Genomic DNA, 55,112 nt, shown 5'->3' with positions numbered 1-55,112 from the left:
TCACTCCTGGGGCACGATCAGTTCCACCGCTGCGCCGCTCTCATCCAGATAGGGCCGCAGAGCCGTATTCAGGGGATCAACAGGCTCCCCGCCCCAGAGGGCTTCCAGGTGCAGGACCTCCCCCTCCTCCCAGACGGCCGTTGTACCCAACGTCCGGCCCCTGGCCACCGTGTCACCGGGCCTCACGGTGATCCCGGCGAGACCCGTATACCGAAAGGCCCACCAGCCGTCCTCGTGCCAGACGGTGGCGGAATCCCCCGCCGTCTCGGTGACTCGTCCGCTCAGGGCTGCCAGCACCGGCGTTCCCGCCGGAGCCGGAATGTCGATCCCCCCGTGATACATTCCGTCAACATCCAGGAAAGGAGTCTGCACCTCCCGGTTGGCTCCGCCGGCGGGCCAGACCGCCTGCTCCGGGAAAGTCCCCGGCCGCACAAGCTCCAGTGCCGCGATGACCTGCCCATCCCGCAGATAGATGCGGCAGCGGGAGCCGGGCAGCTGCTGCCAAAGATCTGCGAAAGTGCCCGCGCCGTTTTCGCCCCGCAGCTGCACCAGGGCCTGGGGGGTGGCCAGCGTCAGGGGGCCCCTGCCGGAGCCGTCCGTCCAGGAGAGCTCGAACGTTTCCCCATCCGAGGTCCCCACCTCCATCCACCAGCCCTCCCGGGCGGTCACACCGTCCGTTCCGGAGAAGCGGAAATCATCCGCGCTCAGCTGTCGGGCGCTCTCCTCCATCGCCTGATAGCTCTCCCGCGTCTCCTCGTTCCACCGCACATCGGAGACGAATTCAACATAGTATACCAGCCCGTCCCGCTCGCCCAGAATGGTCATCTGCACCGGCCAGTTTCCCTCCGGGTCGCCATTGTAGGCATTGTAGAGCGCGTCGTGTTCTTCAACCGCCAGGGTAAAGATCCAGCCGTCCCCCATATCGCTGTAACTGTCGGTCTGGTAGAAGGCCCAGGAGCCAGCGCCCCTGACCGCCAGATATTTGTTCTCCCAGTTTTCCGGCAGCCGGAGGGTAAAACCCCAGTCGGCATCGGTGTACTCCCGCCCGCCGGCGGGCGTTCCCGCCAGAAAGCGGGTCCGTCTGAAACCGGCGGCGTCAATGCGGATAAGCTGGAGCCAGTTCATGGTGTCCCCCAGCTCCGGAGGGAGGCAGAGATAGGCATACCCTCCCTCCGGCAGCGCCAACACATTGCTCTTCCATCCGTCCCACAGTACGGGATAGCTCCTGGCCTCTTCCTCAGACACATGGATCATCTGATCCGCCACCTCCGGTATCTGCTCCACCGGCTTCACATCCCCGGTGGACACATCATAGGAATAGCCGGAGTGGTCCCCCCAGGCAGGCAGATTTTGGAGATAGACTGTTTTTTCATCCCCGGTCACCGAAACCTGTGTATACTGGTCTCCCTGCATCAGGTTCATCCCCAACGCGGCGGTGTCCACCAGCTCCAGCACACCGTTCTCCACGTGGTAAACACCCATGCCCCAGTAGTCGTGGAACACCAGCAGCGTGTCGGAGAGATAGTCCAGTTCGGGCATGACCGCCCCCATAGAAAGTCCGGCCAGATCCCCCGCCGTCAATCCGGAGCCGGTCTCCAAGGGCAGGGACGGCATGTCGTCCGACTGTTTGGGCTGACAGGCCACCAGGGCGGTGCCCAGCAGAATCGACAGCGTCAGCAGACATGCCAGCACCTTGGCCGATTTCCCCGGGTGGAAGAGTTGGGTCAGCCGGCGGCGCATCTGGTCTGCGCCCCCTCCGAAACAAGTCGAAAACGGAGTGAATGTTTCCCCTGCGGCGGCGGCAATGAGCAGCGCCCCGTAATCCCGCTTCCCCGCGGTGTCCAGTCCCTTGGCCACCTGGGCGTCGCAGGCGGCCTCCATGTCCTCTCTCGCCCCCCGGGCCATGTACCATACCAGCGGGTTGAACCAGTGAAACGCGCAGGCCGCAAAGAGGATCACCTGACCTGAAATATCCCCGCGCTTCACATGGAGGAGCTCATGGCGCAGGGCCAGCGGCGCCGCATCTCCTTCCGGCAGAAGGATCACCGGCCGAAACACCCCCAGGGTCATCGGGGTCTCCAACCCCGCCCGGCGGCGGAAAGAGACCTTAAAGTCCAACTCCAGTTCCTTCTCCAGTGACTCCATTCCCGCTGCCGGCACGCTGTCCCGCAGCAGCCGGCGCCGGGCGGCCCCATAGCGGAACACTCGAACCGCCGCCAGCCATACCGCCACCGCCAGCCACACGCCTGCGGCCAGCTCGGTCAGAGAGAAGGATGTGCGCAGCTCCGTTTCGCCCTTCGGAATTGCCGCCGTCTCCGCCGTGGACATCTGCCTGGGCGCTCCGAGCTGAGCCGATGGCCGCAGTTCCATCGGAGCCAAATCCCGAACAGGCTGGGGGGACGAGGCAGGCAGGGTTACAGTATAGGCCGGAGGCTCCACCACAATCAGAGGCCTAACCGTCTCCAAAAAAGGTGCGCTCAGCAGCAGAATGGCAATGCCGATCCACAGTCCCCACCTGGTCTCCGGGGCGTAACGCCCCTCCAGCCGTCTGCGCAGCAGCAGCAGCGGCAGCAGCGGAACCGAGACCACCAAGGACACCGCCAGCACCCGCAGAAATACTTTTTCCATCACGGTCCCTCCCTGATCAGCGCCTCCAGATAATTCTGGAGCTCACTCACCTCGTCCCGGCTCAGCTTTCCACCGTCCCAGAGGGCGGCGGCAAAGGTCTTGAGGGAACCGCCGTAGAGCTTGTTCAGCACCGCGCCCCCCTCCCGGCCCCGGTAGTCCTCTTCGGTGACCAGGGCGGTATACACATTCACTTTGCCCTCCTTGCGGCAGGACAGAAACCCCTTTTCCTCCAGACGTTTGAGGTAGCTGTGGAGCGCGCTGGCCGTCAGCGGACGGCCCAGCGCCTCCCCGATCTCCGGGGCGCTGGCCTCGCCGCCCCGCCCCCAAACCGTCAGCATCAGATCCAGCTCGGATTCCGGCAGACGGCAGAGAGCCTTCTCTTCTCCCATTCCATCTCCCCCTTTCTGATTTTAATTCTACATTTGCAGAAGTTCTTTGTCAAGAGCATTTTCTGCCTTTGCAGAAAATGCAGTTTAAACAAGAGGGCGGCCGGTCTCCACCCCCTTATCCTTACACGTCCAGCGTCACGACCACCGCCCCCTGCCGCATGGCATAGGTGATGGTATACATGGTTCCTCCCAGCGTCCCGTCAAAGGCGGCAATGAGCAGAGACGACCGGTCCACCATATACCGGTTGCGCCGGAGCATGCAGCCCCGGTCATAGTGGCGCTGCACCACTGTCTCAAAATCACACTGTCCCACCAGGCCGAAGTAACGCTCTCGATCCCGCTCCGTCCAGCGGGCGGCCTGCTCCTCACAGGGAATGGCCGCTTCCAGCGTAATGCCGGGGCGCTCATCCCGAAGCGTGAGCACCGCTTCACAAAAATAAAAGTCAGCCCCCCGGGCCATCCCGCAGATATAATGGCGATAGCCCCTGTCGTAGGCTCGCGCCACCTCCCCCGCAATCCGGAGCTTGAGATCGACACAGCGGGAATCGCTTTCCTCTGTCCCCCAGGGAAGCTTGTTGGGCCGGTGTCCCGTAAAACAACAGGTGGTCTCCCTCTCCACAGGCACACCTCCTTTTTTCTATTCGCTATTGTACCCAATGTCGATAAGTAAGTCAATAAAGTGTGAAACGCTTGTGCATCCCAAAATTTTCCCTTGCTTTTTTCCTTATTCTTCGCTATAATAAGTTTCGGAACAACTGAATGAAAATGTCTTCAGGGCAGGGTGAAAATCCCGATCGGCGGTAAAGTCCGCGACTGGCCAAGCTGGCCACTGACCCGGTGTGATTCCGGGACCGACAGTGACGTATCCTTTTGGATGCGAAGTCTGGATGGAAGAAGATGTGTGAAGCATGCGCACGCTCCTTTTTGTTTTACACCTGGAAGGCATTCGTCTTTTGGGTGTTACCAACAGAAAAGGAGTGTTTTTTATGCCTTCCGACGCCATCACCCCCGCGCAGCACACCCGGTCTTTATACAACACCAAGAGCCTCGTCACCATGGCCATGCTCACGGCCCTGGCCTACGCAGTCATGGCGGTCTGCAAGGTCATCCCCCCCATCGGCGGCTTCCTCAGCCTGGATCTGAAGGACACTGTGATCGCCATCGGCGGCTTCCTCTACGGGCCTCTGGCCGCCCTGCTGATGTCCGTGGCCGTCTCCTTCCTGGAATTTCTCACGGTCAGTGATACCGGCTGGATCGGCCTTTTGATGAACATCATTGCCACCGCCGGTTTTGTCTGCCCGGCCGTTTACCTTTACCGCCGCAAGCATAAGACCTCTGCCGCCGTGGTTGGTCTGATCACCGGCATCGTTTGCCTCACGGTTCTGATGGTGTTGTGGAATTACATCATGACCCCCATTTTCTGGGGCATGCCCCGGGAGGCCGTGGTGGATATGCTGGTCCCTCTTATCATCCCCTTCAATCTGGTCAAGGGCATCCTCAACTCGGCGCTGATCATGCTGCTGTACCCGCCGGTTTCCACCGCCCTGCGGAAGATCCAGCTGGTCCCCGCACACCAGTCCGCCCCCGGCGAGGTCAAGGCCAAGTTCAACTACGTCCCCACCGTTATCTCGGCCGTGGTGCTGGTCACCGGCATCCTCATGGCGCTGGCCATGATGGGGATCCTGTAAAGCAGAAATTGCAACCAAGGAAGCCCTCCGACCCGATGGTCGGAGGGCTTCCTCTTTGTGCTCTTGTGTGAACCCCACGAATGGGCTGTCCGCTCACATCAGTTTCATCGTGTAGTAGACTGCCATGATCAGCAGCCAAGCCACCATCACAGCCCGGAGAATCACCGTCATCACACCCAGAGCCGCCGCGGCCAGAACAACCAGCGCAATGGCGGCGCTCAGGTAGAGCAGCGCGTAGTTGGCATCCTTGGCAAAGACACGAATCTTTTTCCCGCGAAACTCCACGGTCCCGTCCCCGGCCTGGGCCTTCCGGCAGAGAAGTGCTCCCGCCAGGACCACCAGCGCAGACACGATCACCACCACATAGGTCAGCGCGGCATAGGCGCCGCCCAATCCCCTGCTGCTCACCCAGGTTCCCAGCAGCGCCAGCGCGGACACGCAGGCCACCAGAAAAAACTCATGCTGATAGAGATAATAGATCATCACCAGCACAATGACACAGGGCACGCCCAGATACATCAGACGCAGACCCGCCGTATCAAACAGCCAGGTGGCAAAGCAGCTGATGGAGACCCCGGCCAGAAACAGAGTCAGGATCCCCGGCAGGGTCCCCCTCTTCTGATTCTTTCTGGTGTTGTTCCACCAAAAGGCGCCCGCCGCCGCGCAGGCAAGCGCGGCAACCGCCAGGATCTTCACAGCACTTCCCAGCGCGACTCTCAATTCAATCTGAGCTACTGTATAATGGCTGTAATACCGGTTGAGGAGCAGCAGCAGGAACTCCAGCACCGCTCCGCCGGCGATCCAGCAGAGGACACGGTTGAGGGCGGCTTCCTCCTGACGTTCTTTGGCCGCCTTCAGCTGCTTTGCGTTCTTGTCCATTTACACATCTCCTGTGACATACTCTGCGAGGGTAAAATGTTTCTTATCTATTTTAGCAGAAAACATGTTCTTTTGCAACCATAAAAACCTGGACGCAGCCCGTTATCAAAATGTAAGAGTTTTGTTGTTGTTTTCCGTCCATGAGGCTGTATAATGGATTTCAGAAAACAAAAGAGAAAGGAATTCCGTCATGACACATCTGAAAAAACGGGCGTCGGCGCTGGCCCTCGCCCTTTTATGCGCTCTTCCTCTCTCCGCCTGCGGTGGTGGAAAGGCCCCCGCGGCAGAGAGCACGGCCCCGGAGAGCTCCGCTCCATCCCAGACCCCTGAGCCCGAGCCCACAGCCCCGGCCGTCCCTCTGGTGCCCTGGGGCACCGACCAGGTGGTGGAACACCTCTTCTTCCATCCTCTGGTGGCCTACCCGGAACTGGCTTTTGACGGGGACAGCGAGGCCAACGGCATCGACGATTACATGGTCACGGTGGATGAGTACAATAAGATCCTCCAGCACTGCTATGACAACAACTATATTCTGGTCAACATGAATGATGTGTGGTCGGAGTACACCACCGAGAACGGTGAGACCCGGATGCGCCGGAACACACTGATGCTGCCGGAGGGGAAAAAGCCTCTGGTCATTTCTTATGACGACACCAACTACTATCCCTACATGCTGGACAACGGCTTTACCTGGAAGCTCATCCTCGGGGACGACGGGGAGATCTGGAGCTACGGAAAGGATCCCCAGGGGAAGGAGGTCATCTCCCAGGATCTGGATGCCATCACCATTTTGGATAAATTTGTGGAGGAACACCCCGACTTCTCTCTCAATGGGGTCAAGGGCTGTCTTTCCCTCACTGGCTACCAAGGCATTCTGGGCTACCGCACCCAGACCGACACCGACCACCCCGAGGCAGAGTTTGAAGCCAACCGTCAAAAGGAGATCGCGGCGGTAAAACCCATTGTCCAAAAGCTGAAGGAGACCGGCTGGTATTTCGGCTCCCACACCTGGGGTCATGTGCGGCTGTCCACCATCTCCGACGAGCGGCTCCAGCGGGACACACAGCGCTGGTTCGATGAGGTCGGGAGCCTCGTGGGCCCCACTCAGATCCTGTTTTACCCTCACGGCGCCCGGCCCGACGGAGACCACGACCAAAGAGAGCCCGGCCCCCAGTTTAAGTACCTTCAAAGCAAGGGCTTCCGCATTTTTGCCTCCGTGGGCATCAACTCTTATGAACAGGTGAAAAAGCAGATCTCCGCCGTCATCATCGACCGGCTCCATCCGGACGGCACGACCCTCCGCTGGCGACGGAAGGACTATCTGCAGTTCTATGACACCTGGGACATCATCGACCTCGACGTGCGACCCAACCGGGCATATGACCGCAACCCCAATGGGCCGAAGTGAGCTCCGGCCCCTCAATCGGAAAGGAGATCTTTTCATGACCGACCGCGAACTGGCTGATCTGGCCTACTCCATGCTGGAGCGCTCCTATGTGCCCTACTCCAAGTTTCCCGTGGGTGCCGCCCTTCTGTGCGCGGACGGCAGTGTCTTTACCGGCTGCAACGTGGAAAACGCCGCCTACGGCTCCACCATCTGCGCCGAACGCACCGCCCTGGTCAAGGCGGTGAGCGAGGGCCATCGGGATGATTTCGTCAAACTGGCGGTGGTCGGCAACTCTTCTGAACCCTGCTGGCCCTGCGGTGCCTGCCGCCAGATGCTCTATGAGTTTGCCCCCGGCCTGGAACTGCTGGTGGGCCGGGGAGACCGGACCTTTGTTTCCCTCAAACTCTCCGAACTTCTTCCCCATGGCTTTGGGCCGAAAAGTCTGGTCTGATCCCAACAATACACCCGCCTGATAAAAAGGCCCGCTGCGGATCAACGCAGCGGACCTTTTTTACCGCCTCGGGGGATACGGCTTTTCCCTGTCGGTGCGTCCCAGCAGATAGTCCACACTGACGCCGTAAAAATCCGCCAGTCTTTCCCAAACAACGGTGGGCACATTGAGGCGCCCCAGCTCGTAATCGGAATATGTGGTCTGATGGATGCGCAGCAGCTGTGCCAGCTGCCGCTGGGTGAGATCCCGATCCTCCCGGAGGGTCCGCATTCTTTCGTACATCCTTATCACCTGTGTTTTAGTATGCGGTAAGGGATATACTCTTATTGACTTTTAAGGGGAATTCCCTTAAAATTTAAAAAGAATGTTTTATGTAGAGGAGATGCGGGCATGAAATTTTCTACTTTTTTTGTCTTTTCCACCGCTCTCTTGGCTTTGTGTCTGATGCTTGTTTTTCGCTGCAGGCGCCAAAAGATCCGCATCCAGGCTCTGGAACAGAGGCTCCAGCAGGAGCACCGGCTCGCTCATACGGATCCGCTGACCGGACTTTCCAACCGGGCCGCTTATGAAGAGCGCCTGGATCTCCTCACAGACCGACACTCCGGCGCCGATATCTGCTGTGTGGTTCTGGATGCTGACCGCTTTAAGTCCGTCAATGATGAAAATGGCCATCACGCCGGAGATATCGCCCTCCAGAACATCGCCTGCACTCTGCAAAAAATTTTTAATGAGGATGATGACCATGAGCTGTTTCGCATCGGCGGCGACGAATTTGCCCTGATCCTGCACGGCCTGAGTCCGGCTGAGACGACCGCCCGACTCTCTCTGGTCAATATGCTTCTCCACCGCAGGAGCATCGAACTGGGGATCGAACTGTCCGTATCCGCAGGCCGCGCTTTTCTGGGGGAACAGGGCGTCCACACGGTCAGAGATGCCTTTGGACTGGCGGACCGGAGAATGTATCTGTGCAAAAAATCAGCTTCGAAGGTATAATCATCTTGTTTTGTGGTGATGATAAGTCCGGGAATCCATTTTGAGGAGGTTCTTGGGACATGATCATGGACAAGATCGCTCTGGTCCTCGCCATCATCGGCGGATTGAACTGGGGCAGCATCGGTATTTTCGGCTTTGACGTGGTGGCCTTCCTGTTTGGAGGCGCCAACAGCGCCATCAGCCGAGTCATCTACACGCTGGTCGGTCTGGCGGCCATCTGGTGCATCTCCCTGCTGTTTCGGGAGAAAGACCCGGTGGAAGACCGAACCTGAGTCCAAAAAAAGTGCCGTCCGGAAAACCGGACGGCACTTTTTTTATATGACGGAGTGGTTCTTCCATCCGCCCTGGAGAAATCGGATCAGGAACGACGATGCCCGGACGACCCAGTCGGCAAACATGGCAAGCCACACGCCCAGAAGGCCCAGGTTCAGCCCCCAGGAGGCACCCAGCAGATAGCTCATGCCCACCCGGCAGACCCACATGGAAATCATGGAGGTGATCATGGTAAACCTGGCGTCTCCCGAGGCTCGCAGGGCGTTGGGCAGTGCAAACGACAGCGGCCAGATGGTAGCGCTGAACACCGCGAACCAGCGCAGCACCGTCACCGCCAGAGCCGCGGTGGCCGGGGTCAGGTGAAAAAGCGGCACCAGTACCGGCGAGACGAAAAACAGTGCCACGCTCAAAGCGCCCATGGCCGCATAGGTCACTGCCAGCAGCTTTTTCGTGTAACCCACTGCCTGCCTGTCGTCTCCCGCCCCCATGCACTGGCCCACCACCGTGATCATCGTCAGACCGGTTCCCTGCCCGGGGACGTTGACCACACCTGCAATGCTGTTGGCAATGGCGTTGGCCGCCACAGCCGAGCCCTTCACAGCCAGATCCACCCCCAGATCGAAAGAGGTGATCAGATTCAGCACCAGCAGCTTGCCGATCTGGAACATTCCGTTTTCCACCCCGTTGGGGACCCCGACGCCCAGGATGGACTTCACCATGGGCCATTGCAGCTCCGGTCGGAAGAGCTTTTCAATGAACACCAGATGGGTGGGCCGGGTGATCATAACGCCGATGATGAGCGCCGCCACAATGCGGGAGACCATCGTACCGATCCCCGCGCCCGCGGCCCCCATTTGAAAACCATAGATCAAAATGGCATTCACAGTAATGTTTACAATATTGACAATAAGGGAGTTGAACATGGAGACCTTGCTGTTGCCCATGGCCCGGAAAAGTGCCGCACCCGCATTGTAAACGGCAATGAAGGGATAGGCCGCGGCCGTCAGCAGAAAATAGACCAGTGCGGGCTCCATAATGTCCTGGGAAATGCTGCCGAATACCAGGCGGAGGATGTGCTGCCGAAACAGCAAAGCCGCACCCATCAGGCTCACCCCCACGATCAAAGCCACGTAGAGCAGCTGTTTGGCAGCGGAACGGGCCTTTTCCATGTCCTGCCGCCCAATGTACTGGGAGACCACCACGGCACCTCCGGTGGAGAGGGCGGAGAAAATGTTGATAATCAGGATATTGATGTTGTCCACCAGGGAAACGCCGGACACCACCGCCTCCCCGGCTGTGGTCACCATCATGGTGTCGGCCATCCCCACCGTCATCATCAGCAGCTGCTCAATGATCAGGGGAACCATCAGGCGAGTCAGAGCCTGACGGCTGAACATGGGATTTTTTACTTGCAACGCTGTCTCCATGGACGCACCTCTGTCCCCTTTTTTTCCTGCACAACACAAGAGTTCTTTTATTGTAGCACGAATGTTCCCCCCTGCAAACCGTATTTTTACACAAACTTTACGGGTCCCCGTTCTTCCTCTCTCCACAGGATCTCCACCCGTGTACGGCAAAAGGAAGCACGGACTGCCGGCAGTCCGTGCTTCCTTTGATTTTCTTCTTGAGGCGGGCCCTCACGCCTTTTTCCAGGTGGTGCCCTCCTTGGTGTCGATAAGCTCGATGCCCCGGGCTTTGAGCGCATCCCGGATGCGGTCGGCCTCGGCCCAGTTTTTGTCCTTTTTGGCCTGGGCGCGCTGGGCGATGAGGTTCTCGATCTCACCAGCGTCCTCTCCGGCGGGCGCGGCCTTCTCCCCCTCGGACAGAGCCGCGGCGTGCTCCAGCAGCTCCAGCCCCAGCACCCGGTCAAAGTCGCCGATGAGGGCACGCTTGTCGGCGTCGGAGAGATCGGCCTTGAGCACATCGTAGAGTGCGGTGACGGCCAGAGAGGTATTGAGGTCGTTGTCCAGGGCTTCCCGGAACTGGGTGCGCCAGGGTCCCTGGGCAGCGGCGTCGGCAGTCCCCTCCCCGGACAGGGCGGCGATCCGGCGCACCAGCTTGTCGTAGGCGGCGGCGGCGTTGTCCAGGTTCTCCCAGGAGAAGGTCAGCGCCTTGCGGTAGTGAGACTGGAGGCAGAACAGGCGGTAGACCAGGGGGTCGTATCCCTTCTCCTCCAACAGAGAGACCGTCAGAAACTCCCCCTTGGATTTGCTCATCTTGCCGCTGGCGGTGTTGAGATGGTGGACATGGAACCAGTGGGAGCACCAGGGGTGGCCCAGATAGGACTCGGACTGGGCGATCTCGTTGGTGTGGTGGGGAAAGGCGTTGTCGATGCCGCCGCAGTGGAGGTCCAGGTGCTCCCCCAGGAACTTCATGGAGATGCAGGAGCACTCGATGTGCCAGCCGGGATACCCCACGCCCCAGGGAGAGTCCCACTTCAGGGCCTGATCCTCAAATTTGGACTTGGTGAACCAGAGGACAAAATCGTTTTTGTTGCGCTTGTTCGGGTCCTCCTCCACACTGTCCCGGACGCCTACCTCCAGGGCCTCCACATCGTGGTCGTTAAACACATAGTACTTCTTCAGCTTGGATGTGTCGAAGTAGACGTTGCCCCCGGCAAAGTAGGCGTACCCGGTGTCCATGAGCTTGGTAATGACCTTAATATAGGAGTCGATCATCCCAGTGGCGGGCTGCACCACGTCGGGGTATTTGATATTGAGCTTTTTACAGTCGTCAAAAAAGGCATCGGTATAGAACTGGGCGATCTCCAGCACAGTCTTGTGCTCCCGGCGGGCTCCCTTGAGCATCTTATCCTCGCCGGTGTCGGCGTCTGAGCTGAGGTGGCCCACGTCGGTGATGTTCATTACCCGCTTGACCTCATAGCCCTCCCAGCGCAGGGCCTTTTCCAGCACATCCTCCATGATGTAGGACCGGAGGTTGCCGATATGGGCAAAGTGGTAGACCGTAGGACCGCAGGTATACATGGACACCTTGCCCGGCTCATAGGTTTTGAACTCTTCCTTCTCATGGGACAGGGAATTATACAGCTTCATGTTCCTTCTCCTTCTCCATTTGTTCTTCCAAAAATTCCAGTCTGGACTGCAAGATCTGCAATTCCTTCTGAATCGGATCTGTGATGTGGATCTGATCCACCCGGTCGGCATAGTCGGTTTTTTCTCCCGCCACCCGGACCACCCGGGCGGGCACGCCCACGGCGGTGGCGTCCGAGGGGATCTCCGAGAGGACCACCGCGTTGGCGGCAATGCGGGAATTGTCCCCCACGGTAAAGGGCCCCAGCACCTTGGCGCCGCAGGCGATCATCACATTGTTGCCGATGGTTGGGTGGCGCTTTCCGGTGTCCTTGCCGGTGCCGCCCAGGGTGACGCCGTGATAGAGGAGCACATCGTCGCCCACCTCGGCGGTCTCTCCAATGACGATCCCCATGCCGTGATCCACCACGAACCGTCGGCCGATCCGGGCTCCGGGATGGATCTCGATGCCGGTGAGATGCCGGCTGATCTGGGAATTCAGCCGGGCCAGAAAGCACAGATGATGGGTCCAGAGCCAGTGGCTCACCCGGTGAAAGATGATGGCGTGAACGCCGGGATACAGCAAAAAGATCTCCAGGCGGCTCCGTGCCGCCGGGTCGCGGGCCTGATAGGCCCGCAGGGTCTCGCCCAATCGTGTCATGATTTCCCTCCAGATGATAAAAACGCCTCTCATGCCGTTTGGCATGAGAGGCGTCGTAACGCGGTTCCACTCTCGTATTTCACTCAAAGGCCGATAACGGGGCCGACCCGTGGGGCATTACCCCCGCGCTCCCGGATGCACTTCACGACAGGCTTTCCGCAGGACCGCTTTCAGCCGGTGACGGTCCCTCTCTATCCGGTATTGCCGAAGCCGCTACTCTTTCCGTTCTCTGCGCTTGGTTTCCTTGTCACAGTATATTAGCACGTCGGGTCTTTTGTGTCAAGCATCCGCCGAGAACTCTTCTTTTGCTTCTATTGATGAAAACAAAAATGCATGATATGATATTTAAAAAATAACGTTCGCGCGGAGGAGCCCGAATGAAACGAGTGCTGAAGATATTTGCCCTGGGCATCGGGATCGGTGTTCTTTCCCTTCTTGTACAGCGGGCCTTTCAAGTTCCGAAGGACATCTTCCTGCATTTCTACTGGATTTTTGGCGCAGTGGTGATCGTGGGCGCGATCTTCTTCAATTTCCTGTATATTCGTGCGTACGAGAAAAAGATGTCCTCTGCGGCGGCACTTTTGGAATCCGGACATCCCCGGGAATACCTTGCGGCGGTCGAAAACTTGCGCCGAACCGCAAGGGGGCGCTATCTGAGCACCGTCTTTACCGTCAATCTGTCTGCCGGTTATTGCGATCTGCACGAATATCAAACGGCCATTGAGCTGCTGGAGAGCCTCACTGACCCGCGTTTTTACGGGGTCCTCAAAATGGTGCGCCGTCTCAACCTCTGTGCCTGTTATTTCTATGATCGGCAGGTTGAGAAAGCCCTGGCGCTTTATCAGGAGAGTTTGGAAACCTTTCGCCCTTTTCGGGATCGGGCTCCATACGGCGGCAACATTGCAGTGCTGGACGTGTCTGCGGCCATCGAAAGAGGAGAACTTGACCAGGCCGAAGTATGGCTGAAGACTGCCCGTGGAATCTGGTGCTCTCCCCGCCTGCAGGACGATTATCAGGCTCTGGAGGAACGCATACGGCATGAGCGCGGCAAAAATCCGGTGTAACGCACCCAGCACCCGAAACGGACAGAGGGGGGCGTCAAAATGATGCCCCCCTCTGTCCGTTTGTACGACTCCCGTGTCCGTTTTGCAAAAATCTTTTTATTGGAAATACTTTACGCCGGAAGCAAAGAGCTGCCGGTCCAAGCGGCCGGGGACGTTTTGATAGAGATCCTCTCCTGTCCGTTCGCTGTGACCCATCTTGCCCAGCACCCGGCCGTCCGGGCTGGTGATGGCCTCCACGGCCCAGTAGCTGCCGTTGGGGTTATACCGGCCGTCCATGGTGGCCGCCCCTGCGGAATCCACGTACTGGGCGGCGATCTGGCCGTTGGCGGCCAGGGCTTCCAGCATCGCCTGAGGCGCCACGAACCGGCCCTCGCCGTGGCTGACGGGCACGGTGTACACATCCCCCACCGCCGCCCCGGCCATCCAGGGCGAGAGGACGCTGGACACCCGGGTGCGCACCAGCATGCTCTGGTGGCGGCCGATGGTGTTGAAGGTAAGGGTGGGACTGTCGTCTGTCATGTCCCGGATGGTCCCGAAGGGCACCAGCCCCAGCTTGACAAGGGCCTGGAAGCCGTTGCACACACCCAGCATCAGCCCGTCCCGGCGCTCCAGCAGCCCGGTGACCGCCTCGGCCAGAACGGGGGCACGGAAGAGGGCGGCAATGAACTTGGCGCTCCCCTCGGGCTCGTCGCCGCCGGAGAAGCCGCCCGGCAGGAAGATCATCTGGCTCTCCTTCACCGCCTGCGCCAGCGCAGCCACGCTCCGGGCCACATGCGCGGGGGTCAGATTGTTCACCACCAGCACCCGGGGCACCGCCCCGGCCCGCTCCATGGCCTTGGCGCTGTCGTATTCGCAGTTGGTGCCGGGGAAGACGGGGATGAGCACCCGGGGCCGGGCAATGTGCAGCCCGGGGACCGGATGGGTCTTGTGGGCCCCGGACAGCGTGGGGGCCTCCCCCTCCCCCGCCGCCGCAATGGGGAACACCGGCGCCAGCCTGCCCTCATAGGCGCGCTCCAGCTCTGCCAGGCCGGCGGTCTCCCCGCAGGCGGTGAAGGTGTAGTCCGCCACGGTGCGTCCCAGCAGCGTGCCGATTTCAGGCGCGTCCTCCCTCAGCTCCAGCAGGAACGCCCCCCGGCGGACGGCAAACAAATCGTCGGCCGTTTCCCCCGCCTCAGCGGCAAAGCCCACCCGGTTGCCCAGACACATCTTGAAGAGGCCCTCGGCCACGCCGCCGTGGACCACGGCCCAGGCCGAGAGGACCTGTTTGCCGGCGATCAGCTCCTCCACCCGGGTACTGATGGCGTTAAAGCTCTCGGCCACGGGGAGGGATCCGTCGTATTGGGGCGCCAGCAGAACGACACGGTGTCCGGCGCCCTTGAATTCCGGTGAAATGAGGTCCCCGGTCCGGCCGGAGGCCACGGCGAAGGAGACCAGGGTGGGGGGCACGTCAATGTGCTCGAAGGTGCCGGACATGCTGTCCTTGCCGCCGATGGCGGCCACCCCCAGCTCCACCTGGGCCTTCAAAGCACCCAGCAGGGCGGCCAGGGGGCTGCCCCAGCGGGCGGGATCCGTGCCAAGCCGCTTGAAATACTCCTGGAAGGTGAGGTACATCTTCTCCCGCCGGAAGCCCGCTGCCGTCAGCTTGGCCACGCTCTCGCACACCGCCAGCCAGGCGCCGCGGAACTCATCGGCCTCACTGACATAGGGGTCAAAGCCGAAGGCCATGCCCGCGCAGGTCGTGGTCTCTCCGGGCACTGGCAGCTTGTGGGCCATGACCTGGGCAGGGGTGGTCTGATGGGCCCCGCCGAAGGGCATAAGCACCGTGGCCGCGCCGATGGTGGCGTCGAACCGCTGGGCCAGCCCCTGCTGAGAGCAGACATTCAGGTCGGTGACCAGTTCCTCCAGCCGCCGGGCCAGGGGGGCGTCGGAGGTCTGTTCCGCCACGGGGCGGGCCGGGCCAACCGCCGCCTTGGCGTGCTTTTCCGCGCCGTTGGAGGCCAGAAAGCTCCGGGCGATGTCGCAGATGGTCTTTCCCTTCCAGCGCATCACCATCCGGGGCTCGTCGGTCACCACGGCCACCACCGTGGCCTCCAGATTCTCGCCGTGGGCCAGGGCGATGAAGGCGTCCGCCGCCCCGGCCTCCACCACCACCGCCATGCGCTCCTGACTCTCGGAGATGGCCAGTTCGGTGCCGTCCAGGCCCTCGTACTTTCTGGGTACGGCGTCCAGGTCGATGACCAGGCCGTCGGCCAGCTCGCCCACGGCCACGGACACGCCGCCCGCGCCGAAGTCGTTGCAGCGCTTAACGAGAGCGGTGGCTCTGGGGTCCCGGAAGAGCCGCTGGAGCTTGCGCTCCTCGGGGGCGTTGCCCTTCTGGACCTCCGCCCCGCAGCGCTCCAGGCTCTCCACCTTGTGGGCCTTGGAGGAGCCGGTGGCCCCGCCGCAGCCGTCCCGGCCGGTGCGGCCGCCCAGCAGGATCACCACATCCCCCGCCGCCGGCTCCTCCCGGCGGACGTTGGCCTCGGGCACCGCCCCCATGACCGCGCCGATCTCCATCCGCTTGGCCACATAGCCCGGGTGGTAGAGCTCGGTGACCTGCCCGGTGGCCAGGCCGATCTGGTTGCCGTAGCTGGAGTAGCCGTGGGCGGCGGTGGTCACCAGCTTGCGCTGGGGCAGCTTGCCCGCCAGCGTCTCCTCCACCGGAGCCAGGGGATCTCCCGCACCGGTGACCCGCATGGCGGAAAAGACGTAGCCCCGGTTGGCCAGCGGGTCCCGGATGGCCCCGCCGATGCAGGTGGCCGCCCCGCCGAAGGGCTCGATCTCGGTGGGGTGGTTGTGGGTCTCGTTCTTGAAGAGAAGGAGCCAGTCCTCCTCTTTCCCGCCGTTGTCCACCTGAATGCGGACCGAGCAGGCGTTGATCTCGTCGCTCTCATCCAGATCCTTCAGTTTGCCCGTCTGCTTGAGGTACTTGGCCCCAATGGTGGCCAGATCCATGAGGCAGATGGGCTTTTTGTCCCGGCCGGTCCGGGCCCGGAGCCTCAGATAGAGGTCGTAGGCCTCCTGCACCGCAGGTTCCTCAATGGTCACCTCGTCGAGGGTCGTGCCGAAGGTGGTGTGGCGGCAGTGATCGGACCAGTAGGTGTCCAGCACCCGCACCTCGGTGACGGTGGGGTCCCGGCCCTCAGCGCGGAAATAGTTCTGACAGAAGGCCAGGTCGGCCTCGTCCATGGCCAGACCCATGTCCCCGCCCAGGCGGCGCAGCCCCCCGGCGTCCAGGGCCGTGAAACCCTCCAGCACCGCCACCGTGTCCGGGGCCTCATACCGGACCGCCAGGGTCTCGGGCTTGTCCAGGGCCGCCTCCCGGGCCTCCACCGGGTTGATGACGTAATGCTTGATCCGCTCCACCTCGCCGACGGTCAGCGCCCCGGACAGGAGATACACCCGGGCCGAGCGCACCGCCGGACGCTCCCCGGCACTGATGAGCTGGACGCACTCGCCGGCCGAGGCCGCCCGCTGGTCGAACTGGCCGGGGAGATACTCCACCGCAAAGGCGGCAAAGTCCCCCTGAGGCAGGCAGTCGTAGACCTGATCCACGGCGGGCTCGCTGAACACCACGGGGACGCACCGGCGGAAGAGTTCTTCATCCAACCCCTCCACATCGTAACGGTTGATTATCCGCACCCCGGTGAGCTTTTTCATCCCCAGGAGACTTTTCAGTTCTTCCAGCAGGGCCCGGGCCTCCACGGCATAAGGCGTTTTTTTCTCCGCGTATACACGATAAACCATGCTCTCTCCTCATTTCCCTGCGGCCAGCGCCCTGGCCCCGATATCGCCCCGCCGGTGCATGCCCTCGAAAGAGATCCCGTCGGCGGCCCGGTAGGCGTTCTCCACTGCCTGCTCCAGCGTGTCCCCCAAGGCGGTGACCCCCAGGACCCGGCCGCCCGCCGTCACCAGCTCTCCCTCCCGGAGAGCGGTGCCCGCGTGGTAGACCACGGCGTCCGACTCGGGGAGCTGGCCGTTCACCAGACCGGTGATGACCTTGCCCTTTTCGTAGTGTTCGGGGTAGCCGCCGGAGGCCAGCACCACACAGGCGGCGCTCCGGTGGGAGAAGGTCACGTCCACCGTGCGGAGACTGCCCTCGGTCACCGCCCGCATGACGGTGAAGAGGTCGGTCTCCAGCAGGGGAAGGACCACCTGGGTCTCGGGGTCGCCGAAACGGCAGTTGTACTCGATGACCTTGGGCCCGTCTGGGGTGAGCATCAGGCCGAAGTAGAGACAGCCCCGGAAGGTCCGGCCCTCGGCGTTCATGGCCTCCATGGTGGGCAGGAAGATGGTCTCCATGCACACCCGGGCGATCCCGGGGGTGTAATAGGGGTTGGGGGCGATGGCGCCCATGCCGCCGGTGTTGAGGCCCTGATCCCCGTCCAGCGCCCGCTTGTGGTCCATGGAGGACACCATGGGCACCAGCGTCCTGCCGTCGGTGAAGGAGAGGACGGAGACCTCGGGCCCGGTCAAAAACTCCTCGATGACCACGGTGTTTCCGGAGGCGCCGAATCTGCCGCCCACCATCATCTCCTCCACCGCTTCCAGCGCCTCTTCCCGGCTCCGGCAGATGAGCACGCCCTTCCCCAGAGCCAGACCGTCGGCCTTGACCACGATGGGCCAGCGCTGGTTCCGGGTCAGATACTCCCTGGCCGCCGAGACTTCGGTGAAGGTCTCGTACTCCGCCGTGGGGATATGATACTTTTTCATCAGATCCTTGGAAAATGCCTTGCTGGCCTCGATCCGGGCGGCGGCGGCGGTGGGGCCGAAGGCGGGGATCCCCTTGTCCGTCAGCCGGTCCACCAATCCCATGGCCAGGGGGTCGTCGGGGGCCACCACCACATAGTCCATCCCCTCCAGGCTGGCCCAGCGGGCGATGCCCTCCACATCGGTGGCGGGGATGGGGACCCGGACGGCGTCATAGCCGATGCCGCCGTTGCCCGGGGCGGCAAAAAGCTCCGTCACCTCCGGATTTTCTTTCAGCTTGCGGAGGATGGCGTGTTCCCGTCCGCCGCCGCCGACAACCAGAACTTTCATGGTATCAACACCTCTTTGGGTAAACTCACAATCAGTGGGGGCAAAATCGAAAAAGCAAACATTTTCTACAGGATCAGGGATCCAACAGGCTCAATGATGGAACAGCCGCATCCCGCAGAAGGCCATCGCCACGCCGTGGGCGTTGCAGGTCTCGATGACCTGATCGTCCCGGATGGAGCCGCCTGGCTGCACAATGGCGGTGACGCCGCTGCGGCAGGCCCGCTCCACATTGTCCCCGAAGGGGAAGAAGGCGTCCGAGCCCAGACACACCCCGGTGACAGCGTCCAGATACGCCCGTTTCTCGGCCCTGGTCAGGGGCTCGGGGCGGACGGTGAACCGGCTCTGCCACTTGCCCTCGTCCAGCACGTCGCCGCTCTCCTCGTCGGAGAGGTAGAGATCCACTGTGTTGTCTCGGTCAGCCCGGCCCAGATCAGCCCGGAAGGGCAGAGCCAGTACCTTGGGATGGTGCCGCAGCTGCCAGAGGTCGGCCTTGTTCCCGGCCAGGCGGGTGCAGTGGATCCGGCTCTGCTGCCCCGCGCCCACGCCGATGGTCTGGCCCCCCTGGGCGTAGCACACCGAGTTGGACTGGGTGTATTTGAGGGTGATGAGACACAGCAGCAGATCCCGCTTCTGCTCCCCGGTGAGGGTCTTGTTTTCGGTCACCACATTGGCCAGCAGGCTCTCGTCGATCTTGAAATCGTTCCGTCCCTGCTCGAAGGTGACGCCGAACACGTCCTTGCGCTCGATGGGCGCGGGCACGTAGGAGGGGTCGATCCGCACGATGTTGTAATTGCCCTTTTTCTTGGTCTTGAGAATGGCCAGGGCCGCGTCGGTGTAGCCGGGGGCGATCACGCCGTCGGACACCTCGTGCTGGAGAAGCCGGGCGGTGGGTTCGTCACACACATCGGACAGGGCGGCCCAGTCGCCGAAGGAGCTCATCCGGTCGGCTCCCCGGGCCCGGGCATAGGCACAGGCCAGCGGGGTGAGGGGGATCTCCCCCACAAAATACATCTGCTTGAGAGCGTCGTCCAGGGGCAGGCCCAGGGCGGCTCCGGCGGGAGAGACGTGCTTAAAAGAAGCGGCGGCAGGCAGGCCGGCGGCCTCCTTGAGTTCCTTCACCAGCTGCCAGGAGTTGAAGGCGTCCAGGAAGTTGATAAACCCCGGCTTGCCGTTGAGAACGGTGACGGGCAGTTCCCCCTCCTGCATGAAGATGCGGGCGGGCTTCTGGTTGGGGTTGCAGCCGTATTTCAGTTCCAGTTCAGTCATTTTCTCCTCCTCAAGCGTGCTTGTTGACAATGGCGGTGTCGGTCTTTCCGGTGGTCAGCTCCACCGTGCGGACGAAAAGAGAGACCTTGTTGCCCTCGTCGAGGGCGTTCCAGACCTTTTGGGCCAGCTCCTCCGCGCTCTCATCCCCGAAGGACACCCGGCGGGGCTCACCCCGGAAGGAGGGCAGCGGGTCCCCGTCTGTCTCATAGGTGCTGATGAAGTGGCCGCTCCCGGCAATGGGAGTATCATATTCGAAGAAAAAGCGCTGGCAGCAGGCGCTGTCGCCATCAGCACTCTTCAGAATGGACAGCGTGTAGCCGCCGTCCGGCCGCACTACGCCGGAGATCCGGGGGGTCCAGTTGGGCCCGTCCGGCTCAAACGCCCGGGTGCGCAGGGCGCGGACAAAGGACTGTCCGGCCCGGAAGGCGTCGGCCACCGTGTCGGTCTGGTCTCCGTTGGTGACGATGGTGGTCCCCTCCACCACCCGGACGGGGTGGTAGATGATGAGAGAGGGATCGGTCATCCTGCTCTCATCGAAGGCTCTGGTGCGGATGCCGTCCGCCGTCTCCTCGAAAATGCGGTTGCGGCTGTTCTCGCTGCGGCCCATGATAAAGTAGACCATCACCGCCCGTTTTCCGTCGGCGGACCGCCCCAGGGCAATGCCCCGGCCGGGGTAGGGGTTGCCGGATAACAGCTCAGTCAGTTGTTCCATGTCTCCCATCCTCTTCTTTCTGTACGGAATCGCTCCCCGCGGCCTCCTCCGGGGGATCCGGGGGGATCAGATCGATCATGTAAAGGGCAGCTTCCCGCAGCAGGATCACCAGGCTGGCGATCATCACGGCCCCGCCCGCGACCAGAGAGAGCTGCCCAAGGGGCCCATACAGAGCCCCAAACGTCAGGGCAGCACCAAACAAAAGCAAAAATCCGGCGGCGACCACGCCAACCAGCCGTTCCATGGTCTTCATTCGAGCTCCTCCCTCATGATAACACGCCGGCCCTCCACCGAGAGGCGCCCGGCGCAGAAGAGGGCCACGGCCCGGGGAAGGAGCTTCCACTCCGCCTCCTCCATGACCCGTTTTTGCAGACTCTCCGGGGTATCCCCCGGCAAAACCTCCACGGCCTTTTGCAGGATGATGGGCCCCTCGTCCGCCCCTTCGTTGACAAAGTGGACGGTGGCCCCGGTCACCTTGACCCCCCGCTCCAGCACCCGCTCATGGACCCTCAGCCCATAGCAGCCCCTGCCGCAGAAGGCCGGGATCAGGCTGGGATGGACATTGATGACGCGGTTTTCAAAAGCCCGGACGAAATGTTCGTCCAGAATGGACAAAAAGCCCGCCAGAACCACAAGGCCGATGTCGCGGGCCTTCAAAACCGTCAGCATGGCATCGCAGAATGCGCCGTCGTCGGGGTAATCCCTCCGGCACACCACGGCCGAGGGGACCCCCGCCTGTTTCGCCCGCTCCAGGGCGTACACCCCCGGCTTACTGGCCGCCACCAGGGCAATGCGCCCGCCGGGGAGCTCTCCCCGGGCCTCGGCGTCCAGCAGGGCCTGGAGATTGGTGCCGCCGCCCGAGACCAGAACGGCGATGTTCAGCATAGCTCCACGCCCTTCTCGCCGGCGACGATCTCGCCCATGGGGTAGGCATCTTCCCCCTCGGCACGGAGAAGGGCCAGCGCCCGGTCGGTGGCGGCGGCAGGCACCACCAGGGCCATGCCCACTCCCATGTTGAAGGTGTTGAACATGTCCCGCTCGGGGATGTTCCCCTCCCGGGCGATCAGATCAAAGAGGGGCGGCACCCGCACGGCGGAGCGGTCGATCCGGGCCCGCAGGCCGTCGGGGAGGCAGCGGGGGATGTTCTCGTAGAAGCCCCCGCCGGTGATGTGGCTGACGCCGCGGACCTCCACCGACTCCATGAGCTTCAAAACCGGCTTGACGTAGATCCGGGTGGGCGTCAAAAGCGCGGGGCCCAGTTCGCCGCCCAGCTCGGGGACCTTCCGGTGCAGGTCCTTCCCCTCCAGATCAAATACCCTGCGGACCAGGGAGAAACCGTTGGAGTGGACGCCGGTGGAGGGCAGGGCCAGAATGAGGTCCCCAGCCTGCATCCTGCCGGAATCGAGGATCTTTGCCTTGTCCACCGCACCCACGGTAAATCCCGCCAGATCGTACTCGCTCTCCGGGTAGAAGCCGGGCATCTCGGCGGTCTCGCCCCCCACCAGGGCGCAGCCCGCCTGGACGCAGCCCTCAGCCACGCCGGAGACGATGGCGGCAATGCGCTCGGGGACGTTCTTTCCGCAGGCGATGTAGTCCAGAAACACCAGCGGCCTGGCCCCGCAGGCCAGCACATCGTTGACGCACATAGCCACACAGTCGATGCCCACGGTGTCGTGCTTGTCCAGGAGAAAGGCCAGCTTCAGCTTGGTGCCCACGCCGTCGGTGCCCGAAACCAGCACAGGGTGGGGCATGTCGTGGACGTCCAGCTCGAAGAGGCCGCCGAAGCCGCCCAGTCCCCCCAGTACGCCGGGGATCATGGTACGCCTGACATGCTCCTTCATCAGCTCAACAGCCTGATAGCCCGCAGTGATGTCCACTCCGGCGGCCTTGTAGCTCTCAGAAAAACTCTTCTCCATACTCTTCTCCTCAATCTCCGGTATTTTCGGAAAACTTGGTCTCGAATCGGCTCTTGGCCCCGGGCTGGGGCGGCTCCACGGGATAGACGCCGGTAAAGCAGGCATCGCACAGTCCGGTGCAGCCCCCCTCCGGGAGCCTGGGCAGGTCCTCCACCGGCAGATAGCCCAGAGAATCCACGCCGATCATCTCCGCGATCTCCTCCACCGAGTGTTTGAAGGCGATGAGGTTTTCGCTGGAGTCGATATCCGTGCCGAAGTAACAGGGATAGCGGAAGGGAGGCGCAGACAGGCGCATGTGGACCTCGGCGGCCCCCGCTTCCCGCAGCAGCCGGACGATCTTCAGGCTGGTGGTCCCCCGGACGATGGAGTCGTCCACCAGCACAACCCGCTTGCCCCGGACGGTGGCGGCGATGGGGTTCAGCTTGATCCGCACGTCGTTTTCCCGCTGCTTCTGGTTGGGCGCAATAAAGGTGCGGCCGATGTACTTATTCTTCAAAAAGCCGATGCCGTAGGGGATGCCGCTCTGCTGAGCGTAGCCCAGGGCGGCGTCCAGTCCGGAGTCGGGAACGCCAACCACCACGTCGGCCTGTGCCGGGTGGCTGAGGGCCAGCAGGGCCCCCGCGCGCTGGCGGGCAGTGTGGACGGCGGAGCCGTCGATCACCGAATCGGGCCGGGCAAAGTAGATGTACTCAAACACGCAGAAGGAGCGCTTCGCCCCCTGACAATGGGTGCGGATGGACTCCACGCTCCCGCCGTCGGAGACCACGACCACCTCCCCCGGGTCGATGTCCCGGACAAAATGGGCTCCGATGGCGTCCAGGGCGCAGCTTTCGCTGGCGAACACCACGCTCTCCCCCAGACGGCCCATACACAGGGGCCGGAACCCCATGGGGTCCCGGGCTGCAATGAGCTTGCGGGGAGACATGATGACCAGGGAATAGGCCCCCTGAAGTTCGGACATGGCGGCCACCACCGCCTCCTGAATGGAGGGGGTCCGGAGCCGCTGGCGGGTGATGGTGTAGGCGATGACCTCGGTGTCGCTGGTGGAGTGGAAGATGGCACCCTGGAGCTCGTAGTCCCGGCGAAGCCGGGCTGCGTTGGTGAGGTTTCCGTTGTGGGCCAGCGCCATGGAGCCCTTTACATGCCGCACCACCAGAGGCTGGGCGTTGGCGGCGTTACGGGTTCCGGTGGTGGCGTAGCGGCAGTGGCCGACCGTCATTTTCCCCCGGGGCAGACGCTCCAGCACATCCCGGGCAAAGACCTCGCTGACCAACCCCACGTCCTTGTGGAGCTGGATGACGCCGTCGTCGTTGACCGCCACGCCGCAGCTCTCCTGCCCCCGGTGCTGGAGGGCATAGAGGCCGTAATAGGTGTCGGAGATGATGTCCTCGATGTCCCCGGCGTCATAGATGCCGAGAACGCCGCACTCCTCGTGGAGCTTGTCCCAGATCGGCTCCATCTTATTCCCCCAGAAGGCGCTTCATCACTTCCTGATAGGCCTCCACTTCGCCGCCCAGATCCCGGCGGAACAGATCCTTGTCCAGGTGGGCGCCGGTGGCGGCGTCCCAGAACCGACAGGTGTCGGGGCTGATCTCGTCGGCCAGAACGATGGTGCCGTCAGGCAGGCGGCCAAACTCCAGCTTGAAGTCGATGAGGTCGATGTTATAACCCTTGAGGTAGTTTTTCAGCACCTCGTTGATCTTGAGGGCGTAGCGGTCGATGGTGGCCAGCTCTTCAGCGGTGGCGGCCCCCAGCGCCAGGGCGTGGGAGTGATTGATGAGGGGATCGCCCAGGGCGTCGTCCTTATAGCTGTATTCCAGGGTGGGCTGGGCAAAACGGGTGCCCTCCTTCACGCCCAGCCGGGCGGTGAAGCTGCCGGCGGCCACGTTGCGCACGATGACCTCCAAGGGCACGATGGAAACCTTCTTCACCACAGTCTCCCGGTCGGAAAGCTGCTGAACGAAGTGGGTGGGGACTCCTTCCTTCTCCAGCATCTGCATGAGAGAGTTGGTGACCTTATTGTTCACGACACCTTTCCCCCGGATCGTGCCCCTTTTCGAGCCGTTTCCGGCGGTGGCGTCGTCCTTGTAGTCCACGATGATCAGGTTGGCGTCGTCGGTGGCGTAGACCTTCTTGGCCTTTCCCTCGTAAAGCAGCTCTCTCTTCTCCATGTTCCTCTATCTCCTTTTTTAATTGTTGGAAATGGCTTCCAGCTCTTCCTGGAGCTTGGCGTCTTTTTGCTCGATCTGGGCCTTCATCTCGGCCTTGGCCTCCGTGAGGCGTGCGGCCAATCCCTCCTCATTCACGGCGAGGATCTGGGCGGCCAGGACGGCGGCGTTTTTGGCTCCGTTGATGGCCACCGTGGCCACCGGCACCCCGGAGGGCATCTGCACCGTGGCCAGCAGGGCGTCCAGCCCGTCGGCCGCGCCCCCCTTCATGGGGATCCCGATGACGGGCAGTGTGGTGTTCCCGGCCAGCACGCCCGCCAGGTGGGCGGCCATTCCCGCGGCGGCGATGATGACGCCGAAACCATTCCCCCGGGCAGTGCGGGCAAATTCTCCCGCGGCCTCCGGGGTGCGATGGGCGCTTAGAATGTGGGCCTCGAAGGGGATCTCCCAGGCCCTGAGCTGCTGGGCCGCAGCTTTGACCACCGGCCAATCGCTGTCGCTGCCCATGATGATGGCGACTTTTTTCATGCTGTTCCTCCCGTTCCAAATAACAGAAAAAGGACATGACGCAAGTGCGTCATGTCCTTTTCACTCGTTTGAAGATTCGGCTCAGATGGGCAGACTCCGCCCCTGCACAGCAGGCAGGAACTCCGGTGACAGCCACGCTGCCGCGCCAGAACTGACTGCCGGTCATGCCCTCGCCTCCCCTTCAAAAGTTTCGTTTTAATTCCTTTTTACTATATCGGACTTCCCTCCGGATTGCAACGGAAAAACCCCGTTTTCTCCATTTTCAGAGATTCCGACAAGGTGTGCCATTAAATTTTGACTTCTTTTTTACATTTCGGCGGAGGGGCCATCCTGTCCGTTCCCGTCCGCCGCCCGCTCCAGCGGAGAAACAGCTTCTGTGCGCCGCTCCAACAGCTCCCCGGTGAGCAGAAGGATCCCGCCCGCCACGGCGGCATTCACCACGATCCCCGGCCAGGGATTCCGGAGGGAAAGCGGTGCCAAAACCCTCATCCCGGCAAAGAGAAGAAGCCGCGTTCCGGCGGTGGAACGCCGCTCCATGCCCAGGTCCATTTGCGGCGGGCATGCACAGCCCGATCACCGGAGAAACGGCGGCCAGGGCCTCTCCCCCGCCGAAAAGCACGGTGTAGGCCGCCACAAAAACCAGGATCCCCCAAAACGTCAGCGTATGGGGCAGCAGTTCTTTTCCCACCGCCACCGCCTGTTCTCTTGTCATGAAATTCTTTTCTCCCCGCCGGATTTGTCCCTTTTACTTCTAAATTCAAGAATTTTCGGGGGTCTCAAATAGTATTGTATCTGTTTTGTACACAGTGCGCCAAAACGTCAATATCGTATCAGTTAACTTGTCTTTCTTCATTTTTAATGCATTTTTTGTACAGAGAAAGAGCCTGGGATACATTTCTCAGACTCTTTTTCCCTCATTCCGTTCCGGCGAGCCTCCCGGCTCCCTCCAGAGAGCTCCGCAGGGAAAACAGCAGAGAACAGATCCAAAGCGCCGCTGCCAGATTGACCACGGCCGCACCCAGGGTCAGTCCCGCATAACGCGCCCAGGGCACCGGCAGAGAGAGTCCTGTAACCAGGAGGGTCCGCACCGTGCGAAGGCACAAAATTTTTCGCTGTTCCGGACAGCCGTACCGTCCGGCAATCTCCGCCAGGTTGGTCAGCAGCTGAAAGTGGAAGTACAGTCCCACCGCTGCGGCAATGATGCTCAATGTGATGCTGTCGAAAGGGATGCCAAACAAGGTCAGGGCCCAGAGCACCCCCTCCCAGAGCACCAGCAAGATCCCCAGCGGGCGCAGAAGCAGAGCGGAGGGCTCTCTTTCTCCAAGCATGGGGAGCACCCCCAGGATCAGGAGATAGCCCAGCCAGTTTGGCAGGATGTTCAGGCTGCCGAGATTGACGTTGACATGGAGCAGCACATAGCCCCAGGCGATCCGCTTCACGGCGCCCGCCAGTTCCTCCCGCCCCATCTCAGCCAATCTCCTCAAGAATAAAATCTTCCACCGCTTTACCGTTCCAATAGAGCCGCACGGCATAGCCCGCCGGAAGCCGGGCCAGACCATCCCTCATTTCCGCCGTGCCGCCGCTGCCGTCGGTGAGCGTCCCATCCCAGTCCGGTGTTACCACTCTGCCGCAGCCGGAGCTCCCGCCGCTTCTGCTCCAGCCGCTGTCTCCCACGTTGGCTTTTCCCGTAAACACCGGCTCATCACCCAGTGAATCCAGAGGACTGGACTCCATGGCGGCATACGTCAGTTTTTTCCGCTGCTGCAAACTTCCGCCAAAGGCATATGTTGTGTATCTGTGTTCTGTACAGTGGTCAAACGCGGCGTTTGGCTTTGGCGTCTCATCAAAAGGGGACGATCCGAACAGGCCCCAGTCGCCGCCCTCCACGGTATTATCAACGGTATAGCATGTACTGACGCACACCTCCACGCTCCCCCTTTCCCCATTTGCACGATATTTTCTCAAGATAGCGGAGGGCTCTTCCGCATACAGCAGCGCGGAGGCGTCTATGCCGGGGAAACGCTGCCGTAACCCGCGCTCCTCCACCACCCAGCCGTTCTCCCGGCGAATGATGACGGGAACGGCGACACAGCCGGCATAGGCATTTCCGTCTTTATCACACCACCGGCCCTCACCGTCCGGATTCAAAAACGCGGTCGCATAGAACACGATCAGCGCTTTATAGCTGCCGTCGTCCTGCAAATCCAGATTGCAGACCTGGTATCCGTTGTCCCGGGATAAATATTCCAGTTCATCCCCCGCGTCCAGATGGTAGGCCACCCAGTTTTCCGTTTCCACATTCTTTCGAATCTCCGCTTCGATCTCCTCATGCCTGCCCAGCGGCGACGCCGTGGCAATATAAATGCCGTTTTCATACATCAGTCCCTTGGTATAGGTGTCCAGCGCTCCGGCCACGGTGGTGCACCGCCGGATACGGGCCAGAGCCATTGCCTGCGTGAATTTCAATCCCGTATCGCGGGGGCGATAGAGACCTCCCTCATAGCTTTCCGCGGTCCCCGCCAGCACTGGGACCGCCAAAACGAAGGCGATGCACAGCGACACCAGCCCCATTCCCTTCGGATACTTCTTAAACCGCACGATTGCCGTGATCCGGCGGGCAATATTCTTCCCGCCGTTGGAAACCGAGGTGGTTCCGGGCACCCTGGGGTAGCGGTCATTGGCCATCTCCAGCAAAATGCCGCCGTATTCCCGGCGCTCCTCGCCCTCCAACCGCTCCAGCACCCGCTGGTCACAAAGGGACTCCATGTCGTTGCCGATGCGGTCAAACACCGCCTGCAAAAAGGGGTTGCACCAATGAAGCGCCCGCAGGACACACCAGAATACACTTTGCAGGGCATCCCGATGCTGAAAATGCAGCAGCTCATGGAGCAGCACTTTGTCGTCGGTCTCGGTGTCCGCGGGCAACGCCAGTACGGGGTGAAACACCCCGCACACAAAGGCGGAGGGCAGGCCCGGCACCGCCACAGTGCGGCAGGCGCGCAAAGAACATGCGGTACAGACAGACTGGATGCGTTTCCGCGTCTCCTCCGAAGCCGGACGCCCACGGCGCAGGATCCGCTTCAGCCGGAGATAAGATACCGCATACCACAGCAGCACTGCCGCCACGCCCGCGGCATATATCACAAACAGCCAGTCGGTGATGCTCCGGGGGCCGCCTTCCAGGAGGGGCACCGGCCCTTGGACGGAGGTTGCCCGGTACACTTCGGCATAGGCGGAGTCCATCGTACGTTCCACCGCCCCCTTCCATGTCTCCACCCAGAGCGGGACCGGAAGAAGCACATGCCGGGACATGGACACCGGCATCAGGATCCGCAGCGCGAGCACGCCCCAGATCCCATACTGCCAGCGAGGGGAGAGCTTATCCGCCAGCAGCTCCTTCACCACCAGCAAAAGTGCCGCCACCAGCGACACGGTCAAGGTCTGCACCAGAAATCCCCAGAGGCTCCTCATGTCAGACCTCCATGTCGTCCAGCAGCCCCCGCAGGCGCTCCCGCTCTTCCCGGGAGATGACGGTCTCCTTCAAAAAGGCCGCCACCAGATCACCGGCAGCCCCCCCATACACCCGGCTGAGCAGTTCGCCCCGCTCCTCCCGCGCGCAGTCCTCCCGATCCACCGCCGCGGAGTAGGGCTTCTCCCGGGTCCGGTCGATGGAGACAAGCCCCTTCTTCTCCATCCGGCTCAAATAGGTAAACACCGTGTTCCGGCTCCAGCCCGTCACAGGTTCCAGCTGTCGGGCCACCTCGCCCAGGGCAAACGCCTCCCCGGTCCACAGGACCTCCAGCACGGCCCACTCGCTCTCCGTCATTTTCAAAAAAAATCAGCTCCTACATATGTAGTATCAAAATCTTACACTTGTAGGAAGGCTTTGTCAAGCTCAATCACAAGGAGGGCCCCGGAGAGCGTCTGCTCTCCGGGGCCCTCCTTGTGTTCTCAGTTCAAAAAGTCCTTGAGTTTCTTGCTCCGGCTGGGGTGACGGAGCTTCCGCAGCGCCTTGGCCTCGATCTGGCGGATCCGCTCCCGGGTGACGTTGAACTCCTTGCCCACCTCTTCCAGCGTGCGGGTTCGGCCATCCTCCAGGCCGAAGCGCAGCTTGAGCACCTTCTCCTCCCGTGGGGTGAGGGTGTCCAGCACATCGATGAGCTGTTCCTTCAAAAGGGTGTAGCTGGCGGCCTCGGCCGGTTCGGAGGCATCCTCGTCTGGGATGAAGTCGCCCAGGTGGCTGTCCTCCTCTTCTCCGATGGGGGTCTCAAGGCTCACGGGCTCCTGGGCGATCTTCAGGATCTCCCGCACCTTGTCCACCGGCATCCCCATCTCCTCGGCGATCTCCTCGGGGGTAGGATCGTGGCCCAGCTCCTGCAGGAGCTGGCGGGAGACCCGGATGACCTTGTTGATGGTCTCCACCATATGCACGGGGATGCGGATGGTGCGGGCCTGGTCGGCAATGGCGCGGGTGATGGCCTGCCGGATCCACCAGGTGGCATAGGTGGAGAATTTGTAGCCCTTGGTATAGTCGAACTTCTCCACGGCCTTGATGAGACCCAGGTTGCCCTCCTGGATCAGGTCGAGGAAAAGCATCCCCCGGCCAACATACCGCTTGGCGATGGAGACCACCAGACGAAGGTTGGCCTCGGCCAGGCGCTGCTTGGCCCGCTCGCCCTTCTTCACCGCTCTCTCCAGCTCGTTCCGGGTCTCGGGGGGCAGGTCGTCTCCCGCCTCCTTCAGTGCGGCGGCTGCTTCCGCGCCCAGGCCCATATCCTGCGCCAGCACGACCTCCTCGTCCCCGCTGAGCAGGTCCACCTTGCCGATCTCCTTGAGGTACATCCGCACCGGATCATCGATGCCGAAGGCATCGGCCAGACTGCTGGGATCCACAGTCTCCTCCTCGGCAGTCTCCTCGATCTCCACGATCTCCTCGGCAGGCGGCACCAGATCCACGTCGGCCAGGCTCTCCAGATCGTCCAGGTCGGGCAGATCCTCCTCGTCCCCAGCGGCGTCAATTCCCAGGTTCTCCATGACGTCGTAGATCTTGTCCATCTGATCGCTCTCCAGGTTGAGCTCATCCAGGACTTCCATCATCTCGGAGGCGGACAGCTTTCCCTTCTTTTTGCCCTTGTCCAGCAGGTCGGCCACCTTTTCCGCACCGGGGACACCCTCCAGAAGGCGCATCAGCTCCGCCTTTCCGGCCTCCATCTGCTCGACGGAGAGGGTGAGAGATTCCTGATCCTTCCCCTTAACGCGCTTGTCGGCGGCCTTGCCGGCGGTCTTCTTCTCGCTCATTGTCCATCCTCCATTGTTTTTTCTCTTTGTTTGGCCCGAAGGGCCAGCAGTGCTTCTCCACTCTGGGGGGCTCTGCGCTCAATCGCTTCGGTCTCGATGGTCTGTATGTAGTCGTTCATGGCTTTCCGTCCGTTGGCCAGGGATTCCGGCTGGGTCACCACCTGAGTCAGATGGCTCATCTCCTCGCCGGTCAGATCTCCCGCCAGCGCAGCCAGCTGGACGCTCAGCCCCTTCTCATGCCGCTGGCGCAGCAGGCCAAAGGCCTTTCCCAGCACGGGGGAGGAAAATCCCTCCGGCTCGATCCGGGCCGCGGCAAAGAGGGCAGGGTCCAGCAGGACCAACCGAAGGATCCCCTCCTCCGCCCGGGCGGAACGGAGGTTCTCGTATCTGAGTTCCCGGCTCCGGGGCTGGAGAAACGTGGCAGGGGTGAGATCCCGGCGTTGTTCTTTCCTGCGGGCCTGCCTCACCTGTCCCTTCCGCCACCGCTCCACCTCCTGGGCGAAGGCGGCGCCGGAGATCCCGGCAGCGGCCGCCGCCTTGTTGCCGTAAATTTCCCGCTCGATGGGGCTGGCCAGCGCCCCCACGGTCTCCACCGCCGACCGCAGGAACGCCATCCGCCCCTCGTCGCCGGAGAGGTCGGCCCCCTGAAGCAGGGTGTCCAGCCGGTAGTCGTTCTGGCCCGCGCTTCCGTTGAGGCACTTCTCAAAGGCAGCGGGGCCGAATTTCTTCACAAAGTCGTCCGGGTCCTGCTTGAGGGGTTTCCCGTCGGCGTCATAGGCGTTGGGGAGCTGGAGCACCCGAACCGCCAGGTTCGTGTTTTTCAGGATGCCCAGCACCCGGTCGGTGGACTTCTTCCCGGCCGCATCGTTGTCGTAGCAGAGCACCAGCTCCTTCGTGTACCGGGAGAGGATGCGGGCGTGCTCTTCGGTGAGGGCGGTGCCCATGGTGGCCACCACGTTGTCAAATCCCGCCTGGTGGAGGGTGATGACATCGATGTTGCCCTCCACCAAAACCAGGTTGGGCCGCTTGGTGTTCTTGGCGAAGTTGAGCGCGTAGATAAGACGGCTCTTTTTGAAAGCCACCGTGTCCGGACTGTTGAGGTACTTAGCCCCCTCCAATCCCGGAAGCAGACGGCTGGTAAACCCCACCACATCCCCCCGCACATCGATGACGGGGAGCATCAGCCGGGATCGGAACTTGTCGTAGATGCCCCCGTTCTTTCCCGCCACCGCCAGCCCGGCGTCGATAAGCTCCATCTTGGAAAAGCCCTTCTCCGTCAGCGCCCGGGTGAGAACGTCCCACTCGTCGGGAGCGGCCCCCAGACCGAACCGGGTGGCAAACTTCGTCCCGATCCGCCGGTGGGCGATATAGTCCCGGACAGCTTGGCCCCCGGGGCGCTTCAAATAGTCATGATAGAATCGGGCGGCCTCCCGGTTGGCCTCCAGCACCCGGCGGAACTTCTTCCGCCCGGCCTCATCTCCGGCGGCATCAGGGACCTCCATCCCCGCCCGCTTGGCCAGCAGCCGTACGGCATCGGTAAAGGATACATGCTCCATCTCCATGACAAAGGAGATGACGCCTCCCCCTTTGCCGCAGCCAAAGCAGTGGTAGATCTGCTTCTCCGGCACCACGTGGAAGGAGGGGGTCTTTTCGTTGTGGAAGGGACAGCAGCCCCACAGGCTGCCCCCCTTGGGCGTCAGGTGGACATATTCGCCCACTACGCCGGACAACTCGCTGCGCGCTACCAGCTCGTCGATAAATCGCTCTGGAATGGGCACATTCCCTCCTCCTTTCCGCTATGATTGCCAAACTATGACAAGGTTATACCATTGACAGGAGGAAGTATGGCCCCATGGGGGCCCAAAAATTCTATGTACGCCTATTTGACCGACCAGGACTTGGGGATGAACAGATCCAGATAGCGCTCCACCGCGAATGCGTCGGTCATTCCCGCGATGTAGTCACAGACGGCACGCTCTTTCCCCTCCGCCACCCGGATCTCCTGAAACTCCGGAGGCAGCTGATCCAGATCCGACAGGTAGTACTCGAACAGCCGTCGGATCATCTCCTGCGCCTTTCCCTCTTCCCCCTTGGCCACAGGGTTTCGGTAGACCGACTCGAACATAAACGCCCGCAGATCGCTCATGGCCCGCCCCTTCGCCTCAGACTGCCGGATCTTCCCCTGGCCGCGGCTGGTACGGATGATGTCCATCACCAGGGTGTTGATGCGTTCGGAGTGCGTGTTCCCCAGCTCCTGCGCCACATGGGCCGGGATGTCCAGCGGATAGATGATGCCGCCCCGGAGCGCGTCGTCGATGTCGGCGCTCAAATAGGCGATCTTGTCGGCGATGCGGACCGCCTGGCCCTCCAGGGTCTCGGCGGCCTCCGGCCCGGAGTGGCAGAGGATGCCCCGGCGGACTTCATAGGTCAGGTTGAGCCCCGCGCCATCGTTCTCCAGCCGGTCCACCACCCGGAGGGACTGTTCGTTGTGACGGAAGCCACCGGGCATGATCTCGTTCAAAAGCCTCTCCCCCGCGTGACCGAAGGGTGTGTGCCCCAAATCGTGCCCCAGGGCGGCGGCCTCTGTGAGATCCTCGTTGAGTCCCAGGCCCCGGGCAATGGTCCGGGCCACCCGGGCCACCTCCAGCGTGTGGGTCATACGGGTGCGGTAATGGTCCCCCTCCGGCTGGAGGAAAACCTGGGTCTTGTGCTTGAGCCGTCGAAACGCTTTGGAGTGGACGATCCGGTCGGTGTCCCGCTGAAAGCAGGTCCGCATAGGGCAGGGCTCCACAGGCCGTATCCGCCCCCGGGACTCAGCGGACAGGCAGGCCAGGGGTGACAGGTCCTTGCGTTCCCGTTCCTCCAGCTGTTCCCGGATGGTCATGCGCTCGCCTCCTCGGTTTCGATATAATTGTTATACGACGCGGAGGTCAAAAACCCTCTTTTTCCGGTTAAAAGTTTTTAAATTCTTTTTATCTGTCCTGTCGGGGCACCGCTTTCCACTGTTCTCCCACGATGCGGGGGGCAACACCCCCGGCGGAGAGCTCCTGCATCCGCCGGGCAAAGGGCTCGGCCGCACCCTCGGGCAGCAAAGCCCGAACCGTGACCAGAAAGCCAAAGTCGTGCTCCCCCTCCACGCCCCCCAGTGCGGGGATCTCCAGCCGCACCCGCTCGAAGAGGGGATACGGGCAGTCCACCTCCGCCATCGTCCAGGGGCGCACCACCGAGATCCCGGCGGCGTCCAGGGCGTCCTTGGCAGAGCGGCCGTAGGCCCGGGTGAGCCCGCCGGCCCCCAGCAGCACGCCGCCGAAGTAGCGGGTGACCACACAGCAGACGTTCTCCACCCCCTCCTTCTGGAACACCCCCAGCATGGGCTGGCCCGCCGTCCCCTGAGGCTCCCCGTCATCGGAATAGCGGATCACGCCGCCCTCCCGGATAAGGTAGCACCAGCAGTTGTGCCGGGCGTCATGATAGCGTTTTTTCGTCTCCTCAATGCAGGCGCGGGCCTCCGCTTCGGTCTCCACCGGCCAGACATGGCCGATAAACCGGGAGCGCTTTTCGGTAAACTCGGTCTCCGCCGCCCCGGTGGGGATCTGATATTCCGTCATCCCGGACCTCCCGTTCTCTCATTTCATTTGTGTACGCCAGTCCTCCCGCCGGAGAAGATAGTGGCGTTCCACCCGGTACTCCCCCATGGCCGCCACCCAGGACCGCTCTGTAAAGCGGTAGGAAAAACCGCACTTGCAGATCACGCGCTTAGACTTCTCGTTTCCCTCGTAGTGCCCGCACCAGATCCGGGAGAGCCCCCGCTCCTCAAAGCCGAAGCGGAGCAGCTCCTCCACCGCCTCCGGCATCAGGCCCCGGCCCCAGAAAGCGGGGTTCAGGGCATAGCCGATCTCGTCGTCGGGGCAGGCGGGATCGATCCCATCCGGGTGGCGGTTCACAAAGCCCGCTGAACCGAGAACTTTTCCCGTCCCCCGGTCCTCCAGCGCGTAGACCCAGGGTTCGGAAAACACCGTGCGGATGATCTCCCGGCTCTCCTCCAGGCTCTTGTGGGCGGGCCACCCCGCCGCCGGTCCCACCCGGGGATCGGCGGCATATTCATACAGATCCCCGGCGTCCGCCGCCGTAAAGGGGCGGAGGATCAGCCGGGCCGTTTCCAGCCGTTCCATTCAGTCCTCCCAAAATTCTCTGGGGGGCGTCCAGCCGTCGGCGATATACGCCCGCACCCGGCCCAGCACCTTGGGCGTACACACCGCCACCACGTCGATGGTCTCGCCGTACTCTACCTGCTCCACTCTGGCCTCCCGGTAAAGCATGTCCATCAGCCCGCCCTGGTCATAGGGCAGGGCCAGCGTCACCCGGTGGTTCCCCAGATCCAGGCGGCTGCGCAGCTTTTCCTTCAGCTCCTCCAGTCCCTGTCCGGTCCGGGCGGAGATGGTGACGATGTCCTCCCCGTGAGGCAGAATGTCCCCGTCCAGCAGGTCGGCCTTGTTGAACACATCCACCCTGGGGGTCTCCCAGGCGCCCAGTTCGGTGATGAGCCGCTCCACCACCTCGGCCTGCTCCCGCCACCCCGGGTTGGAGGCGTCGATGACGTGGAGCAGCAGGTCTGCGTACTCCAACTCCTCCAGTGTGGCCTTGAATGCCTCCACCAGGTGGTGGGGCAGCTTGGAGATAAAGCCCACGGTGTCGGAGACGAGCACCGTGCAGGTGTCGGAGAGCTCCAGTGTCCGGGTAGTGGTGTCCAGGGTGTCGAAAAGGCGGTTGTTAGCCGGGATGTCCGAGCCGGTGAGGGCGTTCAGGAGGGTGGACTTGCCCGCGTTGGTGTAGCCCACGATGGCCACCACCGGCACCTCGTTTTTCTCCCGGCGCTGGCGCTGGGTGGCCCGCACCCGGCGGACCTCCCGCAGCTCCCCCTCCAGCTTGGTGATCTTGCCGCGGATGAGCCGCCGGTCGGTCTCCAGCTGGGTCTCGCCGGGGCCGCGGGTGCCGATGGGGGACTTGCCGCCGGACGCGTTCTGCCGCACCAGATGGCCCCACATGCCGGTGAGGCGGGGCAGCAGATATTTGTACTGGGCCAGCTCCACCTGGAGCCGCCCCTCGCTGGTGCGGGCCCGCTGGGCGAAGATGTCCAGGATGAGGGCCGAGCGATCCAGCACCTGGACCCCCAAGTCCTCGGTGAGGGCCCTCTGCTGGGAGGGAGAGAGGTCGTTGTCGAAGATCACCAGGTCGGCCCCCGCGGCCTCCACAAGCTGTTTGACCTCCCCCACCTTGCCCTCGCCCAAAAAGGTCCGGGGATCGGGGGTAGTCTTGTTTTGCAGGACAGTGCCCACGCACTGTCCCCCCGCCGTCTCCAGCAGCGCCTCCAGCTCCTCCAGAGAGCCCTCGTCGGCGTTCTCCTCCCGGCTCAGGCAGGGGGCGTTGAGCCCCGCCAGCACGGCCCGGTTGATCTTGCTCTCGTCTAAAGTTTTTTCAAACATAGTGCCTCCATCCGCCCTTTTCCTCCCGGAACAGGGCCAAAGAACGTTCCGTCCTCCTCCGGACGCCCCGCCCGGATCTGGACCTTTATTTCTGCAGTACGCTCACGATCTCCCCGATGTACATCCGGTGGTAGTCGTGATTGGGATAGTTTTTCCCATCCAGGGCCTTCTCAACAAAGCACTCCGGCTTCAGATCCTGCGCGTAGAGCTTCCGGCAGATCAGCACCAGCTCGGCCTCCGCAAAATAGGGGGCGCTCTGGTCCCGGCACACCGTCAAACCGCAGGCGGCCGTCTTGTCTGTGTCCCGCCCGCTTTTGCTCCCGCACAGGGCCACTACATCATGGCGGTCGGCAGGGAGAAAGGAGAGGGAATAAAACTCATTTTGCTCCATCAGGCCGTAGGTGTAGCGCTGGGGCCGGAGATAGACGGTGGCCACCGGCTTGTTCCAGAGCACCCCCACCCCGCCCCAGCTCACGGTCATGGGGTTGCAGCCCTTCCCGTCGGCGGCGGTGACCAGCCCCCAGCGGTCGCTCAACAGCGAAAAAAAGTTGACGCTTAAGTCCTTCGGGTCTCTTGTTTGAAACATATTACATTCGCCTCCCAGTCTATGATATGCAAAAGGGCCCGTACCGTAACCGGCACGAGCCCAAAATGATCCCAAAATTACTGCTTGTCCAGGCCGAACTTCTTGTTGAAGCGGCTGACACGGCCACCGGAGTCCACCATCTTCTGCTTGCCGGTGAAGAAGGGGTGACACTTGGAGCAGACTTCGACACGGATGTTCTCCTTGGTGGAGCCAGTCTCGATCACGTTGCCGCAGGCACAGGTGATGGTCGTCTGCTTGTAGTTGGGATGAATTCCTTCCTTCATGTTTGTTTCACCTCTTTCTCGTTCCGGGTAAGGCGGCGCAGCAAACCTCCACGCCTTATAAACGCAGTTGATATGATAGCACAGTTTTTTCAAAAATGCAAGTGGTTTTTCGGTTTTTCTCTGCTCTTTAATCCCCCAGACTGGTGCCGGTCCAACTGTCCACCGTGGTCGCAGCAGACACCGGCACTCCATCCACACAGGGGTAGAACCAGCCCGGATTCTCCTTGATGTACCGGTCATCGCAGTCGTATGGAATGACAAAATAATCGCGGCCGCCCCACCTCACCCAATCAGCCCGGCGGGACGTGAGAGAGGAAGTGCCCAGGGGATGGCGGATCAAATCGCCGTCGGCATCCCGGTAGCCGTAAACAAAGCTCACCTCCTGAATTTCCGGGTCGTCCACCCGGCCGAAGAAATAGGCAAAGCGCCCCTTCTCATGGGAAATCGTCCAGAGGGCGGTGTGGAGCCGGCTCCCCTCTCCAGAGCAGTCCAGCACAGCGCCGCTTCCCCCCATCCACCCCCAGGGCACGGAAAGATCGGCCGTGCTCATCATCACCGCATTTTCATTGGCGCTGAGGTAAACCCTTCGGCAGCGCCGTCCAACAGGCAGCTGCCCCACCGTTTTCACCACGCGGACAGCCCCGCAGCCCTGCCTGTCGGCCTGGGATCGAAGAACTCCCGCAGGCAGAATGGATCCGCCGTTCAGTAACCCGAGCAGCAGAAGCAGCGCAATGGCCGCCGCCGTCTGCCGCAAGGCCGTCCGGCGGCGGGTCGGATGTCGTTTTTTCCGGTTCACTCCGCCGCCTCCCACTCCAATGGAATCGTCAGGGGCATGTGCTCTCCAAAGCGGTCATAGCGCAGGGCGAGGCTGGTTTGTCCGGGCTCCACCGGAATGTCGGACAGCCGCCAGTACCACGCGCCATCGCTGCCCTGCCCCCCGCCGCCATAGCGGTTCCAGGTCCCATCCGGGGCCCGGGCCCGAATGGAATTTTCTGTTCCATTCGCTGCACGCCCAAACGGATTTTCGTCGTAAATGCAGAAATGGACCTCCGCAAGTGCTTCTTCCTCAGACAGATCGACCCAATAGACCCGCAGGATATCCGACCCGGCCGCGCCCCGCACATCCACCTTCTGCCGGACATAGCCCTCCCCGGGCCCGTGAAGGCCGCTCCCCGGGTCAACCCTCGCCTGCACATTTTGAAAAACCCGATACCCCGCACTCAGAGATCCCACCAGCCCCAGGCAGAGGAGCATGATGCAAACGGTGCTGATTCTGGATAGCAGCAGCCAAAAAACAGACAGCTGGGCATTGAGCGCCCGCCCGATCTCCTCCGGCTCCCCCATGGCCGCCACCGCCCGGGAGCGGGCCTCTTCCGGGTCGTAGCCCGCCTGCTCCAGCGCGTCTGCGTGATCCTCCAGATGGCCCATCAGCTCCGCCTTGACCCAATCCTGCTCCCGCAAAGTGGCACGCTTCATCTGCCAGATCACCCGGCGGCAAAATTCTTCCCGTTCCATAGCCTTACCCCAGTGCCGGACAGGCGGAGAGGACGGCGTTCACTCCGTGGACGTAGCTCTTCCACTCCTCCGTCTCCGCCTTCAGCGCCTCCCGGCCTTTTTTTGTGAGGTGGTAATACTTCCGCTTCCGCCCCGTGGGAGCCTCTGCCTCGTAGGCCTCCACCTGTCCGTCCTTCCACAGGCCGTGGAGCACCGGATAGAGGGTCCCCTCCTTCATGTCGAAGGTGTGGTCGCTCCTTCTCGCCAGCTCGGTGATGATCTGGTAGCCGTACATGTCCTCTCCGGCCAGGAGCGTCAGTACCAGCAGCTCAGTGTGGTCAATGGTCTTCTTTTTCATAATTGCCCTCCTTCTATGTGACCGGATCGTGTGGATCACAGAGATTTTGCGTTCCGTCGGGCCGTTTTTCGCCCTCCGAAAATACCTCGGCTGTCTATGTATACTATACATAGACAGCCGAGGTATTTCAACCCATATTTTTCCGCTAAACTTCCACAGCCCGCCTTTCGGAGAAAAACCACAGCACCCGCCGGGCCACCGGCTTCCCGGTGATCTCCGCCAGCGCCCTGGCATAGGCCTCCAGCTGAGGGCGGTACTCCTCCGCCCGGGCGGCCAGCGCCCCGCCCCTGACCCGGTCGGTCTTGAAATCCACCACCGTCAGGCCCTCGCCCGTCTCAAAGCAGCAGTCCACCACGCCCTGGAGGAGCACCTGCTCCCCCTCCCCCGCCCGGGAAAAATACTGCCGGGCGGGAACCAGGATGGAGAACTTGAACTCCCGGCGCAGCGTGGGAGCGGCCAGCGCCTCCCGCCCCAGATCCGAAGCAAAAAAGGCGTAGATCAAAGCCGGGTCCACCGCCTCTCCCTGCTCCGGGGTGAGGAACTGCCGCTCCACCAGCCGGGCGATCTCTCCCGCCACCGCCTCCGTGCTGCCGCAGCGGCCGAAATCGATATACTGCATCACCAGATGGAGGGCGGTTCCCTTCTGGGCGGGGGTGAGGCCCAGCCGCCGGGCGGCAAACCGGGGCCGTTCGAACCGAAGCGGGCGCGGGGGGCTGGGAGCCTCCTCCGCCGCCTCATCGTCCAGCGCCCGCCCCTTGAGCTGGGTGGCGGTGAGCTTGGAGGGAAGCTCCACATCTCCGGCATGAGGGTAGACCCAGGCAAACCGGGCGGACAGATCCGCCCCCCCTTCCTCTGGCGCCGTCTCCTCCCTACGGGCCATCCGTCCGGCAGGCGTTTCCGCCAGGGAAGCGCCGTCCACCCACCGCAGATCCCAGGCCGGGCCGAAGCGCGTTCCGGCAGCGGCGGGGGGCAAAAGTCCCTCCCCCCGCAGCGCCCCCGCCTCCGGCCGGGCCAGCACGGGCAGCAGCACCCACTGCGCGGGGCTGGCGCAGTTGAGCAAGGCCTGCGGCTCCGTAGGCGTCCCGGCGCTGGGCAGCAGCTTGTCCACGTCCCCCCGCCCGCCGGTGAGGGCACAGCTCAGGATCAGCTTCTCCTTGGCCCGGGTCATGGCCACATACAAAAGCCGCAGCTCCTCCGCCGCCATCTCGTAGTCCATCTGCCGCGCCACCGCCAGCCGGGCCAGCGTGGGATATTCCACCATCCGCTCCAGATCCAGCCGTTTGGGCCCCACCCCCAGCCGGGGATGGAAGAGGATGGGCCGGGTGGTATCCTGCCGGTTCAGCTGCCGGGCCAGCCCGGCCAGAATCACCACCGGGAACTCCAGGCCCTTGGAGCGGTGGATGCTCATGATCCGCACGCCCCCGTTCCCCCCCGCGGCGGGGAGGGTGAGCTTGCCTCCGTTCTCCCGCAGCCGCTGGAGATAAGCCAGGAAGCCGAACAGCCCCCGGTGGCCCGCTGCCTCGAACTCCCGGGCCAGCTGAGCCAGCATCAGGAGGTTGCCCCGGCGGGTCTCTCCCTCGTCCATGGCTCCGTAGACCCCCAGCAGATTGGCCCGGTCGTAGACCCGCCAGAGCAGATCGGAGCAGCTCTCATCCCCCGCCCGGCGGCGGAGCTCCTCCAGCTCCCGCAGAAAGGCGGCGGCGTCCTCTCCCCCGTCCCGGGTGAGGGCGGTGTAGAAATCCTCCTCCGGCGCGGCGGCCCGGATCCGGGCCAGCCGATCGGCGGAAAAGGCGTACACCGCCGACCGCAGCGCGGCAATGAGGGGTACGTCCTGCCGGGGGTTGTCGATGATCTGGAGCAGGGCCAGCGCCACCTCGATCTCGGTGGCGGCGAAGAAGTCCCCGCCGCCCTCCGCCTCCCAGGGGATGTCCTGTTCCCCCAGCGCGGCGGCATAGTGGTGGAGCGCCGTGCCCGGAGAGCGCAGAAGGATGACGATGTCGCCGCCCCTCACCGGACGCAGCCCCCCCTCCCCGTCGGAGACCGGGAACCCCTCGTCCAGAAGCTGCCGCACCCGTCCGGCCACAAACCGGGCCTCCAGCAGGTCCCGCGGGGGGCGGGGCCCATCCTCGTCCCCGCCCCCGGAGCAGTCCAGCGCGTCCAGCTCCACCGCGTAGTTCCCCGGCTCCCCCTCCGGGAAGGTCCCGCCCGGGATCAGGGCCTCGGCGTCGGTGTAGTCCATCTCGCCGAAGGTCTCGCTCATCACGCTGCGGAAAATGTAGTTGGCTCCCTCCAGCACCTGGAGGCGGGAACGGAAGTTCCGGGAGAGCGCCACCCGCCGGGGCTCCCCCTCTTCCGCCTCGTTCCACGGCTTGTAGGCGCGGTATTTGGCGAGAAAAATGGTAGGGTCGGCCAGGCGGAAACGGTAGATGGACTGCTTGACGTCCCCTACCATGAAGAGGTTCTTCCCGCCGCCGGTGAGAGCGGTGAAGATGGCGTTCTGGACGGCGTTGGTGTCCTGATACTCGTCCACCATCACCTCGTCGTACCGCTCCCCCCACCGCCGGGCCAGTTCGGTGGGGGCGCCGTCTCCGCCGCTCAGCAGGCGGGCGGCCATGTGCTCCAGGTCGGAGAAATCCAGCAGCCCCCGGCGGCTTTTTTCGGCGGCGTAGGCGTCCTCAAAGTCCCGCACCAGGGCGAAGAGCCCCCGGATGGCGGGACAGACCGCCCGCATGTCCTCCAAAAGCCCGGCGCTGTCGTCCAAAAACAGCTCCCCCAGCTTCCCCATCCGCTTCTTGCACTGCTCCCGGAGGGTCTTGATCCGCTCCAGGGCCGCCGGATCCCCGCAGCCCCGGGAGCTGCCCAGACGCGGAAACTCCACTCCGGCGCAGGCGGCCGCCTCGTCCCAGCCCCGCTCCGCCGCGGCGGCCAGCTCCCGCAGGCCGTCCAGAGTGACCTCCAGACTGGGGCCGTAGGCTTTGGACAGCTTTTCCTCCTCTTGGGCCAGATCCAGGGCTTCCTCCATCCGTCCCGCCCAGTAATCGGCCTGACGGCGGACGTCGGCCAGCAGCAGCCTTCCCCATGGGGTGTCCCCGGCGTCGGTCACCCCCGCCATGGCAAAGGCCCGCTCCTGCTCATCCAGCCACGCTTCGGGGTCCGGGTGGCTTTGGATCCGCCCCCGGATGTCCAGCACGATCTGCATGAGGCGGCTGTCGTCCCGTCCGGCGGACATGGTATCCACCAGCTGGGCAAAATCGCTCTCCGGCACGATGGTCTCATAGCGGCGATCCAGAACGGCGTTGAGGGCGTCCTCCATGAGCATGAGGCCCTCGTTTTCATCACAGAGCCGGAAATCGGGATCCAGATCCAGCCGGTGCCCCTCCTCCCGGAGAAGCTGGCCGCAGAAGGCGTGGATGGTGGAGATCTGCGCTTTGTAGACCAGGGTGGACTGCCGCCGGAGAAAGGCGTCCCCCGGACGCTCGGCCAGCCGGTCGGAGAGCTCGGCGACCACCCGGCCCCGCAGCTCGGCGGCGGCGGCCTTGGTGTAGGTGATGACCAGGAAGCGGTCGATGTCCGCACCGGCCTCCACCCGGGCCAGCAGGCGCTCCACCAGCACCCGGGTCTTACCGGACCCGGCGGCGGCGGACACCAGCAGTCCGCCCCCGCGGTCCTCCACGGCGGCGCGCTGTTCGGGAGTCAGTTGAAAGGCCATCGGGGATCTCCCCTCCTTTTCTGAACCGGATCGCGGTTCTCTTCGGGCGGTTGGTGTCTGGATGTGGTTTGTCTGCCGGGTGCCCGCCTGTTCCGTGTATGGGACGCGGAGCGTCCGTTCTTTTCGACCGGGAACGCAGGGGGTGCTTTCCCGGTCGATCTCCCGCTCGTCCCTGCCCGGACTTCTCTCATTCCCGCCGGTCCCCGGCCTCCAGCCCGGCCCAGAACTCCTCCGTCTTCACGCTGGGAAGCCACCGTCTCCGATCGCCCCCCACGCCGTCCCGGAACTGGCAGGCGGCGGCGTAGTCGCACCACTGGCAGGCGTTCTGCTGCGGCCCGCGCCAGAAGGGGTCGGCGGCAATGTTCCCGGCGGCCAGCTCGGCGGCGATGTCGGCCAGGATGCGCCGGGTGTGCTGCTCCAGCCGCCCCAGCCGCTCGGCGCTCACCAGGGCGTCCCCGGTGATCGCCCCGGAGCTCCGGCTCACCCGCACGGGCAGAAACCGGGGGGGCTCCCCATCGGTGTGCTCCATGGCCTCCAACACGTCCCCGTCCTCCAGCACCAGCCCCTTGCGGCGCAGCTGGGCATCCACTTCCTTCCGGCGCTCGGCCTCGGTCATGGTCCGGCTCCCGGCGATCACCGCGTCCCGGGCGGGCAGATAGAGCACCCCCGAAGGGACGATCTCCTTTCCAAACACCGCCTGCCCCTCTTCCCGCAGGGTAAAGAGGTAGAGCAGCATCTGCAGGCCCAGGCCGTTCCACACGTCGGTGAGGTCGAAGGATTTGCGCCCGGTCTTGTAATCCACCACCCGGAGGTAGAGCCTGCCGTCCTTTTCCCAGCCGTCCACCCGGTCCACGAAGCCGGAGACCGACACGGTCACCCCGTCGGCGGTGAGCTCCACCGGGGGCAGGTCCTGACCCCGCCCGAAGCCCAGCTCAAAGGCGATGGGCTGGAAGTCCGACCGGGCCAGCTCCTGGCAGACATTCTCCACCACGGCATACACCGACTTTTCAAGCCGCCGGAAGAGGTAGCGGAACCGGGGGGTCTCCCCCTCCAGCCCGCCCAGCTCCTCCTCCACATACCGCGCCACCACCGCCGAAACCTGCGCCCGGGTGGGAATTTCCTTCCCTTGGCGCTCCCTGAGGGCGTGCTCCAGCACATAGTGGACGAAGGTGCCGTACTCCGGCGCCTGGAAGCCTGCGGGCTTTCTGGGCCGGGCCTTCAGGCCGTACTGCATGAAATAGGAAAAATGGCAGGATTTGTACTTGTCCATCCGGGAGGCCGACATGGGCACTCTTCGCCCGTACAGCGCCTCCACCGCCGGGCGGGTGAGGCTCCCCCGCTCCAGCGCGGCGGCCCGCTCCATCCGCTCCACCAGAGGGGCGTATCCCGGCAGGCCCTTCAGCGCCCGCCCCACCCCGGGACAGCGCCCCGCCAGCTCCAGCGCGGGACGGGAGGCCGCCAGCCGGAAGTCCTCGGCCAGCGCCCGCTCGTCCACCACCTCCAGGTCCGGGAACAGGGTCCGCAGCTTCTTGACCAGGAAAGAGGGGCGGCGCTCCTCCCCGCCGCTCCCGGCGGCGGGCCAGCTCACCGTGAGCCGTTCCGAGGGCAGGGCGCAAGTGTCGTAGACGATGGTCATCTCCCGCCACAGCTTGTCCGTGAGCCGGGGGGCGCTCTCCAGGCCGAAGGAGGCCAGCAGGGAGCGGTCGGCGTCGGCCAGCAGGCCCGGGGAGGAGGCGGCGGCCGGAAGGGCGCCGTCGTCGGCCCCCAGCAGGAAGAGGACCTTGCAGTGCTTGTGGGCCAGCCGGGGCATCTCCCCCGCCGTCACCCGGTCCAGAGACACCGGGATGGAGCCCACCTGGTACTGGGAGAGCACCAGCCTGAAGAGCCGGGCAAACTCATCCCACTCCATGGGAGTCTCCCCCAGAAGGTCGCTGCACTGCTCCAGCGCCCCGCAGAGGATATCCCAGAGCTGCTCATATTCGGCGGCCAGGGCGGCCTCGCCGCTCTGCCTCAGTTCCTCCCCCCGGGCGGCCAGCCGCTGGGCCAGACCGATCTCCTCCAGAAAACGGTACAGCGCCAGCGCCAGCCCGGCGCCGGTGTGCTCCTTTGCCCCCCGCAGCTGCTCCAGCGGCCCGGACACCCTGCGGCGCAAGGCGTCCAACTCCTCTGTCCGCGTCCGGTCCCGATCGGTCCAGGGCACGCCGTAGCCCTCCGGATGGAAATTCCAGGCTTTCCCCTGGCTCCAGCGGCTCCCCCGAATGTCCCACTTGAGGACATAGTTCTCCAGCCGGTCGGTCTCATCCGGGGTGAGTCCGGCCAGGCCGGTCTTGAGATAGCGGAACACGTCCTCATAGCGGTAGTCTCCCGCCACGGTGTCCAAAGCGGCGGTGACCAGGGCCAGCACCGGCTTTTGCAGCACATCGTCCATCCGGGCCAGAAACACCGGGACCCCATACCGCGGGAAGATCAAATCGATGAGCGGGCCGTAGGTCTCCATGCTCCGGGCAGTGACCGCCAGCTCCCGCCAGCGGTATCCCTCCTCCCGCGCCAGCCGGACCAGCTCGGCCGCCGTCCGCTCCACCTCGGCGTAGGGCCCGGAGGCCCGGTAGAGCTCCAGCCCCTCCGGCCGGCCGGGAAAGGCGGGGAGCACCAGATCGAAGAGGTGGGCCTCCACCCGCTCCAGCGCCTCCCTTCCGCAGCCCGCCTGACGGGTCAGGACCCGTGCCTCGGCCGCCGTCCCGCACCGGCGGGCCAGCGCCAGGAGCTGCCGGGCCGTGCGCCGGGCGGGGGCGAATACGTCCTCATCCCCCCCGTCCAGCCCGTCGCAGGTGAGGGCCACCGTCACGGAGCCCGCCTGCTTCACCAGCTCCTCCAGCACGCCCCGCTCCTGGGGGGTGAAGTCGGTGAAGCCGTCCAGGTAGATGTCCCGCCCCTCCGCCCAGCGGCACTCCGCCAGCGCCGCCGTCAGCCGGGTGAGCCTGTCCCGGGGATCGGCCCCCTGCCGGAGGGTCAGCGCCTCATAGGCCCCGCAGATAAGGGCCAGGTCGGAAAACTTGTCCCCGGTCTCTCCCCCGGTCTCCCGGGCCACCTCCCACAGCTTTTCCGGGGAAATAGCGCTGGACTTGCACTCGTCCACCGTGGCGGCCAGCCGGGTGAGGAACTGGGGCTTCCGGGAGGGGCGGGCGTATACCTTCAACTGGTCGGCCACCGACTTGAGGGCCACGTCCATCAGCAGCAGCCGCCCGCCCGGGTCCAGGGCAGGGGCGGCCAGTCCGCCCGTCACGGAAAAGACCCGGCTGGCAAGCCGGGTGAAGGAGAGCACCTCCGCGTACAGACTCACGGAGTTGCCTCCCTCTGCGCACAGCCTGCGCTCCATATCGTGGGAGTGCTGCTCCGGAACAATGAGCAGCTGGGGCCGCCCCCCTGATTGCCCGGCGATGGCCCGGAGGATCCGGGCCGTTTTTCCGGTCCCGGCCCGGCCCAGCAGCAGCTTCAGCATAGCGGACGCCTCCTTCCGACCTCTCTTTTCCAGGATACTCTCCGGCTTCCCCAAAATCAAATACAGGGGATTTTCTCTGGTCATTGTATCACATTTTCAATCGTCTGGGAACGCCCTTCCATTCCGGATGAGGGTCAAAAAAAGGACCGCCGGAAAATGGGCGGTGGTCATAAAACAGTTAATCGGCACAACGGCCTTTTTCGCTGTGCCGATTGTTGTATTTGTAAGGCAGCTATGGTAGGATACATACAGTTCAATAAATTTGAGGAGGAAATACACGATTATGAAGAAACACTTAAGAATAATATTACTTTCCATCTTGATTTTTGGGGTTGCTGCCCAAGTTGTTATCAAGTTGTGGGAAGGTAGCGTGTTTATATTTGACCATTCTGCAAAAGTTAGTTCTAACTATGTTTTGTGGAATGGAAGGGAATACTCAAGTATCAGCGGCGAATATTCAGAGGGCAGGACAATTGCCAAAGGTGAAGAAGATTGGGTAATAGATTCTGTTAACGAAGACCCAACCCACACTTTTATTGTAGCTCGTTCTTTTCTTGACCAATATCTTATGGTTGCAGATGATTATACTGTTCCGGCAAACGGAGAACTAACAACTATTTCTTGGAATGGAACATATATTACAGACACTGAATTCCTAACTGCGGTTTCTAATATTGATGCACAAAAAGCCACATCGTTTACATATCAGACGTATGGAATATATGAGCTAAATGACAATCAGCATATGAGGGAATTATATTTTGCATATGAGAATTGCCCCGTTACTACAATTTTCAAGGGATATATGGGAAAGGTTGATGGTAAATGGGTAATTACTACATCTATTTCTGCAGACACACGAAATGAGGATGGTTCTCCAAAACTTTACTCTGTAAATTGCTATGAAATCCCGAATGAATATTGGGATGTTCTTTCCAAGTTCTTTAGTTGACAAATTCCAGTTTCGCAAAATAATCAAGGGTGCACTTCCATACACCTTTCGTTGTATCATGCGATGTGGGGTCTTGTACCGTACCAAAGCCTCTCTCTGACGAGGGAGGTGGCAAAAATCTTTGATTTTTGACGGAGGGAGAGACTTGCGACACACCACTGCACATTGTTTTGCTTGCGGGCCAGGTTCTCTCCCTCAGTCAGCTTCGCTGACAGCTCCCTCATCAGAGGGAGCCTTCGCTCATTGCACAAATGATGAAAACCTCCCTATGATCGAAACCATAGGGAGGTTTAACTGTTTTACGGACACCCACCTAATCCGGCGGTCCTTTGGTGGTATGGAGAAAGTTACTGCTCGATGAACTGGACGGTGACGTTGGCGCAGCCAAGATCCATGGGGGCCTCGGCGTCGGTGTCCTTCTTCAGGGTGATGGTGCCGTCGGCCAGTTGGGCATAGAGGGCATCGTAGTCAGCCTGCGTGAAGGTGGTCCACTTGGAGGTGTCCATGGGAAGCTTAACAGCCTCTTCCTTGGCACCCAGAGTCAGGTTCTGACCACCGGGGAAACTGCCGGCATAGTAGGCGTCCAGCATCTGGGAGACGGCTTCGGCCAGGCCCTTCATGGCGGAGGAGATGACGGTGGCGGACTCGGGGGACTGGTCCACGTCCACGCCGATGACCTTGCCGTTGTTCTGCTCAGCGGCGGCCATGGCGGAGTTGCCCACGGAGCCGCCGCAGCCGAAGATGACCTCAGTGCCGGCCTGGTACCAGCCGGCGGCCAGAGCCTGGGCTTCGGGCGTGGCATCGAACCCGCCGGTGTAGTAGTACATCATGTCGACCTTGGTACCCATCTCGGCGGCAGCGGCGTCAGCGCCCTGCACGAAGCCGTAGCCATAGCGGACCACGGCGGGGACAGCCTGGCCGCCCAGGAAGCCCAGCTTGGTGTAGCCGTCCTTGACGGCGGCGTAACCGGCCAGGTAGCCCACCTGCTCCTCGGAGAAGAGGATGCCGACGGTGTTGTCAGCGGTCTTGTAGTCGCTGTAATCGGCGTTGTGAGGATTGCCGTCGATGAGGATGAAGGACACGTCGGGGTACTTGTCCTGCACGTTGTAGATGGGCTCCTCAAACAGGAAGCCGGGGGTGACAATGATCTTGTGGCCGTCGTTGATGGCCTGCTCGATCATGGCGGTGTAGGCGTCGGTAGTGGCCTCCACGGGCTTGTAGTACTTGCACTCCTTGCCGTTGGCCTCGCAATAGGCCTGGATGCCCTCCCAGGTGCCCTGGTTGAAGGACTTGTCGTTGATGTCGCCCTTGTCGGTGATCATGGCGATGGTAGCCTCACCGGAAGCGGCGCTCTCGGCTGCGGCGCTCTCCGCGGGGGCCTCAGAGGGAGCCGGAGTCTCCTTGGCTCCGCCGCCGCAGGCCGCCAGGGCCAGGGTCATGGAGCAGGACAGGAGCAGTGCAAGGAATTTACTGGTCTTCTTCATTTCAGTACATACCTTCCTTTCATAATCAATGTCCGGGAACCACGGCTGTGCCTGCTTCCTCCCGGACGTTCGGTTTTATTATACCGTGTCACACAAAAAAGCGCAATAAGATTTTACGCTTCCGGCGCAAAAGTTTTACAAAAGTATGAATTGATTTTACACTTTAGAAATATTTTAAGAGCCCGCCGCAGGTTTTCCCGCGGCGGGCCTCTTCTCTCAATATCCCTGAGGGATCTGGTTCTTCGCCAGCTTCACCACTGCGGAGGTGCCCAAGCGGTCGGCCCCCAGAGCAATAAAGTCCTCGGCATCCTGCAGTGTGCGGATGCCGCCGGCGGCCTTCACCTTCACGCCCGGCCCGATGTGCGCCCGGAACAGCTTCACATCCTCCCGGGTGGCCCCGCCGGTGGAAAAGCCCGTGGAGGTCTTGATAAAATCGGCCCCGGACTCGGTGACCAGCTCGCACATCTGAATCTTCTCCTCCTCCGTGAGGAGGCATGCCTCCACAATGACCTTGAGGATGCGGCCCTTGCAGCTGTTCTTGACCGCCCGGATCTCCGCCAGCAGATCGTCCCAGCGCCGGTCCTTCACCCAGCCGATATTGATGACCATGTCGATCTCATCGGCGCCGTTGCGAATGGCATCTTCGGTCTCAAAGACTTTGACGGCGGTCGTGGAGTAGCCGTTGGGAAACCCGATCACCGTGCAGATCTTCAGACTGTCACCCAAGTAGTCCCCGGCCTGCTTGACATAACCGGCGGGAATACACACGCTGGCACAGTTGAACTTCAGTCCGTCGTCACAGACCTCCCTGATCTGCTCCCAGGTACATTCCGGCTTGAGCAGGGTATGGTCGCACCGACTCAAAATCTCGTTAAGCTCCATGGTTTCATTCCTTCCTTTCTCCGCAAATGGGGAGACCTTACAAATTAGATAGGCTTGAGTTCATACCGGCGGCTGCCCAGGCCGATCTTCTCGGCGTGGGCCAGACAGCTCTCCCACTCGGTGCCGTCGGTAGTGTTGACAAAGTGGTCGTGCTGATCCACAAATCCCTCTTCTGCCATCCGGCGGGCCAGTTGTCCCCCGGGCAGCGGAGTCTGGGCCAGGCAGGCATCGGCGCAGGCCTGATCCAGAGCCAGCGGATCGAAGGAAGCGAACATTCCCACATCCGGGAGAATGGGCACATCGTTCTCCCCATGGCAGTCGCAGTTGGGAGAGATATCCCGCACCAGGCTGATGTGGAAACAGGGGCGCCCATCCACCACCGCCTTGGTGTACTCCGCCATCTTGCAGTTGAGGGCCTGGACCGTGCTGGAAGTGGGGTTGCGGATGGCGTCAAGGTTGCAGACACCGATGCAGCGGCCGCAGCCCACGCACTTGTCCTGGTCAATGACCGCCTTCCCGTCCTCCCGGTAGGAAATGGCGTCCTGCCCGCAGTGGCGGGCGCAGGCACGGCAGCCCACGCAGCGTTTGGTGCTCGCCACCGGCTTGCCGGCGGCGTGCTGCTCCATCTTTCCCCGGCGGGAACCGCTGCCCATGCCGATGTTTTTGATGGCCCCTCCGAACCCGGTCTGTTCATGACCCTTGAAGTGCGTCAGGGAGATGAAAATGTCGGCGTCCATGATGGCCCGGCCGATCTTGGCCTTCTCCACATACTCGCCGCCCTGAACCGGGACCTCCACGTCGTCATTGCCCCGGAGGCCGTCTCCGATGAGGATCTGGCATCCGGTGGAGAGGGGAGAAAAGCCGTTTTCATAGGCGGCGTCCAGATGCTCCAGGGCATTTTTGCGCCGTCCCGCGTAAAGGGTGTTGCAGTCGCACAGGAACGGGACACCGCCCCTTTCCCGGACATAGTCGGCCACCACCCTGGCGTAGTTGGGGCGGAGAAAGGTCAGATTTCCGGGCTCGCCAAAGTGCATCTTGATGCACACCAGCTTGCGTTCAAAGTCCAGCGTCCCCAGCCCCGCGCGGTCAATGAGCCTGCGGAGCTTGTCCAGCTGGCTGGTGCCCACAGGCACATGGAAATCCGTAAAATAAACATTGGAATGGCCCATAGCTTTCTCTCCTTATGATCTGATCATTTCCGTTTCAGGGGCGCAGCCCCCTTCTGCCGTCTGATAGCGCCAGACCGCGCCGTCCCAGAGCCGATCCACCTTCCCCAGAACCATCAGCCGATCCAGATGGGCCTGACATTCCCCCACTGCAAACCACTTCTGTGCCAGGGGGAATTCTTCCCAGTTCCGGGCGCGGATCTTCCAGCGGATGCGGCCGGCCAGCTCATAGGCCGTACGTCCCGGCGCGGTGCGGACCGCGTCCAGCGCCTCGGTCAGCCGCTCGGCGTGGTGTTCCTTCAGTTCCGCCGTCCGCCGGGCCAAGTCCCCCCCGCCCCGGTGTCCCGGAAGCGCCCGGTAGGCAGCAAAGGCCTCCATCTTCTCCAAACTGTCCAGATAGCTGCCTAAGGCATCCGGCAGTTCCCGCCAGGTAGCGATATTGGGTGTGATGTCAAAGAGGACATGATCCCCCGTCAGCAGGATACGCTCCTCATCCATCGCAAAGCAGAGGTGTCCCGGAGTATGGCCGGGGGTAAAAATGGCCCGCAGCGTGTAAGGCCCACAGGTGATGGTATCTTCCTCATCCAGAGGGAAATACCGGTCGCAGTCCTCCGGGGCCATGGACTGGGCCGGATTTTCCGTCTGCCGGCGTCCCACCTCGGCTTCCGAAAAACCCATCTTTAAAAATCGCGGCCCAAAATCTTTTTTCCAGACCGCACTGTTGGCCAGATAGGGCAGATCCACCCGTCCCACATAAATCCTGCGCTCCGGCCCCACCAGCTCGGGAGCCAGCCCCGAGTGGTCGGAATGGAGGTGGGTCAGAAGGATGTCTGTCTCCTCCCGCCGAACTCCCAACTCGGTCAGCGCCTCGGTAATGGCCGCCCGGCACGGCTCTATCCGGAACCCGGTATCGATCAGCAAATTTTCATCCTGACCACGGATCAAATAACTGTTCAGCTCTTTCAGGGGATTGCCGGGAAGGGGTACCGGGATTCGCCAGAACCCAGGCATGATCTGTTCGATCCCGCTCATGTCTCTTCCTCCAATTTTCGCTCTCCCCGCAGGGATAAGATAAAGCATCCCGCCAGTAAAATGGCGGCGCACACCAAAGCCGCTTTCCGCCCCAGCGCGTCACAGGTTATCGCCCCCAGGGCCGCCCCGGCAATAAAGACAGCAATGATGCCGTAATAGCAGAGGGCGTTGTTCCGCACAGCCTGATCCCCCGTCCGGCGGTAGTAAAAAAGCTGCTCCGTACCGCTTCTCAGATTACCGGTACACATGGTAGAGGCAAAGGCATTGCCCCGTACCCGCCGAAAGCTCTCCACCTGCACGGCACAGACAAAGGCCACCAGCACATTGGCCAGCATGTTGAGTGTCTCCGGCAAAAAGGCAACCGCTGCCACCACCAGGACTTCTCCTCCGAGCGTGAGCTGTCTCCAGTGGACACCGGGATGCTTCGAGAACCGTGCGCAGACCGCCTCGGCCACCCACACTCCCAGAGCAAAGGCCAGAATCGGCACCAGATAAGTCAGTGCCCTTCCCCAGTTCCCCCGCAGCAGCTGGATGCCCAGCAGAACCATGTTTCCGGTCTCGGCATTGGCAAATACTCCGCCTCGGGTCAGGTAGGTATACGCATCCAGAAACCCGCCCCCCAGCGCTAAAACAGCCGAGAGCAGGAAGGTCTCCGCAGCCTGATCGTGAGTGAGCTTCTTCACTGCTCTTACATGCCCAGACCCAAGCCGCCGGTGATGTTCTTCATGGAACTTGCCGCGTCGTTCTCCGCAGCGCGCATGGCCTCGTTGACAGCGGCCACCACCATATCCTGGAGCATCTCCACGTCCTCCGGATCCACAGCCTCGGGATCAATGGCAATGGAAACCACCTCATGCTGGCCGTTGACCTCCGCACTGACCATGCCGCCGCCGGCAGCGGCAGTGTAGGTCTTGTTTGCCAGCTCCTCCTGCATCCGGGCCATGTCCTGCTGCATCTTCTGAACCTGCTTCATCATGTTCATATTCATTCCGCCGCCGCCCATGCCGCCAAAGCCGCGGCTGTTGAATCCCTTTGCCATTCCACTCGCTCCTTCTGTTATTCTTTAATAATGATATTATCAAACTGCTGTCCTATGGCCAGCAGCTCTTCCAGCCTGTCGGTGCCCGCAGGCGCCGATGCACCGGCGGGAGGCTCTCCCACCGTCACCACGGCCCGATAAGGCGCGCCGGGCAGCAAACTTGCGGCCTTCTCCACCGCCGCCAGAATGCCCGGCTTGGAAATCATATTTTTCACAAAATCACTCTGCACCCACAAAGTCAAAACGGGGCCGTCCACAGTGCCCTTTACCATAGCCGGATTGGAGAGAAAACTATATTCCCCCATGGGAATACGGCCTTTGAGGCCCGCCGTCAGGCCGGGCCAAAAATCCCCCGGCGATCCCCCGCCGGCCGGTACGGCCGCCGGTGCCGCCTGATTTTTATCCTTGCGCGGTTCCTCCACCTTCCGGGGCGGCGGCTCCATCTCCCAGGGCGGCAGTTCTTCGGCCGCCTGCGGCGCAGGTTCCGGCTCCGATGTCCGGGCCGGAGCGGGCCGCAGAGCCCCCCCAGAGGGAGCGGCGGTCATTCCCCCGCCCGCCGCCAGTTCTTCCAGCCGGGCCAGCCGCGCATTCAGTCCGGCGGCGGAGTCGTCCAGCGTCTCGTCACACAGGCGGATGAGGCAGAGTTCGGCGTCCACCCGCCGGTTGGTACTGCGGCCCAGATCGGCAGAGGCGGCCTGAAGTCTGGAAAGCACCTGCGCCAGCCGCGGCGCGGTCAGCCGCTCCGCCAGCCCCCGCAGGGTCGCCTCGTCATAGCCTCCGGTGAGCAGGGCCGCCCCTCCTCTGGGAGCGGTCTTGCGGATCAGCAGATCCCGGGCCAGCGCAGACAGCTCGCCGAGCAGGCTGCCCACATCCTTTCCCGCTCCGTAAAGGCGGTCCAGCCGCTCCAGCGCGTCCCCCGCATCGTGGTCGGCCACCGCCCCCATGAGTCCGGCAGTCTCCACATTGCCCGCAAGTCCCAACGCATCCAGGATCGCCCGCTCTCCCAGATCTCCGCCCGGGCTTCCGGTGGCGCACTGATCCAGCAGGCTGAGGGCATCCCGCAGTCCGCCGTCGGCCAGTCTGGCCAGCAGCATGGCGCCGTCCGAGGTGAGAGGGATCCCCTCCTCCCCCGCCACATATTTCAGCCGCCCCGCAATATCCGTGGGAGAAATGCGTTTAAAGGAAAACTGCTGGCACCGGGATTTGATGGTAGCCGGAACTTTGTGCAGTTCGGTAGTGGCCAGAATAAACATCAAATGTTCCGGCGGCTCCTCCAAAATTTTCAGCAGCGCGTTGAACGCCGCGGTGGAAAGCATATGCACCTCGTCCACGATATAGACCCGCTTCCGAACCGCCGCCGGAGAGTAGACCGCCTCATCCCGAAGGGCGCGCACCTGATCCACACCGTTGTTGGAAGCGGCGTCCAGCTCCAGCACATCCAGGATGGAGCCGTTTTCGATCCCCAGGCAGGCCGGGCAGGCATTGCAGGGATTTCCGTCCGCCGGATGCTCACAGTTGGCCGCCCGGGCCAAAATCTTGGCACAGGTAGTCTTGCCGGTCCCCCGGGTGCCGGTAAAGAGATAGGCATGGGAAAGCCGTCCCTCCTGGACCTGGCGCTTCAAGGTATCGGTGATGTGGCTCTGCCCCACCACATCGTCAAATACGCGGGGTCTCCATTTACGATAAAGGGCCTGATACATACTGTTTCACCTCAAAAAAGGAACGGGGAAGAAGAACCTCAACCGAAGGCCCTTCTTCCCCGTTTCCGGCCCATGGCAAGACCGCGCACCGGCCTTTGAAGATCGCATTATGCCCGTTACCCCGGCAGCCGGCTCAGGAGCGGAATCCCCGCGGCACACGGGCGGGCCCGCTTAGTGCTGCTCGGTTCCCCGCCTGACACGGTTCACGGGTGCCCGTTGCGCAGGACCGATCCATCATCACTGCTTACCGGGGTCAGACGGCACAATACGATTCCGGGGGCCGGGATTCATCCCTGCTGTAGCGGATTGCAGATACAGGGCACCGCTAACTCCCCGACTAGCGCGGCCTTGCCTCAGGCCGGCGTTTTACGCGGGCCATTGACAGGCTGATATGATGTTATCATACAACATTTCGCAAAAATTATCAACTGTGAAATATGCTTTCTAAACAGATTTTAAAAAACCTCTTTACACCCGCCCAAAACCTTGCTATAATATCATGGTGCTTAAAGGTGATCCATTTTTTGAGCACACAAAGTTTCATCTGGGGGCGCAGCTCAGTTGGGAGAGCCAGCTGTCCTTATCGTAGCCCAAGCAAGTTAGCACATCAAACAAAGCAAAACATCTCAAATTATCTAAAATGACTAAATATGGGCCTATAGCTCAGCTGGGAGAGCGTACGGTTCGCATCCCTATGGACGCACATCGACTAACGATGGCTGGCCCTCAATTTGGGGGAGAAACCCCTCCGAGATTCACGAAAATTGAAAACTCCAAAAATCCGCTTTTTGTTGCGAAAAACGGCCAAAAAGTGGCAATATGGGCCTATAGCTCAGCTGGGAGAGCGTACGGTTCGCATCCGTAAGGTCGTCGGTTCGATCCCGATTAGGTCCACCATCTTGAGAAAAATCACCGCCAATTTGGCGGTGATTTTTTGTTTGACCACAATAATACCACAGACAGGTCCTATTTCTGACCACTTTACGGGAACACGGGCGGTGAGCTCCTGGAGTTCGCCGCCCGCTAATTTTGCTA

Annotated in this window: 49 protein-coding genes, 1 tRNA gene, 1 other RNA gene and 1 riboswitch; of the genes, 8 read left to right on the top strand and 43 right to left on the bottom strand. The window is 62.3% G+C overall.

Features of this window, described 5'->3' with window-relative positions; all coding sequences use genetic code 11:
* The 3 genes from ACQRD3_RS08725 to ACQRD3_RS08715 all read right to left on the bottom strand — a co-directional run bounded on the left by ACQRD3_RS08725 (position 1) and on the right by ACQRD3_RS08715 (position 3,636).
* On the bottom strand, positions 1–2,628 hold the full coding sequence (locus tag ACQRD3_RS08725; RefSeq protein ID WP_427781033.1) for a M56 family metallopeptidase: 2,628 nt from the start codon (positions 2,626–2,628) through the stop codon (positions 1–3).
* Positions 2,628–3,017: a BlaI/MecI/CopY family transcriptional regulator gene (locus ACQRD3_RS08720; protein ID WP_427781032.1), complete on the bottom strand. Its 390-nt coding sequence runs from the start codon at positions 3,015–3,017 to the stop codon at positions 2,628–2,630. The genes ACQRD3_RS08725 and ACQRD3_RS08720 overlap by 1 nt, the downstream gene beginning before the upstream one ends.
* Before the next feature lie 121 nt (positions 3,018–3,138).
* A complete protein-coding gene (locus ACQRD3_RS08715) occupies positions 3,139–3,636 on the bottom strand; it encodes an SLOG family protein (RefSeq protein ID WP_080907605.1) in 498 nt (165 codons plus the stop codon).
* A gap of 144 nt (positions 3,637–3,780) precedes the next feature.
* A riboswitch (FMN riboswitch) is annotated at positions 3,781–3,920 on the top strand.
* 83 nt (positions 3,921–4,003) lie between these two features.
* Between ACQRD3_RS08715 and ACQRD3_RS08710 the strand changes: the two genes are divergently transcribed.
* On the top strand, positions 4,004–4,705 hold the full coding sequence (locus ACQRD3_RS08710; RefSeq protein ID WP_427781029.1) for an ECF transporter S component: 702 nt from the start codon (positions 4,004–4,006) through the stop codon (positions 4,703–4,705).
* A gap of 93 nt (positions 4,706–4,798) precedes the next feature.
* Here ACQRD3_RS08710 and ACQRD3_RS08705 read toward each other — a convergent pair whose 3' ends face one another.
* Positions 4,799–5,584 (bottom strand): hypothetical protein, encoded by a 786-nt coding sequence (locus ACQRD3_RS08705; RefSeq protein ID WP_080907603.1) that lies wholly within the window; start codon positions 5,582–5,584, stop codon positions 4,799–4,801.
* Positions 5,585–5,774: 190 nt separating this feature from the next.
* Here ACQRD3_RS08705 and ACQRD3_RS08700 point away from each other — a divergent pair, with 190 nt between their 5' ends.
* Complete coding sequence (locus ACQRD3_RS08700; protein WP_080907602.1) at positions 5,775–6,992, top strand: polysaccharide deacetylase family protein; 1,218 nt, start codon at positions 5,775–5,777, stop codon at positions 6,990–6,992.
* Positions 6,993–7,026: 34 nt separating this feature from the next.
* On the top strand, positions 7,027–7,422 hold the full coding sequence (locus tag ACQRD3_RS08695) for a cytidine deaminase (RefSeq protein WP_080907601.1): 396 nt from the start codon (positions 7,027–7,029) through the stop codon (positions 7,420–7,422).
* 60 nt (positions 7,423–7,482) lie between these two features.
* Here the strand turns inward: ACQRD3_RS08695 and ACQRD3_RS08690 are convergent, their stop codons facing one another.
* Positions 7,483–7,704 carry a helix-turn-helix domain-containing protein gene (locus ACQRD3_RS08690; RefSeq protein ID WP_080907600.1) on the bottom strand — a complete coding sequence of 74 codons (222 nt, stop codon included), beginning with the start codon at positions 7,702–7,704 and terminating at the stop codon, positions 7,483–7,485.
* A 108-nt stretch (positions 7,705–7,812) separates the two neighbouring features.
* Between ACQRD3_RS08690 and ACQRD3_RS08685 the strand changes: the two genes are divergently transcribed.
* Positions 7,813–8,415 carry a GGDEF domain-containing protein gene (locus tag ACQRD3_RS08685; RefSeq protein WP_080907599.1) on the top strand — a complete coding sequence of 201 codons (603 nt, stop codon included), beginning with the start codon at positions 7,813–7,815 and terminating at the stop codon, positions 8,413–8,415.
* 59 nt (positions 8,416–8,474) lie between these two features.
* Positions 8,475–8,687 (top strand): DUF378 domain-containing protein, encoded by a 213-nt coding sequence (locus ACQRD3_RS08680; protein ID WP_080907598.1) that lies wholly within the window; start codon positions 8,475–8,477, stop codon positions 8,685–8,687.
* A 42-nt stretch (positions 8,688–8,729) separates the two neighbouring features.
* Here the strand turns inward: ACQRD3_RS08680 and ACQRD3_RS08675 are convergent, their stop codons facing one another.
* The 3 genes from ACQRD3_RS08675 to epsC form a co-directional block, all read right to left on the bottom strand.
* Positions 8,730–10,115: an MATE family efflux transporter gene (locus ACQRD3_RS08675; protein ID WP_427781026.1), complete on the bottom strand. Its 1,386-nt coding sequence runs from the start codon at positions 10,113–10,115 to the stop codon at positions 8,730–8,732.
* 210 nt (positions 10,116–10,325) lie between these two features.
* Complete coding sequence (gene cysS / locus ACQRD3_RS08670) at positions 10,326–11,741, bottom strand: cysteine--tRNA ligase (RefSeq protein WP_427781024.1); 1,416 nt, start codon at positions 11,739–11,741, stop codon at positions 10,326–10,328.
* Complete coding sequence (epsC, locus tag ACQRD3_RS08665; protein ID WP_427781022.1) at positions 11,728–12,378, bottom strand: serine O-acetyltransferase EpsC; 651 nt, start codon at positions 12,376–12,378, stop codon at positions 11,728–11,730. Before epsC ends, cysS begins: the two co-directional genes overlap by 14 nt.
* Before the next feature lie 377 nt (positions 12,379–12,755).
* Here epsC and ACQRD3_RS08660 point away from each other — a divergent pair, with 377 nt between their 5' ends.
* Complete coding sequence (locus ACQRD3_RS08660; protein WP_080907594.1) at positions 12,756–13,442, top strand: hypothetical protein; 687 nt, start codon at positions 12,756–12,758, stop codon at positions 13,440–13,442.
* A gap of 96 nt (positions 13,443–13,538) precedes the next feature.
* On the opposite strand, the gene ACQRD3_RS08655 is transcribed toward ACQRD3_RS08660, so the two are convergent.
* The 27 genes from ACQRD3_RS08655 to ACQRD3_RS08525 all read right to left on the bottom strand — a co-directional run bounded on the left by ACQRD3_RS08655 (position 13,539) and on the right by ACQRD3_RS08525 (position 45,822).
* Positions 13,539–17,228, bottom strand: coding sequence for a phosphoribosylformylglycinamidine synthase (locus ACQRD3_RS08655; protein ID WP_427781020.1), 3,690 nt, complete (start codon positions 17,226–17,228; stop codon positions 13,539–13,541).
* A 9-nt stretch (positions 17,229–17,237) separates the two neighbouring features.
* Positions 17,238–18,521, bottom strand: coding sequence for a phosphoribosylamine--glycine ligase (gene purD, locus ACQRD3_RS08650; RefSeq protein ID WP_427781018.1), 1,284 nt, complete (start codon positions 18,519–18,521; stop codon positions 17,238–17,240).
* A 90-nt stretch (positions 18,522–18,611) separates the two neighbouring features.
* Positions 18,612–19,787, bottom strand: a complete 1,176-nt coding sequence (locus ACQRD3_RS08645; protein WP_427781016.1) for a phosphoribosylaminoimidazolecarboxamide formyltransferase — start codon at positions 19,785–19,787, stop codon at positions 18,612–18,614.
* 10 nt (positions 19,788–19,797) lie between these two features.
* The gene (locus tag ACQRD3_RS08640) at positions 19,798–20,499 is read right to left on the bottom strand and encodes an IMP cyclohydrolase (RefSeq protein ID WP_080907829.1); all 702 of its coding nucleotides are present in this window, start codon (positions 20,497–20,499) and stop codon (positions 19,798–19,800) included.
* The gene (locus ACQRD3_RS08635; RefSeq protein ID WP_080907590.1) at positions 20,483–20,752 is read right to left on the bottom strand and encodes a hypothetical protein; all 270 of its coding nucleotides are present in this window, start codon (positions 20,750–20,752) and stop codon (positions 20,483–20,485) included. Before ACQRD3_RS08635 ends, ACQRD3_RS08640 begins: the two co-directional genes overlap by 17 nt.
* The gene (gene purN, locus ACQRD3_RS08630; RefSeq protein ID WP_080907589.1) at positions 20,749–21,384 is read right to left on the bottom strand and encodes a phosphoribosylglycinamide formyltransferase; all 636 of its coding nucleotides are present in this window, start codon (positions 21,382–21,384) and stop codon (positions 20,749–20,751) included. The genes ACQRD3_RS08635 and purN overlap by 4 nt, the downstream gene beginning before the upstream one ends.
* Positions 21,378–22,415 (bottom strand): phosphoribosylformylglycinamidine cyclo-ligase, encoded by a 1,038-nt coding sequence (gene purM / locus ACQRD3_RS08625; RefSeq protein WP_427781013.1) that lies wholly within the window; start codon positions 22,413–22,415, stop codon positions 21,378–21,380. The genes purN and purM overlap by 7 nt, the downstream gene beginning before the upstream one ends.
* A 10-nt stretch (positions 22,416–22,425) precedes the next feature.
* Positions 22,426–23,874 carry an amidophosphoribosyltransferase gene (gene purF / locus ACQRD3_RS08620; protein ID WP_080907587.1) on the bottom strand — a complete coding sequence of 483 codons (1,449 nt, stop codon included), beginning with the start codon at positions 23,872–23,874 and terminating at the stop codon, positions 22,426–22,428.
* 1 nt (position 23,875) lies between these two features.
* Entirely contained in the window at positions 23,876–24,586 is a 711-nt protein-coding gene (purC, locus tag ACQRD3_RS08615) for a phosphoribosylaminoimidazolesuccinocarboxamide synthase (RefSeq protein ID WP_427781011.1), read from the bottom strand.
* 18 nt (positions 24,587–24,604) lie between these two features.
* The gene (gene purE, locus ACQRD3_RS08610; RefSeq protein WP_427781009.1) at positions 24,605–25,111 is read right to left on the bottom strand and encodes a 5-(carboxyamino)imidazole ribonucleotide mutase; all 507 of its coding nucleotides are present in this window, start codon (positions 25,109–25,111) and stop codon (positions 24,605–24,607) included.
* A 306-nt stretch (positions 25,112–25,417) separates the two neighbouring features.
* Entirely contained in the window at positions 25,418–25,660 is a 243-nt protein-coding gene (locus ACQRD3_RS08605) for a hypothetical protein (protein WP_080907584.1), read from the bottom strand.
* Positions 25,661–26,025: 365 nt separating this feature from the next.
* Positions 26,026–26,586: a hypothetical protein gene (locus tag ACQRD3_RS08600; RefSeq protein WP_427781007.1), complete on the bottom strand. Its 561-nt coding sequence runs from the start codon at positions 26,584–26,586 to the stop codon at positions 26,026–26,028.
* Complete coding sequence (locus ACQRD3_RS08595; RefSeq protein ID WP_427781005.1) at positions 26,579–28,582, bottom strand: M56 family metallopeptidase; 2,004 nt, start codon at positions 28,580–28,582, stop codon at positions 26,579–26,581. The genes ACQRD3_RS08600 and ACQRD3_RS08595 overlap by 8 nt, the downstream gene beginning before the upstream one ends.
* A gap of 1 nt (position 28,583) precedes the next feature.
* Positions 28,584–28,937 carry a BlaI/MecI/CopY family transcriptional regulator gene (locus tag ACQRD3_RS08590; protein WP_198933279.1) on the bottom strand — a complete coding sequence of 118 codons (354 nt, stop codon included), beginning with the start codon at positions 28,935–28,937 and terminating at the stop codon, positions 28,584–28,586.
* Between the two features lie 125 nt (positions 28,938–29,062).
* Positions 29,063–30,298, bottom strand: coding sequence for an RNA polymerase sigma factor RpoD (gene rpoD, locus ACQRD3_RS08585; protein ID WP_427781035.1), 1,236 nt, complete (start codon positions 30,296–30,298; stop codon positions 29,063–29,065).
* A 107-nt stretch (positions 30,299–30,405) separates the two neighbouring features.
* Positions 30,406–32,187 carry a DNA primase gene (gene dnaG / locus ACQRD3_RS08580; protein WP_427781003.1) on the bottom strand — a complete coding sequence of 594 codons (1,782 nt, stop codon included), beginning with the start codon at positions 32,185–32,187 and terminating at the stop codon, positions 30,406–30,408.
* Between the two features lie 101 nt (positions 32,188–32,288).
* Positions 32,289–33,293, bottom strand: a complete 1,005-nt coding sequence (locus tag ACQRD3_RS08575) for a deoxyguanosinetriphosphate triphosphohydrolase (RefSeq protein WP_080907579.1) — start codon at positions 33,291–33,293, stop codon at positions 32,289–32,291.
* An 88-nt stretch (positions 33,294–33,381) separates the two neighbouring features.
* The gene (locus ACQRD3_RS08570) at positions 33,382–34,017 is read right to left on the bottom strand and encodes a YigZ family protein (protein WP_080907578.1); all 636 of its coding nucleotides are present in this window, start codon (positions 34,015–34,017) and stop codon (positions 33,382–33,384) included.
* A gap of 18 nt (positions 34,018–34,035) precedes the next feature.
* Positions 34,036–34,581: a GNAT family N-acetyltransferase gene (locus tag ACQRD3_RS08565; protein WP_080907577.1), complete on the bottom strand. Its 546-nt coding sequence runs from the start codon at positions 34,579–34,581 to the stop codon at positions 34,036–34,038.
* Positions 34,582–35,892: a GTPase HflX gene (gene hflX, locus ACQRD3_RS08560; RefSeq protein ID WP_427781000.1), complete on the bottom strand. Its 1,311-nt coding sequence runs from the start codon at positions 35,890–35,892 to the stop codon at positions 34,582–34,584.
* A gap of 85 nt (positions 35,893–35,977) precedes the next feature.
* Positions 35,978–36,478, bottom strand: a complete 501-nt coding sequence (locus ACQRD3_RS08555) for a flavin reductase family protein (protein ID WP_080907575.1) — start codon at positions 36,476–36,478, stop codon at positions 35,978–35,980.
* A gap of 77 nt (positions 36,479–36,555) precedes the next feature.
* On the bottom strand, positions 36,556–36,762 hold the full coding sequence (gene rpmE, locus ACQRD3_RS08550; RefSeq protein WP_080907574.1) for a 50S ribosomal protein L31: 207 nt from the start codon (positions 36,760–36,762) through the stop codon (positions 36,556–36,558).
* Between the two features lie 127 nt (positions 36,763–36,889).
* Positions 36,890–37,558, bottom strand: a complete 669-nt coding sequence (locus ACQRD3_RS08545) for a hypothetical protein (RefSeq protein WP_427780997.1) — start codon at positions 37,556–37,558, stop codon at positions 36,890–36,892.
* Positions 37,555–38,277, bottom strand: a complete 723-nt coding sequence (locus ACQRD3_RS08540; RefSeq protein WP_427780995.1) for a permease prefix domain 1-containing protein — start codon at positions 38,275–38,277, stop codon at positions 37,555–37,557. Before ACQRD3_RS08540 ends, ACQRD3_RS08545 begins: the two co-directional genes overlap by 4 nt.
* Positions 38,278–38,281: 4 nt before the next feature.
* Positions 38,282–38,614 (bottom strand): helix-turn-helix transcriptional regulator, encoded by a 333-nt coding sequence (locus ACQRD3_RS08535; RefSeq protein ID WP_080907570.1) that lies wholly within the window; start codon positions 38,612–38,614, stop codon positions 38,282–38,284.
* Positions 38,615–38,759: 145 nt separating this feature from the next.
* A complete protein-coding gene (gene addA / locus ACQRD3_RS08530; protein ID WP_427780993.1) occupies positions 38,760–42,323 on the bottom strand; it encodes a helicase-exonuclease AddAB subunit AddA in 3,564 nt (1,187 codons plus the stop codon).
* Between the two features lie 187 nt (positions 42,324–42,510).
* Entirely contained in the window at positions 42,511–45,822 is a 3,312-nt protein-coding gene (locus ACQRD3_RS08525) for a PD-(D/E)XK nuclease family protein (RefSeq protein WP_427780991.1), read from the bottom strand.
* Between the two features lie 283 nt (positions 45,823–46,105).
* On the opposite strand from ACQRD3_RS08525, the gene ACQRD3_RS08520 reads away from it, so the two are divergent.
* A complete protein-coding gene (locus tag ACQRD3_RS08520) occupies positions 46,106–46,774 on the top strand; it encodes a hypothetical protein (RefSeq protein ID WP_080907567.1) in 669 nt (222 codons plus the stop codon).
* Positions 46,775–47,121: 347 nt separating this feature from the next.
* Here ACQRD3_RS08520 and ACQRD3_RS08515 read toward each other — a convergent pair whose 3' ends face one another.
* The 8 genes from ACQRD3_RS08515 to ffs form a co-directional block, all read right to left on the bottom strand.
* On the bottom strand, positions 47,122–48,258 hold the full coding sequence (locus ACQRD3_RS08515; RefSeq protein ID WP_080907565.1) for a BMP family ABC transporter substrate-binding protein: 1,137 nt from the start codon (positions 48,256–48,258) through the stop codon (positions 47,122–47,124).
* Between the two features lie 216 nt (positions 48,259–48,474).
* Positions 48,475–49,140 (bottom strand): deoxyribose-phosphate aldolase, encoded by a 666-nt coding sequence (gene deoC / locus ACQRD3_RS08510; RefSeq protein ID WP_080907564.1) that lies wholly within the window; start codon positions 49,138–49,140, stop codon positions 48,475–48,477.
* Between the two features lie 44 nt (positions 49,141–49,184).
* Positions 49,185–50,309, bottom strand: coding sequence for a DUF362 domain-containing protein (locus ACQRD3_RS08505; RefSeq protein ID WP_427780988.1), 1,125 nt, complete (start codon positions 50,307–50,309; stop codon positions 49,185–49,187).
* Between the two features lie 12 nt (positions 50,310–50,321).
* Complete coding sequence (locus ACQRD3_RS08500) at positions 50,322–51,338, bottom strand: MBL fold metallo-hydrolase (protein WP_427780986.1); 1,017 nt, start codon at positions 51,336–51,338, stop codon at positions 50,322–50,324.
* A complete protein-coding gene (locus ACQRD3_RS08495; RefSeq protein WP_427780984.1) occupies positions 51,335–52,021 on the bottom strand; it encodes a YoaK family protein in 687 nt (228 codons plus the stop codon). The genes ACQRD3_RS08500 and ACQRD3_RS08495 overlap by 4 nt, the downstream gene beginning before the upstream one ends.
* A 5-nt stretch (positions 52,022–52,026) precedes the next feature.
* Entirely contained in the window at positions 52,027–52,377 is a 351-nt protein-coding gene (locus tag ACQRD3_RS08490; RefSeq protein ID WP_080907559.1) for a YbaB/EbfC family nucleoid-associated protein, read from the bottom strand.
* Between the two features lie 17 nt (positions 52,378–52,394).
* Positions 52,395–54,077, bottom strand: coding sequence for a DNA polymerase III subunit gamma/tau (gene dnaX / locus ACQRD3_RS08485; RefSeq protein ID WP_080907558.1), 1,683 nt, complete (start codon positions 54,075–54,077; stop codon positions 52,395–52,397).
* A gap of 81 nt (positions 54,078–54,158) precedes the next feature.
* Positions 54,159–54,423, bottom strand: an RNA gene (gene ffs, locus ACQRD3_RS08480) — signal recognition particle sRNA large type.
* A 475-nt stretch (positions 54,424–54,898) separates the two neighbouring features.
* On the opposite strand from ffs, the gene ACQRD3_RS08475 reads away from it, so the two are divergent.
* Positions 54,899–54,974: transfer RNA gene (locus ACQRD3_RS08475), tRNA-Ala, on the top strand.
* Positions 54,975–55,112: the final 138 nt, after the last annotated feature.

The sequence above is a fragment of the Candidatus Pseudoscillospira sp. SGI.172 genome (assembly GCF_050313575.1).
Classification (GTDB): domain Bacteria; phylum Bacillota; class Clostridia; order Oscillospirales; family Oscillospiraceae; genus Vermiculatibacterium.
The sequence above is the reverse complement of the archived record's forward strand: the minus strand, read 5'-3'. Positions and strand labels throughout refer to the sequence as shown.

Excerpts from the sequence above, each read along its gene's own strand:
- ACQRD3_RS08605 (WP_080907584.1), bottom strand. The coding sequence starts at position 25,660 with ATGGACCTGGGCATGGAGCGGCGTTCCACCGCCGGAACGCGGCTTCTT.
- ACQRD3_RS08520 (WP_080907567.1), top strand. The coding sequence starts at position 46,106 with ATGAAGAAACACTTAAGAATAATATTACTTTCCATCTTGATTTTTGGG.
- ACQRD3_RS08555 (WP_080907575.1), bottom strand. The coding sequence starts at position 36,478 with ATGTTTCAAACAAGAGACCCGAAGGACTTAAGCGTCAACTTTTTTTCG.
- ACQRD3_RS08655 (WP_427781020.1), bottom strand. The coding sequence starts at position 17,228 with ATGGTTTATCGTGTATACGCGGAGAAAAAAACGCCTTATGCCGTGGAG.
- ACQRD3_RS08490 (WP_080907559.1), bottom strand. The coding sequence starts at position 52,377 with ATGGCAAAGGGATTCAACAGCCGCGGCTTTGGCGGCATGGGCGGCGGC.
- ACQRD3_RS08635 (WP_080907590.1), bottom strand. The coding sequence starts at position 20,752 with ATGAAGACCATGGAACGGCTGGTTGGCGTGGTCGCCGCCGGATTTTTG.
- ACQRD3_RS08535 (WP_080907570.1), bottom strand. The coding sequence starts at position 38,614 with ATGAAAAAGAAGACCATTGACCACACTGAGCTGCTGGTACTGACGCTC.
- addA (WP_427780993.1), bottom strand. The coding sequence starts at position 42,323 with ATGGCCTTTCAACTGACTCCCGAACAGCGCGCCGCCGTGGAGGACCGC.
- rpoD (WP_427781035.1), bottom strand. The coding sequence starts at position 30,298 with ATGCGCCTTCTGGAGGGTGTCCCCGGTGCGGAAAAGGTGGCCGACCTG.
- purE (WP_427781009.1), bottom strand. The coding sequence starts at position 25,111 with ATGAAAAAAGTCGCCATCATCATGGGCAGCGACAGCGATTGGCCGGTG.
- ACQRD3_RS08680 (WP_080907598.1), top strand. The coding sequence starts at position 8,475 with ATGATCATGGACAAGATCGCTCTGGTCCTCGCCATCATCGGCGGATTG.
- dnaX (WP_080907558.1), bottom strand. The coding sequence starts at position 54,077 with ATGTATCAGGCCCTTTATCGTAAATGGAGACCCCGCGTATTTGACGAT.
- ACQRD3_RS08500 (WP_427780986.1), bottom strand. The coding sequence starts at position 51,338 with ATGAGCGGGATCGAACAGATCATGCCTGGGTTCTGGCGAATCCCGGTA.
- ACQRD3_RS08720 (WP_427781032.1), bottom strand. The coding sequence starts at position 3,017 with ATGGGAGAAGAGAAGGCTCTCTGCCGTCTGCCGGAATCCGAGCTGGAT.
- ACQRD3_RS08690 (WP_080907600.1), bottom strand. The coding sequence starts at position 7,704 with ATGTACGAAAGAATGCGGACCCTCCGGGAGGATCGGGATCTCACCCAG.
- purC (WP_427781011.1), bottom strand. The coding sequence starts at position 24,586 with ATGGAGAAGAGAGAGCTGCTTTACGAGGGAAAGGCCAAGAAGGTCTAC.
- rpmE (WP_080907574.1), bottom strand. The coding sequence starts at position 36,762 with ATGAAGGAAGGAATTCATCCCAACTACAAGCAGACGACCATCACCTGT.
- ACQRD3_RS08645 (WP_427781016.1), bottom strand. The coding sequence starts at position 19,787 with ATGACTGAACTGGAACTGAAATACGGCTGCAACCCCAACCAGAAGCCC.
- ACQRD3_RS08695 (WP_080907601.1), top strand. The coding sequence starts at position 7,027 with ATGACCGACCGCGAACTGGCTGATCTGGCCTACTCCATGCTGGAGCGC.
- ACQRD3_RS08540 (WP_427780995.1), bottom strand. The coding sequence starts at position 38,277 with ATGGAACGGGAAGAATTTTGCCGCCGGGTGATCTGGCAGATGAAGCGT.
- purD (WP_427781018.1), bottom strand. The coding sequence starts at position 18,521 with ATGAAAGTTCTGGTTGTCGGCGGCGGCGGACGGGAACACGCCATCCTC.
- ACQRD3_RS08515 (WP_080907565.1), bottom strand. The coding sequence starts at position 48,258 with ATGAAGAAGACCAGTAAATTCCTTGCACTGCTCCTGTCCTGCTCCATG.
- ACQRD3_RS08505 (WP_427780988.1), bottom strand. The coding sequence starts at position 50,309 with ATGGGCCATTCCAATGTTTATTTTACGGATTTCCATGTGCCTGTGGGC.
- hflX (WP_427781000.1), bottom strand. The coding sequence starts at position 35,892 with ATGTTTGAAAAAACTTTAGACGAGAGCAAGATCAACCGGGCCGTGCTG.
- ACQRD3_RS08640 (WP_080907829.1), bottom strand. The coding sequence starts at position 20,499 with ATGGAACAACTGACTGAGCTGTTATCCGGCAACCCCTACCCCGGCCGG.
- ACQRD3_RS08705 (WP_080907603.1), bottom strand. The coding sequence starts at position 5,584 with ATGGACAAGAACGCAAAGCAGCTGAAGGCGGCCAAAGAACGTCAGGAG.
- ACQRD3_RS08710 (WP_427781029.1), top strand. The coding sequence starts at position 4,004 with ATGCCTTCCGACGCCATCACCCCCGCGCAGCACACCCGGTCTTTATAC.
- ACQRD3_RS08570 (WP_080907578.1), bottom strand. The coding sequence starts at position 34,017 with ATGACGGAATATCAGATCCCCACCGGGGCGGCGGAGACCGAGTTTACC.
- ACQRD3_RS08660 (WP_080907594.1), top strand. The coding sequence starts at position 12,756 with ATGAAACGAGTGCTGAAGATATTTGCCCTGGGCATCGGGATCGGTGTT.
- purN (WP_080907589.1), bottom strand. The coding sequence starts at position 21,384 with ATGCTGAACATCGCCGTTCTGGTCTCGGGCGGCGGCACCAATCTCCAG.
- purF (WP_080907587.1), bottom strand. The coding sequence starts at position 23,874 with ATGGAGCCGATCTGGGACAAGCTCCACGAGGAGTGCGGCGTTCTCGGC.
- ACQRD3_RS08575 (WP_080907579.1), bottom strand. The coding sequence starts at position 33,293 with ATGACCATCCGGGAACAGCTGGAGGAACGGGAACGCAAGGACCTGTCA.
- deoC (WP_080907564.1), bottom strand. The coding sequence starts at position 49,140 with ATGGAGCTTAACGAGATTTTGAGTCGGTGCGACCATACCCTGCTCAAG.
- ACQRD3_RS08565 (WP_080907577.1), bottom strand. The coding sequence starts at position 34,581 with ATGGAACGGCTGGAAACGGCCCGGCTGATCCTCCGCCCCTTTACGGCG.
- ACQRD3_RS08700 (WP_080907602.1), top strand. The coding sequence starts at position 5,775 with ATGACACATCTGAAAAAACGGGCGTCGGCGCTGGCCCTCGCCCTTTTA.
- purM (WP_427781013.1), bottom strand. The coding sequence starts at position 22,415 with ATGGAGAAGAGTTTTTCTGAGAGCTACAAGGCCGCCGGAGTGGACATC.
- ACQRD3_RS08685 (WP_080907599.1), top strand. The coding sequence starts at position 7,813 with ATGAAATTTTCTACTTTTTTTGTCTTTTCCACCGCTCTCTTGGCTTTG.
- ACQRD3_RS08675 (WP_427781026.1), bottom strand. The coding sequence starts at position 10,115 with ATGGAGACAGCGTTGCAAGTAAAAAATCCCATGTTCAGCCGTCAGGCT.
- epsC (WP_427781022.1), bottom strand. The coding sequence starts at position 12,378 with ATGACACGATTGGGCGAGACCCTGCGGGCCTATCAGGCCCGCGACCCG.
- cysS (WP_427781024.1), bottom strand. The coding sequence starts at position 11,741 with ATGAAGCTGTATAATTCCCTGTCCCATGAGAAGGAAGAGTTCAAAACC.
- ACQRD3_RS08590 (WP_198933279.1), bottom strand. The coding sequence starts at position 28,937 with ATGACGGAGAGCGAGTGGGCCGTGCTGGAGGTCCTGTGGACCGGGGAG.
- ACQRD3_RS08595 (WP_427781005.1), bottom strand. The coding sequence starts at position 28,582 with ATGAGGAGCCTCTGGGGATTTCTGGTGCAGACCTTGACCGTGTCGCTG.
- ACQRD3_RS08525 (WP_427780991.1), bottom strand. The coding sequence starts at position 45,822 with ATGCTGAAGCTGCTGCTGGGCCGGGCCGGGACCGGAAAAACGGCCCGG.
- ACQRD3_RS08725 (WP_427781033.1), bottom strand. The coding sequence starts at position 2,628 with ATGGAAAAAGTATTTCTGCGGGTGCTGGCGGTGTCCTTGGTGGTCTCG.